Genomic DNA, 57,671 nt, shown 5'->3' on the forward strand with positions numbered 1-57,671 from the left:
TGATATTAGTTTTGATGAGGATGATGTCGGGTTGCAGGATGTCGATGTCATTGGTGTTTTTTTGCGTTCTCGAAGGAAATGGCCAAGAAATTCGAGTTTGTTACTTGTTACTTGTTACTTGTTACTTTGGAATGGAGCGGGCCTCGGATGAGGCTACACGATTTTTTACCAATGACGTGTTGGGACCGCTGAAGTAAAGGGAGCTTTAGAAAAAACGGGGCGGGATACTAATGAAGCAAAAAACGGGCGACCAACAGGGCGCCCGTTTTTCATTACTCAGCGGCCTATGCCTCCTCACGTGACCTCCTTCCATTTCTCTCAAATCTACCGTTCGTCGGCCTCCAGCCCAGAATAGATCCATATATTGACGCCAAAATAGTGGCCATCTAATATCACGCCACTATTGTGCTATCAGTCTCCATTTCGAGGGATCGAACATGTACCCAGCCGCCCTCGCGGCGAGGTTGTGCCTGGCTTTGCTGTGCCTGTCTCCCCTACATCTTGCTCATGCCGCCCCCACCCCAGGGGAAACCGACCTCATCCGTGAACGCCAGGATCGCCTGCTCGAAGAGCAGCGTCGGCGTCTCGAAGAGCTCAAGGAATTACCTGGCAAGGAAGCCAAGCCTTCCGCACCGACGGCGCCCGCTGATACCCGTTGTTTTCCGATCAAAGATATCGAACTCAAAGGCGCCGACAGTCTCTCCGAGAGCGAAAAAAGTCGTCTGCTCAAGCCGTACATCGGTCAGTGCCTGGGCGTCACTCAGCTCAACGAGCTGCTGAAAGTCATCACCGACCACTACATCGAAAAAGGCCTGGTCACCAGCCGTGCCTACTTGCCGCAGCAGGATTTGTCCGGCGGGCATTTGAAGGTGCTGGTGGTCGAGGGCAAGCTCGAAGGGTTGAAGGGCGCGGAGGGCAGCAAGCTGTCGGACCGCGAGTTGGGCATGGCTTTTCCCGGCAAGACCGGTGAGCTGGTCAACTTGCGGGAAATCGAGCAACTGGTCGATCAGCTCAACCGTTTGCCATCGAATCAGGCACAGATGGAATTGGCACCGGGCAAGAACGTCGGCGGCAGCGAAGTGCTGGTCAAGAACACGCCGCAAAAGCCCTGGCGTGCCGGGTTGTCCCGTAGCAATGACGGCCAGCGCAGCACCGGCGAGCAGCAGTGGGGCACCACATTTGATTGGGACAGTCCGTTGGGCCTGGCGGATCAGTTGAATCTACGCGGCGGTCACGATGCGATGACCGATCACCAGCACACCTCCAACAACGCGCTGCTCAATTACAACCTGCCGTGGGGCTGGTGGAACTTCAATTACACCTACAGCCAGAGTGAGTACCGCTCGCAGGCGCAAGCCAACGGCTTCAACTTCAAGCAGACCGGTGACAGCGAAAATCATCAACTGCGTGCCGAGCGGGTGATCCATCGCGACGCCGTGAGCAAGACTTCCCTCAGCACCGGCCTGTCGTACCTGCGCACTAACAACTTCATCGAAGACAGCAAGCTCAAGCTGAGCAGCAACCGCATCAGCGAAGCGCAGTTCGGCCTCAACCACGGTCGGCGCGTCGGCAGTGCTTTCGTCAACCTTGACCTCGGCATGCAGCAAGGGATCGGCGCGTTCGATGCCCAGGGCAACGGTCACCCGGGTCCCGGTGAACCGGATGCGCGCTACCGCAAATACACCGCCACCGCGAGCTATCTGCAACCGTTCAAGGTGTGGGGCGAGTCGTTCAGTTTCAGCAGCCTGATGACCGGCCAGCGCAGTGAAGACGTGCTGTTCAGCCCGCAGCGCACCAGCCTCGGCGGTCAGTCGTCGATTCGTGGTTACAAGGATCAATCCTTGTCCGGTGACAGCGGTGGTTACTGGCGCAACGACCTGCGCTGGAGCCGTCCGGTAACGCTGGAATGGCTACGCCCGGCGTTCGCCGAATACGGCACCAGTCTCGGTTACGACCAGGGCGTGATCCGTGGCGATCGCTACAACGGCGACCAGCACGGCCGTATGTCCAGCAACTCGGTGGAGGTATTTGCCCGCGGTCAGCACCTGGCCGCCAGCGTGACCTTTGCTCACTCCCTCGAACGTCCGGACACCATGACCGAGCGCGAAGCGCCGATTTATTTCCGCATGGATTTCTTCCTCTAATTTCGCCTCATCGAGACCTTCGACATGGACGCCCGTCAATTCGCCTTCCTGAGCCGTCAGCCTTCTTCTGCCGTGAAAACCCGCGAGCACTTCTGGGGCATGCCCAAGCGCGGGTTGGCGTTCCTGTTGGCGAACGTGATGTTCTGGCAACCGATGTGGGCCCAGGCGGAAGGGATCGTCGTGGCCTCGCCGGGCACCAGCCTCGGCCAGGCGGGCAATGGCGTGCCGATCGTCAATATCGCCACGCCCAATGGCACCGGGCTGTCGCATAACCAGTTTCACGATTACAACGTCGGCACCCAAGGCGTCATCCTCAACAACGTCGCCAACCAGACCGGCGCGACGCAATTGGGCGGCATTATTGTCGGCAACCCGAATCTCACCAACCGGGTCGCCGCGCAAACCATTCTCAACGAAGTGATCGGCGGCAGCCCGAGTCAGTTGCGCGGTTACACGGAAGTGGCGGGGCAGTCGGCGCGTGTCATCGTCGCCAACCCTTACGGCATCAGTTGCAACGGTTGCGGTTTCATCAACACTCCGCGTGTGACGTTGACCACCGGCAAGCCGGTGCTCGACAACGGGCGACTGGATCGTTTTCAGGTCGATCAGGGCAGCGTCTCCATCGATGGCGCCGGGCTCAACGCCAACAACGTCGACAGCTTCGAAATCATCACCCGTAGCGCGAAGATCAACGCCGAGATTCAGGCGAAGAACCTGACCATTGTGGCCGGTCGCAACGACGTCAATGCACAGAGCCTCAACGCCACCGCTCGTGCCGATGACGGTAGCGTCAAACCGCAACTGGCCATCGACTCGTCGGCGCTGGGCGGGATGTACGCCGGGGCGATCAAACTGGTCGGTACCGAGGCCGGGGTCGGGGTGAAACTGGCCGGCAATCTGGCGGCCAGCGGCGGGGATATTCAGATCGACGCCAACGGTCATCTGAGCATGGCCCAGACTTCGGCCAGTGGCGCGGTCAGTGCAAAGGCCGCCAGCCTTGATACCGTCGGGCCGGTGTACGCAGGCACTTCGTTTTCGGTGAATACATCAGGGGATATCAACACCCGGCAGAATGTCGCGGCGCGGGACTCCATCAGCCTGAACAGCGGTGGTCAGTTGACCAACACCGGTGTCATCGAAGCCGGCATCAACGCCGATAACAGCCGCAACGCCAATGGCGATGTAACGATCAACGCGCAGAACCTGCGTAACACCGGCAGCATCAACGCGAGTCGTTCATTACAAGCCAGCGTCTCGCAGACTTTGAACAACCAGGGCGGCACCCTCAACAGTCAGACCCTTACTCAGGTGACGGCGGCAACGCTCGATAACCGGTCGGGTCGGGTGTTGAGTCAGGGCAGCCTCGGCGTCACCGCCGATCAGTTGTTGAACGCTCAAAGCGGTCTGGTCTCCAGCACCGGCAATCTTTCGGTCAGCGCCGGGTATCTGGATAACAGCCAGCAGGGCAAGTTCTCCAGCACCGACGCCTTGACGGTTCACACCTCCGGGCAATTGCTCAATCAACTGGGCATTTTTAGCGCCAGTGGCAATCTGTTGCTCAGTGCCGGGAGCCTGGACAACCGCAATGGCGAAGTCTCCAGCCTGAGCGACTTGTCCGCCCGCGGCGGTCAGGCGAACAACAGCGGCAATGGCCGCTTGCTTGCCAATGGCGACGTCACGCTGACCTTCGATGGTTTGAACAATCAGAATAAGGGTGCGATCTCCGGGCAGCGCGACGTGCGACTGAACGTTGGTCAATTGACCAACGACGGTGTAGGCAGCATCTACGCCAAGCGCAATCTCGATATCAACGTCACCAACGCGCTGAACAACCGCCAAGGCGTGCTGCGCAGTGACGGAACTCTGAACCTGCGCGCCGCCAGCCTCGACAACAATGGCGGCAGCGTTACCAGTGCCGGTGCTTCGACACTGGCCACCGTCGGCGCTCTGACCAATCAGGGCGGCGTAGTGCTGTCCGACGCCAGCCTGACCCTGACCAGCGCCAACCTCGACAACAGTCAGAAGGGTCGCATCGCGGGCAAAGGCCTGGTGGTGAAAACCGGCGCTTTCGACAATCGGCAAAGCGGCAGCCTGACCAGTACTGGTGTGCTGCAGCTCACGGCCGGTCAAGTCAACAACAGCGATGCAGGCCGCATCGCCAGTGCCATGGCACTGACGGCCACCGTCACCGGGCTTGATCAGTCCAACGATGGGCACCTTTACGGTGACAGCGATGTAAGCCTCGACCTGAGCAACGGCGTACTCAACAACCAGAGCGGCCTGATCACGGCCCCCGGTCAACTGCTGCTGAAAAACCTCAACATCGTCAACAACCAGAGCGGTGAAGTTTCCAGCGCACACGGGTTCACCCTCGCGGCTAAAACGTTGCAGAACACCGAGGGTTCGGTGATCAGCGACAAAGCGCTCATCGTGCGCATCGACCAGCAGTTGACCAACATCAAGGGGCTTGTTTCCGGCACAGGTGTGGACCTGAGCGCAGCAGAATTGAACAACGACAGTGGCAGTGTCAGCAGCGACGCCGACCTGAGTGTGCGTGCCAGTGGCAAGGTCTCGAACCAGAACGGTGAGTTGTCCGCGGCGGGCAATACGACTCTGACGGCCGCGAGCCTCAACAACGCAAGCGGTCATGTCACGGCCGATCAACGTCTGAACATGACCGTCGACGCTGCCATCGATAACCAGGCCGGCACGCTGGGTGCCGCAAACGGCATCGCTCTCCAGGCCGTCAGTCTGGATAACCGTCAGTCCGGCGTGGTGGTCACCGATGGTGATCTGAGTATCACGCTCACGGGCATCCTGAATAACCAAAGCGGCGGCAGCGTACAAGCCAAAGGTCCGATCGACCTCAAGAGCCTGACGCTGGATAACCGTGGCGGTCGGGTTTCCTCGAAGAATCTGCTGACCCTGCGCAGTGCCACCACCGACAACCGTGGCGGCTTGATCCGCGCCGACCACGATATGCAGCTATTCGTTGAGCACCTCGATAACCGCCAGCAAGGCGTGGTCAGTTCTAAAGCAGGACTGGCCTTGACCGGCCAGCGTCTGGACAACCAGGGCGGTCTTCTCAGAGCTGTGGGCCTGATGCAACTTCAGTTGGGCAGCGTGCTCAACGACGCCGGCCGGATCGCCGGCCAGGGCGATTTGACCGCCAATATCGACAACCTTAGCCAACACGGCGGCGCGTTCGTCGCTAAAGGCAACCTGACACTGACCGGCAGTCAGCTGGTTAACCGGGCGGGCGGTCTGGTGGGCGCGACAAAAGCGCTGAAACTCAACGTCGCCGACATCGATAACCGCGCGGGCGAAATGTCCAGTCAAGTGGATGTCGACGTCACCAGCCAACAACTCAACAACAGCGACAGCGGCAAGGTGTTGGCCGGTACGGCGCTGACGCTGACCGTTGATCGTCTGCTCAACCAGACCAAGGGCCTGTTGTCTGGCGACACGTTGCAACTCAAAGGCGTGAGCCTGGACAACAGTCGCGGCACGCTCTCCAGCCAGAACGGCCTGAACGTGGAGTTGACCGGTGCGCTGGACAACAGCGCAGGTCTGCTCAGCAGCGAAGCGGCGCTGACCGTCAACGCTGATTCCCTCGAAAATGCCTCCGGCCGCCTTTCCAGCGCTGATGCGCTCAACCTCACCACCGCCGGCGCATTGCGTAATCAGGGCGGCTCAATCACCACCGATGCGCAGCTCAATGTCCGTAGCGCCAGCCTCGATAACCGCAACAGCGGCGAGTTGGCCGGCAAGGGCGCCACGCGCGTCGACACTAGCGCCTTCGATAACAGCCAGGGCGGTCGGTTGACCAGCAGCAATACCCTGAATCTGACCGCAGGCCAGGTGACCAACCAGAACGGCGGACGCATTGCCAGCGCCCTGTCCCTGAGCGCCACTGTCACGGGGCTCGATCAGCAGGCGGGCGAGCTGTTCAGCAACACCGCGCTGTCCCTCGACCTCAACCACGGCCAGTTGAATAATCAGGGTGGTTTGATCAACTCCCCTGGCGCCCTGTTGCTGAAAAACCTCAAGGGCGTCGCTAACCAGAATGGCGAAATCTCCAGCGGCCAGGCCTTTACCCTGGTCGCACAAAACCTCGACAACAGTGGCGGCAAACTGCTCAGCAATCAGGGCCTGACGCTGCGCATTGCCCAGGTATTGAACAACCTCAAAGGCGCTGTTTCTGCGGCAGGCCTGGACATCAACAGCGCCAGCCTGGACAACACCGAGGGTTTGCTCAGCAGTCGCGACGGACTCAAGCTGACCGTCGACAGCGCACTGACCAACCACAAAGGCACGCTGATCGCCGACAGTGATTTGCTGCTCACGGCCGCGACGACGGACAACAGCCAGGGACAGATATCCAGCAAGAAAAACCTCACCGCGCAGATCGGCAGCCTGCAACAGCAGGGCGGGCAATTGATCGCTCAAGGCTCCCTGACGCTGACCGGGAACACGCTGGATAACCGTCAGAACGGTCTCGTCGGTGCCACCAGCGCGCTGAACATCAATGTCGATAACGTCGATAACCGGGGCGGTGAGCTGTCCAGTCAGGACGCAATCACGCTGAACGGTCAGCAACTGGACAACAGTGACAAGGGCAAACTCCTGGCGCAGAAAGCCCTGACACTCAACGTCGCGCAAATGACCAACCGCAACAACGGATTGCTGTCGGGCAAGTCCGGGTTGAAAGCGCTGGGCACCTCGTTGAATAACGCTGGCGGCTCAATGGTGGGCCTCAAAGGCATCGACATCAATCTGAGCGGCGCCCTCGATAACAGCCAGGGCTTGATCAGTAGCGAAGACACCTTGGGGTTGCGTGTCGGCAGTCTTGGCAACAACGGCGGCAAGGTTTCCAGTGCCGGCTTGATGACCCTCGACAGTGTCGGAGCCCTCAACAACCAGGGCGGCGAACTGGTGACCGACGGCGCGCTGGATCTACGCAGCGCCAGCCTCGACAACCGCGCGCAAGGCAGCATCAGCAGCAAAGGTGCGCTGTCGATTCGTACGGGCGATTTCGATAACAGCCAGTCGGGCCGCGTCAGCACGGGCGATCGTCTCGACCTGACTGCCGCGCAGCTGACCAACCGTGACGCAGGCAGCATCGGCAGTGGCAAGGCGTTGGTCGCCAGCGTCAGCGGGCTGGACCAGCGCAACGGCAAGCTGTTCAGTAACACGGCGCTGACCCTCGATATGAACAACGGTCAGTTGAACAACCAGGGCGGTTTGATCAACGCCCCCGGTTCGTTGCTGCTGAAAAATCTAAATGGGGTCTTGAATCAGGGCGGGGAAATTTCCAGCGCCCAGGCGTTTACCCTGGCCGCCCAAAGCCTCGACAACAGCGGCGGCAAGTTGCTGAGCAATCAGGATTTGACGGTGCGCGTCGCCCAGGCTCTGAACAACGACAAAGGCATGATCGCCGCTGCGCGAATCGACGCCAGTGCCGACACCCTGGACAACAGCGGCGGTACGTTGACCAGTCGCGGTGATCTGGAACTGACAACCAATGGTCTGCTGACTAACCGGGACGACGGGCTGATCAGTGCGACACAAGCACTCAAGGTGCGTGCGGCCAATCTCGATAACCAGGCAGGGCAACTGCTGGGCAAGAGTGCGCTGACGGTGAACACCGGCGCACTGAACAACACCGCCAACGGGCTGATCAACAGCCAGGGCACCTTAAATCTCACTACCGACAGCCTGGACTCCAGCAACGGCGGCGAAGTCTCTGCGCACGGCGACATGAGCCTGGTGGTGAACGCGCTGACCCAGACCGGCGGGCGTTTGCTCAGTGACGCCGGGTTGACCCTGGATATGAACGGCGCCGACCTGAATAACCGCAATGGCCTGATCATCGCCAAGGGACCGTTGAGCCTCAACCGTTTGAAGGACCTGAACAACCAGGGCGGCGAAATCTCCAGCAGTCAGAGCTTCACCCTGGCCGGCGGCAAGCTCGATAACAGTAGCGGCAAGCTGATCAGCAACAACCTGCTGACCCTCAACGCCAACACGTTGCTCAACCAGAACGGGCTGATGTCCGGCTGGCAAGGTCTGAGCGTCAATGGCGCCACCCTCGACAACCGCAACAACGGCACGCTCTCCAGCCGTAATGGCGATGTCTCGGCAATCCTCAGTGACGCGTTACTCAACGGTAACGGCGGGGCGCTGGTCAGCCAGAAGGCGTTGAGTGTCAGCGCCCTCAGCCTCGATAACCGCGGCGGTATTCTGTCCAGTGGCGCCGGTCAGACACTGACCGTCAGCGGCGTCCTGGACAACAGCCTGAACGGGCTGATCGACAGCGGTGCCGCACTGACCGTCCAGGCCAGTACGCTGAACAACGCAACAGGCAACATCACCGCGCAACAGGATTTCAGCCTGGTGGGCAGCGCGCTGGATAACAGCGGCGGCAATTTGAGCAGCAAGGGCGCAGTGACCCTCGACCTGCTGGGTGCCCTGACCAACACCAACGGCAAACTTGCCAGCGGTGGCGCTTTGTTGCTACGTCGCAGCAGCCAGATCGACAACCAGGGCGGGCAACTGGTCAGCCAGAGCCTGATGACTCTGAACACCGGCAGTCTCGACAACCGCAACCGCGGCACCGTCGCCGCCAGCAATAGCCTGATTCTCACCACCAGCGGGGCGGTCCTCAACAGCGCCGATGGCCTGATCTACAGCCAGAACGCTGATGTCCAACTGCAAGCGGGCAGCCTTTCCAACGCCCGCGGCACGCTGCAAAGCCAAGGTGCATTGAGCGTCAACGTCTCCGGTGACATCGATAACCAGAACGGTCGGATCATCGCCCAGGGCGGTGATCTGGGCATCAACGCGGCCACTCTCGACAGCCGTGGCGGTGTGTTGTCCAGTCAGCAAGGTGCCTTCAGCGCGCACGTGACCGGTGTGCTGAAAAACGGCTACGACCTCAATCGCCAGGGTGGCGTGATCCAGGCACAGCGCCTGAACCTCACGGCGCTCGCCGGCTTCGACAACAACGGTGGTCGCGTCTCGGCACGCACCGGCGATGCGCTGGTCACCACTTCCAACTTCGACAACCGCAACGGCGGCCTCTATGCCAAAAGTCGCGTCAGTGTCACCGCTAACCCTTTCGACAACAGTGGCGGCCAGATTGCGGGCGGGCAGATCGACCTTAACCTCAGCGGCGCACTGAACAACCGTCTGGGCATTATCGAAAGCGACAACGCGCTGAGCGTCACCGCGTCCAGCGTCGACAACCAGACCGGCAAACTGCGCGCTCTGGGTCAGGCGGGTGCTACCCAGTTCAACATTGGTGGCGTCTTTGACAACCGTAACGGCGTCCTCGAAAGCGCCAACAGCGACCTCAATTTCAACGTCGGCAGCTTCCTCAATGCCGGCGGCAGTCTGTTACACGTCGGCGCCGGCAACTTCGGCATCTCCACCGCCAACGTCACCAACGCCGGCGGCAGCATCGTCACCCGTGGTGGCCTGACCCTCAACGCCGACAGCTGGACCAACAGCAGTGTCATCCAGGCCGGGCGCCTGACCGTCAACGTCAACAACTTCAGCCAGACAGCCAACGGTCAACTGTTGGCCTCCAGTGCGTTCGTGGGCACCGGCGGCAACTGGTACAACGATGGGTTGATCGCCAGTGACGGCACGTTGAGCCTGAACATTGGCGGGACGTACTCCGGCAATGGCCGGATGACCAGCCTCGGTAACCTGAACGTCGGTGCTGCGCAACTCAATCTGAGCAACGCCGCCAGCATTGTCGGTGGCGGTAGCACGAGCATCAACGTGGGCGGGCAATTGACCAACTATGGTCGGTTGACGTCGGCAGCCGACCTGGCAGTGAACGCGGGTGGCATCAGCAACTACGGGACGCTGGGTGCTGCGCAGAACCTGACATTGACCACCCCGACACTGCTCAACAGCCAGGGGCTGATTTTCAGCGGCGCCAACATGCAGCTGAATGTGGCGAGTTTCAGTAACCGAAAGGGCGACCTCTACGGCTTGGGTAACGTCACGATCAGTGGCTACGGTTCGGCGCAGGCAGGGCTGGTATCGAACGTCTCGGGCTCGATGGAGAGCGCAGGTCGCTTCGCGATCAACGCGGCGTCCTTTGAAAACCGCACCGAAGGTTCTGATGGTGTGCAGAACTTTGGCGTGGGCCGCACCTTGGTCAAGGGCTCCATTGCCGTGCAGTGCTTCGACTGCAGTGGTGACCGCTATGAAGTCAACTACATCGTCCGGGAAACCTACAACGCCGGGGAGGACAGCGACAACACAGCCTCTGCCCAGTTGATGGCCGGCGGTGATTTTGTCTTCAACGGTGGCAACTTTCTGAACAGCAAAAGCACGATTGCGGCTGTGGGCAACATCTCCATACAAGCCGATAACGTGAAGAACATCGGTGCCGTGAGCGGTGCCGTGGAGCGCACCCGGGTTTATAAACAGGGCGGAGCGGAGCAGGAAGCCTTCGGCGACAATGTCAGACGTTACTTCCTGCCGCTTGTCGACGGGTATAACCAGCACAACAACCCGGACTTCCCGAAGGTTTATTACGTGGACGCAACGGGTGCTCTGGTACTCGGCACTCCTTATTCGGCGACCTTCAGACAAGGCGGCGGCAAAGGTGAGCATGAGGATTTCAAGTACATCGGCATCAAGGATTCAAACGGCGTAGCCGTAGGCAGCTACCGGTATCCGAACACCCTGGTCGGGTATCAATGGGGCACAACCCCCATATCGCTCTACGACCCCGCCAATCTGGTTGCACTGCCGTCTGCAATCGACGGTCTGAAAAAGATCGATGACAAGGAAGTCTCCCTGAACGGCACCGGCAATGCTGGCCGCAGTGCCGTTATCCAGGCGGGTGGTAACGTCTCGATCACGGCCACCACCGACGTCCAGAACAGCGTCATTCGTCACGACTACACCGTCGGTGGCGGGACCAACAAAGTCCATGACACTCGGTCCTCCGCCTCGGGTGGCACGACGGTGGTGAGGATCAACGCTCAGTTGCCTCCCGACCTCGCTCAACAACAAGTCAATCCATTGGGCCTTCCTGGCTTCAGCCTGCCGACCGGCCAAAACGGCTTGTTCCGTTTGAGCGGGCAATCCGGCAGCAATACCCAGGCCACTCAGGCCGGCACCGCACCACAGAACTGGACCATCGCAGGCGCTAGCGTCTCGGTTGCCCAGCGCGATCAAGCTGTCCCGGACGTACAGGCCCGAAACATCCAGATCGGCTCGGTCGGTCAGGTATCGACGGCCACGCGTCAGTTGGCCACTGCCACCCGCCAAGGCCTGGCGGTGAGTGCCAACGCTTCGACATTCGACACCTCCGCGCCCGCCGATTCCGGTAACGGCGATTTACCTGTTCCAGAACATCGGTCGGACAGCACGGGCGTGACGACCGTCGGTAATGTGATAGGCGTACAAACAGGTGTGGCCGTTCAGTCCGGTATTGTCGTGCTTCCCGGCCAAAACGCCGTACAGGCAGTCACCTCGCCAGCGATCACCCAAGTCGCTTCGACCACCGCGCAAACCCTTACCCGAGTCCAAGGCGTCCCGAGCTCAACCGCCCCGCTAAATAGTCACAAATACCTGATCGAAACCAACCCGGTGCTCACCGACCTCAAGCAATTCATGAGTTCGGATTACCTGCTCGCGGGCCTCGGCTACAACCCCGATATCAGTGCCAAGCGCCTGGGTGATGGCCTGTACGAACAACGCCTGATCCAGCAAGCCGTCACCGCGCGCACCGGCCAGGCGTTCATCGATGGACAGACCTCTAACCAGGATCAGTTCAAGTACCTGATGAACAACGCCATCGCCAGCAAGAGCGCGCTCAACCTGGCGGTGGGCGTGACCCTCACGTCGCAGCAAGTCGCGGCGCTGACCCACGACATCGTCTGGCTCGAAGAGCACGAAGTGAACGGCGAAAAAGTCCTGGTGCCAGTGCTGTACCTGGCCCAGGCCGACCACCGTCTCGGACCGAACGGCGCCCTGATTGCCGGTAAAGACGTCAGCCTGATCGCGGGCCAGAACCTCGACAACGTCGGCACCCTGCGCGCCACCAACAACCTGTCGGCGCAGGCTGGCAATGACCTGGTCAACAGCGGCCTGATCGAAGCGGGCAATCGCCTCGACCTGCTGGCCGGCAACGACATCATCAACAAGGCCGGCGGCATCATCAAAGGCCGGGACGTGAGCCTCACTGCAATCAATGGCGACATCGTCAACGAACGCACCATGACCTCCCAGGACAATAACCTCGCAGGCCAGCGCCACAACGACTACGCCGACAACGCGGCCCGCATCGAAGCGGCCAACGACATGAGCGCCTCGGCCGGCCGCGACATCAACAACCTTGGCAGCGTGCTGCAAAGCGGCCGCGACCTGACCCTGAAAGCCGGGCGCGACGTCAATATCGTCCCCACCCAAGTCAGCAACAGCGTGGTCCTGGACAGCAGGCACACCAACAGCGACATCACTCAACTCGGCAGCACCGCCAACGCCGGCCGCGACCTGTCCGTCCAGGCCGGGCGCGACATCAACGTCATCGCCAGCCAGATCGACGCCAAGCGCGACATCACCATGGCCGCCACGGAAAACCTGACCATCGGCTCGGCCGCGGACGAGGAACACTCCCTGTCCAAGAGCAAAAAACTGACGGTGCAGGAAGACCACGTCAGCCAGGTCATGTCGGGCATCACGGCCGGCGGCAGCATCAAACTGGACGCCGGCAAAGACCTCGCCGTGATCTCCAGCCGCATCACCGCCGGCGACGAAGCCTACCTGGCGGCAGGCAACAACCTCGACATCCTCGCGGCGCAAGACAGCGACTACTCGCTGTACGACAAGAAGAAAAAAGGCTCCTTCGGCGCGAAGAAAACCAAGCGTGATGAAGTGACCGATGTGAAAAACATCGGCAGTGAAATTACCGCGGGTGGGGACCTGACGCTGGTTAGCGGCGGGGATCAGCGGTATCAGGTGGCGAAGCTCAGCAGTGAGAAGGACATCACGCTGGAGAGTGGTGGGGCGATTACGTTTGAGGGGGTGAAGGACTATCACGATGAAAGTCACATCAAGAGCGATGGCGATGCGTTCTGGACCTCATCGAAAGGCAAGGGCAACACCGACGAGACCTTGCGCCAGACCCAGATGATCGCCAAAGGCGACATCACGATCAAAGCCGTCGACGGCCTGCACATCGACCTCAAACAGATCAACCAGGACACCGTCAGTCAATCCATTGATGCGATGGTCAAGGCTGATCCGCAACTGGCGTGGTTGAAGCAGGCGGAGGCGCGGGGTGATGTTGATTGGCGATTGGTGAAGGAGATTCATCAGTCGTTCAAGTATGAAAACTCCGGGTTAGGGCCGGCTTCGCAGATCATCATTGCGATTGCATTGGCTGCCGTCATGGGGCCGATGATGGCCGGCATGAACACTATGTTGCAGGCGGTCGCTGTAAGTGCCGCGACAAAGGCCACGGTCAGCACCATCGACAACCGGGGCAACCTGGGGAAGGTCGTCAAAGACGTTACTTCGAAAGACAGTATCAAAGGCTATGTCGTTGCTGCTGCCACGGCGGGTGTCGCTCAGGGGCTCAATTACAGCCCGGGATCGCTTGGGTTTGATGTCAAGAGCTTGAACACCGTGGTTGCCAAAGTGACCGCTGATGCTGTGATCAAGACGGCTGTTTACGGAGGAAGCTTCAAGGACAACCTTGCCAGTTCGGCCGCTGGCACTGCCGCGAGTATTGGAGGTGCGGTTGGGGCTGGGAAAATTGGAAACATGGTCCTGGCGGAGGGTGGAATAGAGAAAATCATCCTGCATGCGGGGCTGGGTGGCTTGTTGGCCGAGGCGATGGGCGGTGATTTCCGTACTGGAGCACTGGCGGGCGGTGCTAACGAATTACTGGTCGGACTGCTTGGTGACAAACTCCTGCCTTCGAATCTTGTTCCGGGTTCAGCGGATTACAACCAGGCCCAGGCCAACATTCTCGCGATTTCGCAATTGGTCGGTGTGCTAGGCGCAGTGGCTTCGGGTGGGGATGTTGGAATCGCCTCCTCCGTCGCGGCCAATGCGACACAAAATAATTACCTCAGTCACGACCAACTGCAAAGGGCCGCCAGAAAACTCAGCACCTGTAAGACAGATGCTGAGTGCACAAATCTTGCTCAAGAATTCAGGGATATCAGCAAAGAGCAGGACATCAATGCCATTAAAAACTGCGTGTTTGCGGTTGAGCTTTGTCGCCCGACATCGCTGGACGTTGCTAATACCATGGCCGACCTCAACAAGGTGAAGGACGCTTTGGGTGATGGCTCTCCAGCCGCTAAAACGACGCTTCAGGCACTGATCAACGAGAACCATGACTTCCAGCAAATATTGGCGATGGCAGCCGGAGGTCATAGCGCTGATGCACTGGCAGGCGCGTTGCAGGCCAAGTGGAATCTTTCTAACGAGCAGACAAATCTCCTGAGGGACAACTTGGGGATGATCGCCGCTGTCGGTGCGGGTGTGGCCGCGGTTAGTGGCAAAGCTGTAGTTGATTCCTTGAGGTCTGGGTCAGGTCCAAAAGGGGCCGTCACTAAAAACCCGAATTCAACCAGTGGTCTGACTGATTCGGAAGCTGGTACGCTGGTTGAACGAAATGTTTTGGAGGCGGGTGTAAAAGGTACGGCTAAGGGGCCTTTGGTTTCTAAAGGCTCGGATGTAACACCTGAAATTATTAAAAAAGCATTGCTGGGAGACAAGACTATTAGTGCACAGGATGCTGTGTCGCTACCCGCAATTCAAAGATATGTTGATAGACTCCTCAAGGGGGACGTAGCTCCGGCAATTAAGATGGACGGTAATGTAATTGTAGACGGTAATCATCGATATATTGCAGCAAAAATACTGGGCCGAGAGCCTGATGTAATACCTGGCATATTGACGTCTTATAAGGCTGAAAAGAAAAAACCGACCGTAAATCTGGAGATTTCTCCATCAGATTGGGGTAATAGATGATCACAATAAGATTTGAAACAGGTGAGTCTTTAGATTTTCCGTTCGATAGTTTTGTTGGTTCGGATTTTAGAGAGGCTAATTTACATCGAGCGATATTTGAAAAAATAGATTCTAGTTGTGCCGATTTTACTGGAGCTAATTTAAGGAGCGCTATTTTTTATTTTGCTATATTGAACGGCGCAAAAATGAAACGTGCGAAATTAATGAACGCTATTTTCACGGGTTCGATAATGCGGGAGGTTGATTTTTCAGAGTCTATACTTGCCTATGCCGATTTCTCAAGAACCGATCTTTCGATGGCAAATTTTAAGAATGCTGATGTTGAGGGGGGCGACTTCCAAGGTGCACAATTGCATGGGGCTAACTTTGAAGTTGTACAGATAGATAAGTGTAATTTATCCGGCGCTTTTTACGATGGAAAAACTATTTGGCCAGAAGGGTTTGATCCTGATTCTCATGGGGCGGTTAAAAATAGCAAATAAGGTATAGGACTACTCATGAGGTATTTTTATTTCTGGCTGCTTCTGAGCCTGACGTTATTTCTGTCGGGCTGTAATACAACCCCCTACGACAAGGCGACGGTTTACTACGATCGAACGCAGTTCCCCGAGCAAATCGTCAGAGACTATCCAATGTTGAAAGATTCTATTCTTCAGCATGGACGTTGCTCGCTGATTATTGCGACTCCCGGCTCCAAAACGGGCACCTACTATTTCTGCACCTATGCGCTGACGACGAATAGACTTTATGTGCAGGGGTGGAACGCCAGGACGTTGAAGTACGAAGAGATCGTCTACGTTGATCTGTCGATGCTCAAAAAGATCTCAATCTATTCATTCTTGCGGATGAATCAGCTGCAGTTGACAGAGGAGCGGCGCCAAATGGCGCTAAGTGCCTCCATTGATGAGGGCGGGTATGTCGATACTGCGGCCACTGAGCGTCTGTTCGAAGCGATCAAAAGCAAGGGGGTGCCTGTGGTCAAAAGCGAAGGAATGATGAGCCCGCCAGCCCCTCCTGCGCCGATGTTCATTCCAATCATTATTTCGAAGTAAGAAAATCAGCTTGAAACGGGCGCCCCATGTGCCGCCCGTTTTCATTTACTCCGCAACCTCGCGCCCGCAACCGTCGACCAATCACCTCTATCAAATCACAGCCATCACGCAACGGAATGACCAGCAGTTTGGAAAACTCCGACAGCACCACCGTGTCGCAACCAATCTCGGCGCTATAGGCAATATTTTCCAACACCTGTGTGACCGCGCGAATGGGGTAATCCGCCATCGTTTGCAGGACGTCGAGTGGGACTTGGGTATCAATGAGCAGGGAAGCCGGATCAGGTCGATTCCGGTAAGGGGCATGTTTCTATCCAAAGCTTAATCCTCGTTTAGCTTGCTGAGACGGCCAACAGATCGTCGCTAAACGAAATAGGTGGCAGCTGTACGCAGGTTGGCGAACCGGAAACGATTAAACCGGCAGATACGAAGGTCTCCCGCGCCGACAACGCCGCCCGCATCGAAGCCGCCAACGACCTATCCGTCCAGGCCGGGCGCGACATCAACGTCATCGCCAGCCAGATCGACGCCAAGCGCGACATCACCATGGCCGCAACGGAAAACCTGACCATCGGCTCGGCCGCGGACGAGGAACACTCCCTGTCCAAGAGCAAAAAACTGACGGTGCAGGAAGACCACGTCAGCCAGGTCATGTCGGGCATCACGGCCGGCGGCAGCGTCAAACTGGACGCCGGCAAAGACCTCGCCGTGATCTCCAGCCGCATCACCGCCGGCGACGAAGCCTACCTGGCGGCAGGCAACAACCTCGACATCCTCGCGGCGCAAGACAGCGACTACTCGCTGTACGACAAGAAGAAAAAAGGCTCCTTCGGCGCGAAGAAAACCAAGCGTGATGAAGTGACCGATGTGAAAAACATCGGCAGTGAAATTACCGCGGGTGGGGACCTGACGCTGGTTAGCGGCGGGGATCAGCGGTATCAGGTGGCGAAGCTCAGCAGCGAGAAGGACATCACGCTGGAGAGTGGTGGGGCGATTACGTTTGAGGGGGTGAAGGACTATCACGATGAAAGTCACACCAAGAGCGATGGCGATGCGTTCTGGACCTCATCGAAAGGCAAGGGCAACACCGACGAGACCTTGCACCAGACCCAGATGATCGCCAAAGGCGACATCACGATCAAAGCCGTCGACGGCCTGCACATCGACCTCAAACAGATCAACCAGGACACCGTCAGCCAATCCATCGATGCGATGGTCAAGGCTGATCCGCAACTGGCGTGGTTGAAGCAGGCCGAGGCGCGGGGTGATGTCGATTGGCGGTTGGTGAAAGAGATTCATCAGTCGTTCAAGTATGAAAACTCCGGGTTGGGGCCGGCGTCGCAGATCATCATTGCGATTGTCATGGCGGCTATTGTCGGCCCTGCTGCACTGACAGCTATGACGGCCAGTATGGGGACCGTCGGTGCTGCCGGTTTGGCGGCAGTGGCTTCGGGTGCTGCGACGAATGCGACGACCAGTTTTATCAACAATGGAGGAAATCTTGGGGCGGTGTTCAAGGATGTGACGTCCTCGGATGCGATAAAGGGTTATGTGATTTCCGGTGTGACGGCGGGTTTAACGGCGGGTGTCTTTGACTCCATTCTGAAAACTTCGACCAATCCGCTTACGGGGAAAGTAACCGTTGACTTGAGCAGCCTGGAAGGGGTCGGCCGGTTTGCTGGAAATCAGGTATTGCAAGGCGGAACCTCTGCTCTGCTGGGTAAGGCACTTGGGCAAGGAGGTAGTGCAAGTGATGTGTTGAAAACCGCATTGTTCAACACATTGGCAGCGGCCAGTTTCAGTGCGGTAGGCGACTACACAAAAGGCGTAATTGACGACGGCTCAATGCAAAAAATCGCGATCCACGCGATGGTGGGTGGGTTGTTGGCCCAAGTGACGGGTGGGGACTTCAAGACTGGCGCCCTAGCGGCGGGTGCGAATGAAGCGCTCGTCGGTGTCCTGGATAATCTGGTCAAAGGGGATGACAACCTCTTGACGATGAGCTCTCAGATCGTAGGGGTGTTGGCCGCTACGGCGCAAAAAGACGTCGATGCGAGTAAGTTGGAGAAGGCTGCATGGGTTGCAAAGAATGCTTCACAATACAACAGACAGTTGCATAGGGAAGATCGCGAACTCGCCGCGCAACTGGCCGCACGCAGCGGTGGAAAGTACACCGTTGAACAAATCGAAGAACAACTGCGGCTATCTGGTGTTAACGGCACCGACATTCAACCAGGCTCCGACATGGTTGCCACCAAGGATGGCATTTACGACCCTTCGGGAAAATGGGTGGACTTGGGCAATGGCCAATACGTCCAGCAGTTAGCAAAACTCGATGTGGATCTTGTTGCCTATATCAAAGCATCGACCACCAACTACACTTGGGCGGCATTCCCCGTTGCGCCTGATTATGACTGGAGCAAAACGCCGAGCGTCAGCGATGAGGCCCGTGATCGTCTCTCGGGTCGGGTACTGGATGCTCAGGGTGGTTTCCGATCACCAGTTCTTGTTGATGGAGAGGCGTTCAATCCGCGCTTCCGGCCTTGTGGTGACGCTTCGTGTGTTGCGAGCGGGGCCGGCATTGACCTGACGGATCCAGAAACCCAGCGCTGGATCAGTGCAGGCAACGCGAAGGCGGCAAAAGACGCTTTGGCCATCGGGTCGCTCGCTCCTTTGCCAATGGCGTGGGTTGGTAAGGTTCTGGGGTCCGTTTTTGGGAAAGGGGTTGCGAGGGAGGCGATTGGTGAGGGTATCGTTGCTAAAACACCTATTTGGGATAATGTCGTATCTAGGGCAGATGGAGATTTTGGCCTCCTGAATCAAACTCCCAAGTACGGAGTGAACCCTAACTACCTTGAGGAGATGACTGCGAATGGGGTGAAATTCAGCCCTGAGAATGTTATCGCAACAACCCGGAGTTCGACCGGCAAAGTTGTGTTTTTGGAAACAGGAAATTCAAAAGCTGGCTTGCAGCACATTATTGGAGAACACGTAAATTATTTTGCAAATATTGGCATTGCGGAGTCTCAAATACCAAAGGTGGTTATGCAGGCAGTAAATGAAGGAAAAATTGTCGGTTATCAAGGTTCAGGAACTGAGCGTCCAGTTTACGAGACGGTTGTGGATGGGCAAACACACAGAATTGCTATTACGGTTTCTAATAATGGCTTCGTAGTCGGAGCGAATCCTGCAGGGCGTATCAAATGAGAGTTATAAAGTTAATGGCTGATTACTATTGTTTTCCGCTTTGGGAAGCTTCACCCGGGGAGGTAGGGAATATATCCCCTGATAGCCTGCCTATCTCAAATAATTTGAAGAAGCGTCTTGCGGATTGGGCCGCAGCATATGATAAAACTCTTGATGAGGAATACCCCCCGAATTCTGGATTTAAAAGTGAAAAAGAAGAGTTAGAATTCAATAAAGAAGCTGTAAGTATTGCTGATGAATTAAGGCGCGAGCTTGGCAGAGTATATAGTGTTATTGTGCATTGTTGATTTCGTGATTTGCGCAGGATAAGCAATAGGAATCGTAAAGGAGTCTGGCTTATTTGTTTTTCCAGAACGCAAAGTGAACGGATATATTTTTTTGGAATTGTTGAAGTGATCAGAAAATAAATCTGTCCTGCTGCTGGTCGTGATACGAAACTAGCAGGCGATAAAGATTTTCCGCGGAGTGAGGGGTGGAGAAAAATGGAAGTAAGTCACCGTCTACCTAGCGGAGAAAATATAACCGTTCACTACCAGTACAACTCCGTTACCGGTAAAGCATATGATATGAAAATCACCACGCCGCAACAGCTGCCGCCTGCGCTGCAGCCCGGAAGAACTATTGAGTGATGTGGATATGATTGTTCGAGAACTTGGGCGAGAAGAGCCTGTGCAGGTTTTTGGGATTTACTGGATAGAGAACGAGCGCTTTTACTGGGTCATTCCTTATGATGGTTACGGTGGCCTGATGGCACTCAGTGATAGAGAGGTCAATGTTGTTGACTCTTCTTTGTCAAGTGATCTCATCCTCTGCAAGGATGGCGATGGGAATGACATGATTCTGCACTGGGCAGCGGAAGATTTGATTGAAAAACTCGTGGAGCGTGATCCACTAGCAATGGTCGAGTTCTTAGGGCACATAAAAAACTGATGGTGCAATAGGGCCGGGGCAGGTTATCCCTGATGCAATCAGCCCGCCCAAGGTCAGCCGGGAGTGTCATAAATTTTGTGTTCGGGCGTAACATGTTGAAGAAGGAGCATGTATGCCGGCCAAGAAAAAACCGGCCCGTGAGGCCACACGAGACCTGCCAGCCATCCAAACAAAAAAGGGGACAGATTTATTTGTTTTATTTGTTTCAAAAAAGGGGACAGATTTATTTGTTTGGTCTGTCCCGTCCTGAATAAGGTTTACACCTGTTTCAGGACTAGACAGCACCCGATGAGCAGACCAGAAAAATCTGTCCCCTTTTTTCCTAGCGGTGAGAGTCCGCTCCTGAGAAGCCTGAGGAAAAGGGGACAGGAGTAAAGAAACGCGATCTGGGACTTTCGATGTGAACTTGAATCGTATCGGAGATTGATATGGCTGATGAAAATAAACCTGATTGGGTGAGTCGAGGGAAAACAATTAGGCAGCTCGTAAAGGAACTGCAGTCTCTCGAAAATCAAGAACAGCAAGTTGAGATATCAACGGATGATGGTGCGACTCAAAAGCCGATTAGTTTGGTTGTGAAATCTGGCAATACTTGTGTTCTGATAAATTGTGAGTAGGAGGTGTGTTGTCGTATTGGTTCAAGGGCTACCGCTAGAGAATTGTCTCGGTAGTATTGGACGCAAAGCGGACGGACCTATTTATTTGGCATTGGTGAAATAACCAGAAAATAAATCTGTCCCCTTTTTTCGACAAAAACCATCGCCAGTGAACTCAGCGGCCAGAGCAAGCAGGACCTGCAACATAGCGACGACACCTTCAAAAACATGTACGAGGATGGGGTGAGTCAGCAGCAGGGCGATATCTACGTTCGCGGTGCTACGACACTGCTCAATATCGCTTTGAGCACTGCAACGAATGTCGCAGGCAAAGCCACAGGCAGGATCATTAGCGTCGTAGGGAACAAAGGCTCTGCGGGTGGCCCGATCACCGACCCGCTGAAGGTAGATCCAAAGCACCCTGACTGGAAAAAAGAGTTTGGCGATGCGCCGGACAAGGGCTGGGTCGATAGAGACCCGAACGGCAAGCCAGCCCCGCCACCTGCATCGAGCGACAGCCCCAAACACACGGTAGGGGGGCATGTCGATATTCCGGTTGTGAAAGTCAATACCGCCAACGCTGTCAAAGGCACCCAAGAGTACGAGTTGCTCAATAACCCGAGTGCCAGGAGCCCGGACACCCGCTATGAACTGGATAATGGCGACAGCTTCAAGACCAACAGCAAGGGCCAGGTCGAAGAGCTGACCTTTACCCCGACCAATACCAAGGTCCCTCGAGACTCGAGACAGACCGCGGCCGGTAAGGAAGGGCGGGAGACAGACGTTGGCGGGCATGCTCAGGCGTGTAGCCAGGGCGGGACCTGTGATGCCTATAATCTGTTCCCGCAGGATCAGAATTTTAATAACTCAGCGTATAAGGTTTTCTACGAACACAAAATCAGGGCGGCTTTGAATGATCCAGCTCAAACGGTGGGGCCGACGACGATAAGGTTTAACCGGAAAGAACCAGGTATGGCGCGGCCAGATACCCTGGAATTGACCTATACAATAAATGGCGAGACAAAAACGTTGTCCTTTAAAAATGAAGCACATGAAGTGCCGGAGATTGTATTGTGATTACTGAAGATCTAGAGTTGGTGAAGAAGATTTTTGCCTTGATAGAATCAGGGATTGTTCACGACTATGACTCTTTCAGCTATGAGGTTGAGGTTGGCGAAGGCTATCTGGAATGGCAGCTAAAAGTTGAGATTAACGGCGTTTCCGTAACAAACGCCGAAACTAACTTCAATGGTGCAATACTGCACTCGCTGGTGGATGAACTGAACGCGAACGCAGTTAAACGTGGTGAAAAATGGGTTTCGTTTGTAATGTCTTACACCCATGGTGGAGAAGTAAAAACCAATTTTAAATATTGAGTTTTCGAACAGAAAATCTGTATACCCCAGGATCGGACATGCTTCCAAAATTAGCGTTGATGTTGCTGGCCCTGTCGCTATCGGCTTGCGGACCTTCCCGTTCAGCGTGGGTCGATAGCACCAACAACCTGGTAGGACAACCAATACCCGACCTCGAAAACACCCCTTGCGATGTTCGCTGTCGACTCATGTTGTGGTCCCCGAACAATCACGAACACCGCTACCAGCGAGTAGTCGAGGGCGACGGCAGTCGCTACTACTTCAACTGGCTGTTCGACTGCAGTTACTCGGTTTACACCACGGCCGATGGCGTTATCCGGTCGTGGCGGTTCGAGACTCTGCGGCCTGAAAGTTGTTATGTGTTCTAGCTCACTATCCCCCATGGCAGCAGCTGGATGACGTCTTGTCGTCGTATTTGTCGTGGTGCTGCACCCATCCCATGATTTCCTCTTCGTTACGGCCCTTGGGCGTCAGGTCGAGGTAGTTGTAGGCGCCGACCAGCAGGTCGAGACCACGGGCATAAGTGGAATAAGTGTGAAAGATGTCGCCGGCTTCATTGCGATAAAACACGCTGAGGCCAGGGAGTTCTTCTTCGGCGCCGTCGGACTTTTCGTAGTTGTACGTGGCTCTACCGGCAGCGACGTCTTCGGCTCGGGCGGTGACGCCAAAGTCGTAGTTGAAATCGCAGCCTTCTGACGACACCCAGTCGAATTTCCAGCCCATGCGCCGTTTGAAGGCCTGGAATTCGGCGAAGGGTGCGTGGGAAACCGCGACCACTGCCACGTCGTGATGGGCCAGATGCTGGTTGGCGCCGTCGATGTGGTCGGACAGGAACGAGCAGCCGGGGCAGCCTTCGTCCCATCCAGCGGCGAACATGAAGTGGTAGATGACCAATTGGCTGCGGCCGCCGAACAGGTCGGCGAGTTTCAGTTCGCCGTTCTGGCCCTGGAAGCGGTAGTCCTTGTCGATTTTCACCCAGGGCAGGGCGCGGCGTTCGGCACTGAGTTTGTCTCGCTCCTTGGTGAAGACTTTTTCGTGGGCCAGGTGTTGTTTGCGGGCGGCGAGCCATTCTTCGCGGGACACGACGGGATGATTCTGAACGTTCATCAGGTTTCTCCTTCGCAATGCTGGGAGGTGTCTTACAGAGCCTAGTCGTTTGACCTGCGTCCAAATCGACATGCCGTCGGTCGTTAGCCGCAAAAAACTCGGCTGAACGGCTGCGTGCGGTGTCGGTCACAACTTAAGAAGGCCCTCTCTCTCACAGGCTTTGGAGGTTGAATCAGGATGACAACTTACAACTGGGATTTGATTGAACGCTTGCTGCACGAAGTGCAGAAAGGTGAAAACAGCTTCACGCCGCGCCCGTATGCCGAGCAGTACGCTGCGGAGAAAGCGTCGGAAGGCGAAGCGACTGAAAACCTCGATCACCTCAAAGCGGTGGCCGGCGAGTACGAAAAGTTACTGCTGCAGCGTGGTTACATCGAGCCTCGGCCAGAAGAGCAGGGCGGCACCGGCTCCAATTACATTTTGACGCCGCGGGGCTCGAGTTTGTTGAGCCTGATCGACAGCAGCATTCCGGGTAATGATCATCCGCGGCAGGTATTGGATGAGCAGGAAGATGCGCTGGATGAGCTGACGTTTGATGAGGTGGCGTCGAAGGCGCAGATTGCCTGAAGACCACCTGAAACCAATGTGGGAGTGAGCCTGCTCGCGATTGCGGAGTGTCAGTCGACATCGTCGTTGTCTGATACTCCGCAATCGCGAGCAGGCTCACTCCCACATTTTGACTTGTGTTGGGGTTAACTTTTTTGCGCGGCTTTCAGGCATTTCAAATCGTTGAAGTCCTTGCGAACCCCTTCAATTTTCTTCAGTAAACGCTGGCGCTGTGCCGGCGTACTTTCAGCCATCAAATCCACAAACAAGCTTCGTGCCTGCGCTTCGGTATTGGCGTAGGCCTGACGGTACGCCGGCGTCCACAAACTCTCTCGATTCACCAGAAGCGTCTCGATGCGCTGTGGGAATTCCGGACTGTGGCGCTGCGCAACGGCCGCACTGAACTGCTTTTGCCAATGGACACGGTTGGTGATCCATTGTGTGTTCTGGTCACCCAAGGCGTTCGACCACGTCACCACCCGTTGTTGCTGGGTCGGACTGAGCTGACCCAGCCAGTCATTCAGGCGCTTTTCCATGCGCTCGCCGCGCTGCTTGATCTGCTGATCGAGAGACGGTTTAACGTAATCCTCCTGGCGTTTGCGCTGATCCTTGGCGAAGGCGTCGTTCATTTCCGCGACTTGCTTGTCATCCAGCCCCTGCAACAGCTCGATGGCCGAGGGTGTGATTTCCCGGGCGGTCTGGGCGATGGCAGCTTTGGCTTCCTGAGTGCGGGTTAGCAGCGCGGCGTCGGTGACTTGATTGGTCTCGACCATGACTTGCAAACGGTCCAGCCAGTCGAGATAGCCCGGCAGTTGCGTGGTGCAGTGCCAGCTCAAGTGTTCCTTAAGGCGCTCGTTGAACCAGCCTTTCTGTTCGCCGTTCATGTCCAGGTAGTCGCTGAGCGTCCACGGAATGATCACGTCGAGGTTGCGGTAGGCCAGGCCCACGCGGCTACACGCGCCAAGGGCGAGGCTGAGGGTGATGATGACGGCGAGATATTTTAACCAGCGCGACATGAGCGAATCCTTGCGAAAGCCTGGCTTCGTGAGGGGGGTTCTTATGTGAACGCAGAATGGGCCCGGCAGTTCAGCCGATCAATAGAAGGCGCGTTCGGCCTTGAGGGTGAACAACCCGTCGCATTGGCTGTTGTGCCCGGAATAGGCAGAGCAGTCGCTGCCGCTGAGGCTTGAGTCGCTGTAGATCAGGTTGAGGTCAACGCCCATGAACGGCCGGGAAAATTGCACCGACCAGTCGGTGAAACTGCCGATGTACCCACCGTCGACGGACGCCGGCGTGTTGAGTTGGTGGGTGGTGTATTTCATGCTGATCCCGATGCCGAACGGCTGATTGCCGCCCAGGTCGGCGAATACGGTGCTGTTCTGTTTGTCCGGGTCGTTGCTGAACGCGGCGCCGAAACGGCTGCCGAGAAAGGTCAGGCCACCGAACAGCTCCTGGCTGTCGAGGGTGTCCACTTTCGGGTAGCTGTAGCGGATCATGCCGACTTCGTAGCCGAGGGTATTGTCGAAAGGCTGTTTAAAGCCCATGTAGGAATCGACTTCAAGTTTGGCCCCCGGGGTTAAACCCATGCTCGGTGCCCATTGCCCCACGTAAAAGCCACTGTCATGGCTCAGGTCCAGGCCACCGTGAAACGAGCCGGTGCTGGAAGGCTTGACCAGCCCCTGGGCCATGCTGCGGCTGGGGGTGGTGCCGAGTTTGAGGTCGAAGTCGCCCAATTCACGCTGGAAGACTTGCGCGTTGGCGACCGAACACGACAGCAGGGTGCCGAGCAATAGATAGGAGGGTTTGAGCATGCGTCACTCCATGACCGCGAGGAGCAGGAACGAAAACCTACTGAAACGCTTGATTTAGACGTGTGCAAGCATACCGGCGAATACTCGGCATTGAAGGCCGTTCGTCGATTTTTGAAATATTGATGTGTTTGGCGGGGTGTTGCGGGGAGGTTCCAGTCCAAGCGCTTCGAAGCTCAAAGCGCTTACGGACCAGGTGACGCGGCGGATCTTTGGGGGATGTGTTACTTCTTGCCCAAAGTGATCTGCTTGGACGGGCCGAACGTCTGGCCGCTCACGCCTTTGGCAATTTGCTGGATCTCGCCACCGGACTTGAGGAACGCAGCAATCTGGTTGTTGATCGATTCGCTGGTTTCAACGGCTGGAGCTGGCTTTGCTTTGCTGTTGGATGCTTTTACACGCATGGCGGCCATTAACCTGTAGAAAATTAACTTGGCCAAGCATCGTACAGGAAATACTTGACAATTGCTTGGCTAATATCCCCCCAAAATACACATCGCAGGGGCGTCATTAATCACAAGCTATTATTCGAAACACGTCCCTAAGCCGCTGTTTTAAATAAGAACGACGGTAGAAAAACACAGGTTTCAGATCCGTTGGCGAGGGTGGCGATCACCCGTTCGGCCTGACGAGCGGCCAAAAGCCCGAGGCAGAACCCAGGAAAATGAAGGCCTGCAGAAGAATTTCTGCTGTCACCGGGCTGGCTACGGGAACGCCGTCCGCAAAATCGGGTAGAATGCCGCCCACGCAATGAGGGTATTGGAAATGGCTTTAGTCGGGCGCTACAACAGTTTGCAAGTGGTTAAACACACTAACTTCGGTTTATATCTTGACGGTGGCGCGGACGGCGAAATCCTCCTGCCTAATCGTTATATTCCCAAAGATATTCCCAGCGAAGATGAAGATTGGCTCAACGTTTTTGTTTATCTGGACAGCGATGACAAACTCATCGCAACTACCGAAAAGCCGAAAGTTCAGGTCGGTGAATTCGCCAGTTTGAAAGTCGTTGAAGTCAACAGCATCGGTGTTTTCCTGGATTGGGGCCTGCCGAAGGACCTGTTGCTGCCGTACTCCGAAGAAAAACGTCAGATGACCGCCGGCGAATATGTCGTGGTGCACGTCTACCTCGACAAGCACACCCGCCGCATCACCGCGACGGCACGCCTGGACCGTTACCTCGACAAGACCCCGGCCAGTTATACCCCAGGCCAGGAAGTTGATTTGCTGGTGGCCGAAGCGACCGACATGGGTTTCAAGGCGATCATCAACAACAAGCACTGGGGCTTGATCCACAAGAACGAAATCTTCAAGTTCATGCGCGCCGGCAAGGAAGAGAAGGGCTTTATCAAAGAAGTCCGTGCCGACGGCAAGATCAGCCTGAGCCTGCAACCGGTAGGCGAAGAAGCCGCCACCAGCCTCAACTCGAAGATCCTCGCCAAGTTGCGTGAAAACAACGGCACCCTGCCGGTCAGCGACAAGAGCGATCCGACAGTGATCACCAGCCTGTTTGGTGTCAGCAAAGGCAATTTCAAGAAGGCCATCGGTACGCTGTACAAGAACGGCCAGATCGTCATTCATGCCGATCGCATTGAACTAAGCTGACCTCGCTCCAGCCCCATGTAGGACGATTACATGGGGTTGGGCTGCTATGAAAAAAACGCTATTTGCTTACGCGGGCACCTTGCTCGCGTTTCTCGTGCTCGACGGCCTCTGGCTCGGCGTGCTGATGGCGCCGACTTATCGGGCGCTGCTCGGTCCGCTGATGCTCGACCAACCGCTGCTGGCCCCGGCAGCGGTGTTCTATCTTCTCTATGTATTCGGTTGTGTGGTGTTCGTGGTGTTGCCGGCAAAGACCTGGCGACGAGCCTCGGCGCTGGGCGCGTTGTTAGGGCTGGTGGCTTACGGCACCTATGACTTGAGCAATTGGGCGACGTTGAACGGATGGTCGGCGCAGTTGGCGTTGATGGACATGGCCTGGGGCACGTTGGCCACCTGCATTGCCTGCACTGTTGGGTATTGGGTTGCGCGAAAGATGCTGTGATCCAGTTGCCTGCGATGACGTTATCGCGGGCAGGGGCTGGCTCCCACGGGTGATTTTTTGTCGTACCTACCAGGGAATTTAAAAGTCCTCCGCGGCGGCATTTTCTGGCCATCTGGTTAATAATCGACAGCATAACTTTTCGCCCCGAAACCGTTTGTTCAACAAGCAGGCCGGGGCTTTGTTTTTACTGTCGAGTCACTGCCATGTTTGTTGTTGTCGAGGTGTTCCGGTGAGCGCCAGCCGGCGTAGCGCCGATGGGTTTGCCCTGCAAGTGATGATCGGGTTGTGCCTGATCTGGGGCGTGCAGCAAGTAATGATCAAATGGGCGGCGCCCGACATCGCGCCGGTCATGCAAGCGGCGGGGCGATCGGGTATTTCCGCGTTGCTTGTAGGATTGTTGATTTGCTGGAAGGGTGGCTGGGACCAGGTCAGCAGCACCTGGCGCGGTGGCTTGCTGGCCGGTGCGTTGTTTGGTCTGGAATTCTTTTTCATTTCCGAAGGTTTGCAACTGACCACGGCGGCGCACATGTCGGTGTTCCTCTACACCGCGCCGATTTTCACCGCATTGGGCGTGCACTGGCTGCTGCCGAGCGAACGTTTGAGACCCGTGCAGTGGCTGGGGATTTTCCTCGCGTTCGTCGGGATCGCCATCGCGTTTGCCGGCGGCGTGTCCTGGGACAACCTCGATCACCGCATGTTGATGGGCGATGCGTTGGGTGTGCTGGCCGGGGCATCCTGGGGCGCGACCACGGTGGTGGTGCGCGCCTCGCGGCTGTCTGAAGCTCCGGTGACGCTGACTCTGTTCTATCAACTGATCGTCGGATTCGTCGGGCTGCTGCTGATCGCGATCCTCAGCGGTCAGGTGACCCACGTCAGCCTGACCACCGTGGCGGTGGCGAGCGTGCTGTTCCAGGGGCTGGTGGTGTCGTTCTTCAGCTACCTGACGTGGTTCTGGCTGTTGCGCCGGTATCTGGCCGCGAACCTGGCGGTGTTTTCGTTCATGACGCCGCTGTTCGGTGTCACGTTCGGCGTGGTGTTGCTGGGTGAAGAACTGAGCGTTAACTTCGTCATCGGTGCCGTGCTGGTATTGTTGGGCATCACGTTTGTCAGCGCTGAGCAGTGGGTGCGCCGTCGTTTGCGCAAAGCCCTTGGGCAGCAGTGACCGGACGCAACAACAACCCACCGGCGACAAGCAGGCCACTGCCGGCGACCACCAGCGCGGGCTGCAATCCACCGCTGAAATGGCTGCTTAGCGCCGCCAGCAACGGTCCGGCGAGCTGACCCACGGCAAAGCAAGCCGTCAGCAACCCGGCGTTGCGTTGGGTGGCGTGGGGCGCCAGTTCCCGGGAGCGTTGCATCACCAATTGCATGCAGGCCAGGAACGGCGTGCCGCAAAGAATGACGCCCAAGGCCAAGCCCGGCCCGCTGCCCAACAGGCAGGCAAAGACGCCGGCGGCTTGCAGCCACAACGTCACCATCAGCCAGTGGCGAGTGCCATTCGGGGTTTGTCGACGCAGACTGACCAGCACCACTCCGATGGCCGACGCCAGGCCGAAGCACGGCCAGAACAGGTCGGCCTGCCATTGACCATGGAATTGGGCGCTGGCCATTTGCGAAAGGAACGTGGCGGGGATGATGTAGCCCAAACCGTACAGCCCGTAGATCACACCTAGACGGCCAATGCCTCGCTGACTCGAAGTGCCTGAGCTCGGTGCGGCAACCACAGCGGCGGTCGATTGCGGCAGAAAAGGCAGAATCCCCAGCAGCATCGCCAGGGCGACACCGGCGTACACCAGCCACAAAGTTGCAGACGTCTGCCCCAGCAGGTGCGAGCCCAAGGCCAACATCCCTGTGAGAAAAATCCCCAAACCCGGTCCGGCGAATACCTGGGCGCCCAGTCGTGGGCGACCGGCTGCCGCGGCCAGTGGCTGGCTCAACGACGTGATCATCACCAATACCCAGGCGCTGGCCACGCCGGTACCGAATCGCAGCACCAGATGCGACCAGAAGCCGTTGGCCCAGAACGACGCCAATGTCAGCAGTACACACAGCCACAGACCACCGAGCAGTCGCCGACGGACCTGTTCGGGACGGCGAGAGAACATGGCGTCCACGGCGCCGACGAAGTAACCGAGGTAGTTGGCGGCCGCAATCAGACCGGCGGCGGTCAGGTCGATCTGACCTTCACTGAGCAAGTGCGGCATTTGCGGCGTGAGGGCGAAACGCCCGATGCCCATGGCCATCATCAGGGCAATAAAACTGGCGAGTAAGCGAATCAGTGGTGACATGGTCTGGATTCCGGCAAAGGCTCAATGACCGTCAGGCTAGGACTGATTGACTTTCTTTAAAAATGAATAATAGTGAGTAACTTGTTCTGATTTGGAGAAGATCGTGGAGTTCAGTCAGTTACGAATCTTCCAGGCCGTAGCGCAGGAGGGGTCGATCACCCGTGCTGCCGAACGGTTGCACCGGGTGCCGTCGAACCTGTCGACGCGGCTCAAGCAACTTGAAGAGCAGCTCGGTGTAGAGCTTTTCGTCCGCGAGCGTCAGCGTTTGCAACTGTCACCTGCGGGAAAAGTCCTGTTGGACTACACCGCCAAGCTGTTCAACTTGCGCGATGAAGCCCAGGCGGCGGTGCAGGGCGGGCAACCGGCCGGGGACTTCGTGTTGGGCACCATGTACAGCACGGCGGCGATTCATCTGCCGGGGTTGTTGGCGCGGTATCACCGCACGTACCCGGCGGTGAACCTGCAAGTGCAGTCCGGGCCCAGCGGTGAATTGCTTGAGGGTTTGCTCACCGGTCGTCTCGATGCGGCCTTGGTGGATGGCCCGCTGGAGCTGGCCGGTCTGGACGGCGTGCCGTTATGCGACGAGCGGCTGGTACTGATCAGCGAGGCCGATCACCCGCCGGTGCGCAGTGCGCTGGATGTGGAAGGGCGCTCGGTATTTACCTTTCGTCAGGGCTGTTCCTATCGGATGCGTCTTGAAGCCTGGTTCGCCCATGACCACGCGGCCATGGGGCGGGCGATGGAGATCGAGTCCTACCCAGGCATGCTGGCGTGTGTGATTGCTGGCTCGGGCGTGGCGCTGATGTCGGAGTCGATGCTGGCCAGCCTGCCGGGTCGCGAAAGCGTGGCGGTGCACCCGTTGGCGGAGCCGTTTGCCCACGCGACGACCTGGTTGATGTGGCGCAAAGGCATGGTCGGGGCCAACCTGAACGCGTGGATTGAGCAGCAACAGGCGGTCTATCCATCGGAGCCAGTGCAGGCTTCGGCGATTGCTTGAACTATCGGTCAGGTATTCTGATCAATTCAGTAACAGATCATTGCGGATTTGGCCGAGCATTGCGTAGGACTTCGGACTATTATCAGTGCGAAGGGGCTACAGAATTTCAGCCGCTCGGCACTACCCTGAAGGGGGCACCATGAAAGAGAAAATCCAAAACTGGCTGCACGATCTGGGTGTTGCACTCGGTTTGATCGAACCGCCTCTGCAACCTGTGCCAATTCGCACTGACGACGAACAGCGTCGACGCCAGCAGCGCCGCCGGTAAGTCTGGCCCGCACTGGCTAAAACCTGGCAAATCCTCTGTGGCGAGGGAGCTTGCTCCCGCTGGGGCGCGCAGCGCCCCTTGGTAGCCTCAGAATTGTCAGGGAATAATCGGAACAGGATTGGCGACTGCTGCGCAGCCGAACGGGAGCAAGCTCCCTCGCCACAGTTCACCACGAGCGCGCGCTTGGCATTCGTACTCAATGCCGACCAATCTCCACCAAAAACCGACTCAAATCATTCGCCGTCCTGGCGTCCTTGAGCATACGGTCTTCTTCTGCTGTAAACGCCGTCAACCCCAGCTCATCCTCCAGATGGAAGATCAGCTCTTCGATATCCTGTTTATCCAATCCCAACTGCGCCAGGCTGGCGTTGTCGTCGAAGTCATCCTGACCCTCCAGCAGGCGGCTGATGAAGCGATGCACGGCGGCACGAACGGCAGCTCTTTTCATGGGGGTTCTTCGAGGGCGTTATTGTTGTTGTCCTTGGGCTTGAGTACAGCAGGCTTCAGGCGTGTGAGCGCTGCCACTCGTCAATCATCGTGCGCAAATGCTCCCCGGAAAAACTGCCGAAATGCCCGCCGTGCACCGTTCGGATCGGCAACGCGTGCAAGCGTTGCAGGCTGCGAGCGTAGTCGTCGAGATTGGAATGGTAGGCGTCTTCGATCAGCGGGCCGTCGTAGATGATGTCGCCGCTGAACAGGGTCTCGGTCGCGGCTTCGTACAGGCTGATGCCGCCCGGTGAATGCCCCGGCGTGTGCAGCACCTGCAGCACGCGATTGCCCAGATCCAGCACATCGCCTTCTTCAATCATCCCCGTGGCCGGTGCGGCTTTGACTCGATATTCGGCGTAGCACAACGGGCAGTCCGGGTGAGCCTCGAACATCTCGTCACCGACAAACGCCCGGCTCAAATCGTTTTCGCCGTCGGGTGCCGCCAGGATGTCGGCCTCGGCCGGATGCACCAGCCGTTCCGGAAATTCGTGATGCCCGGCAATGTGGTCGAAATGGCAATGACTGGCGACCGCCACCAACGGCCGTTCGGTGATCCACGGCAACTGTTCACGCAGGCTCACCAGCCCGGAACCGCTGTCCAGCAGCAAGTCCTTGTCGCGGCCCTGAATGTGCCAGAGGTTGCAGCGATAGAAAGGCCGGATGTAAGGCTCGTGAATCAGCCGAATGCCGTCACTGAGCTGTTTGACCTCGAACCACTGATCGCGAGAAACAATCTTCATCAAAGGTTTTCTCCAGACGAAAAAAAACGGGTGTGGCAACCGACGCCACACCCGTCGAAGAAAGCATCAAGTCGTTATGTTCAGCTTAGGCGGCGCTGGCCACCGTTGCTGGACGAGGGGACAGCAAGCTGACCAGCACGAAGCTCACCAGACCCACGCCGAGGCTGTAGTAGATCGGAGTGTTGACGTCCATACCGTCCTTGATCATGAACAGCAGCGCGGTGGCAAAGCCCATGCCCATGCTGGCGATAGCGCCGGCGGTGGTTGCGCGTTTCCAGAAGATTGCACCGATCAGCGGGATCAGCATGCCGCCCACCAATAGGTTGTAGGCCAGGGTCAAGGCACTGATCACATCGTTTACTACCAGCGCGATACCCAGCACGACGATGCCGGTCAGCAGGGTGAACAGGCGGTTGATCCCCAGGCTCGACTGTTTACCGCCGCGCAGTTTCGGCAGCAGGTCTTCGGTCAGGGTGGTGGCGGCGGCGAGCAGGCCGGCGCTGGCGGTGGACATCATGGCCGCCAGGGCAGCCGCAATTACCAGGCCACGGATACCGTCCGGCAGGGACAGTTTGACGATGGCGGCGAAGGCGTTGTTGACGTTGTCCAGGTCCGGGATCAGCACATGAGCGGCCATGCCGATCAGGGCGCAGGCCAGTCCGTAAAGGATGCAGTAGAAACCTGCGAATGTACCGGCGACCTGAGCCACTTTGGCGCTCTTGACGGTGAACACACGCTGCCAGATGTCCTGGCCGATCAGGATCCCGAAGAAGTAGATCATGAAGTAGGTGATGATCGTGTCCCAACCGATGGTGGTGAAGCTGAAGGCGGTTGCCGGCAGTTTCAACACCAACTCATCCCAACCACCGACGCGGTACAGGCAGATTGGCAACAGGATGAACATCAGGCCCACGGTCTTGATGACGAACTGGACGATATCGGTCAGGGTCAGGGACCACATGCCGCCGATCGCCGAATAAATTACCACCACGCCACCGCCGACCAATATCGAGAGCCAGAACGGCAGGTCGAACAGCACTTGCAGCACGGTGCCAATGGCCAGGATCGAGACCACGCCGATCATCAGCGCATACGCCAGCATGATCACCGCGCTCGCAGTGCGGGCCATTGGGTTGTAGCGTTTTTCCAGCACCTGGGTAACGGTGTAGATCTTCAGTTTCAGCAGCGGTTTGGCGAGGAACAGGTTCAGCGCGACGATCCCGCAACCCAGTGCGGCGCAAAGCCAGAAACCGGAGATGCCATGAACATAACCCAGACGCACGGTGCCCACGGTGGACGCGCCGCCCAGAACGGTAGCGGCCATGGTGCCCATGTACAGGCTCGGGCCGAGGTTACGACCGGCGACCAAAAAGTCTTCGTTGGTCTTGGCCTTGCGCATGCCGTAGTAGCCGAGTATCAGCATCGCGGCGGCGTAGATGAGTACGACGAATAAATCCAAAGCCATGATGGCGTGTCTCCGATTGTCTTTTTTATGGTGAGGCTGAAAAGCAATGTGGCAATCAGTCCGCTTTTTGTGGCGAGGGAGCTTGCTGTGGCGAGGGGGCTTGCCCCCGTTGGGTCGCGAAGCGGCCCCAAAACCTGCAACCGCAGTTCTTTGATCAGAACTCGTTACTGCATTGCGACTGCTGCGCAGTCGAACGGGGGCAAGCCCCCTCGCCACAAAGCTCCCTCGCCACAGAGGTTCCGTTGACCACCGTTTGTGTCAAATCAGGCGGCTTGTCGAATCGCCGGTTTACTGAGCGAATCCGTGCCCTTGCTGCGTGCATCATTTGGCCCGAACACCGCGGCCGGTTCCGGGAACAGGCTCAGCAGCGTCAGGTACACCAGCGAGGCAAGGCCGAGTGTGACCGGCAGGCTGATGTCGATGCCGCCGGCCAGATCGCCCAGCACACCCACAAACTGCCCCGGCAGGTTCACAAAGCACAAGCCCACCAGTGCACTCGGGATCCAGGCACCCAGGCCACGCCAGTTCCAGCCGTGGGTGAACCAGTAGCGGCCACCTTTCTCGCCGCGGGTGAACACTTGCAGGTCATCCGGGCAATAGAAGCCGCGACGCACCAGTAGGCCGATGATCATGATCACCATCCACGGCGTGGTGCAGGTGATGATCAGCACGGCGAAGGTCGACACGCTCTGCACAAGGTTCGCGGCGAAGCGCCCGATGAAGATGAAGGCAATCGACATCACGCCGATCAGCAACGTCGCCTTGACCCGCGACAGCACCCGAGGGAACACGCTGGACATGTCCAGCCCGGTGCCATACAGCGAGGTGGTGCCGGTGGACATGCCGCCGATCACCGCGATCAGGCACACCGGCAGGAAGAACCAGCTTGGCGAAACCGCGAGCAGACCGCCGACGTAGTTGTTGGCCGCGATGTAGTCCGGTGCCTTGATCGCAACGATAGTGGCGGTGGCCAGTCCGAACAGGAACGGGATGAATGTCGCGATCTGCGAGATCACCACGGCGGCCATGATCCGGCGCTTGGAGGTGTCACGCGGGATGTAGCGCGACCAGTCGCCGAGGAATGCACCGAAGGAAATCGGGTTGCTCATCGCCACCAGTGCAGCACCGATGAAGGCGGCCCAGAAACCTGGTTGCCCCATGTTGACGGTGCCGGCGTAGTTCACATCGAAAGGCCCGGCGAAGGCGAAGATGCCCAGCAGGAACAACAGGCTGGCGCTCCATACCGCGATCTTGTTCACCCACAACAGGAAGCGGAAGCCATAGATGCAGACTGTCAGCACCAGGATCGCGAACAGACCGTAGGCCAGGCCCAGGGTCAGGTCGGTTTCCGGCAGACCGATCAGGCGTTTCGCACCGCCGATCAGCGCATCACCCGAACTCCACACCGAGAGCGAGAAGAACGCGATGGCGGTCAACAGCGACAGGAACGAACCGACGATCCGCCCGTGCACGCCGAAGTGCGCACCGGAAGACACGGCGTTGTTGGTGCCATTGATAGGGCCGAACAGGCCCATTGGCGCGAGGATCAGCGAGCCCAGCAGCACGCCCAGCACAATCGCCCAGACGCCGGCCTGAAAAGACAGGCCGAACAGCACCGGGAAACTGCCGAGCACGGCGGTGGCAAAAGTGTTGGAACCGCCGAAGATCATCCGGAATAAGTCCGTCGGGCCTGCGGTGCGTTCGTTGTCCGGGATCTGTTCGACCCCGTAGGTTTCAATGTGCGTAAGGCTTTGGTCTTTGTTGTTGTTATTCATGATCAGCTCCGATCATAAAGGCGCGCTCATCGTGTGTGAGCGTCACCTGTTTGGCTAAGGGGGTGGCAGCCCTTCCGGCATTGCGGACAAATGTTCGTGGCAGGCCAGCCATAGGCCTTGTTGTTGTCGGCGAAACACAATCGTCTCGCGCTCCTGGCTGAAGTGTTGCTCCCCTTGCATGCGCAGCTCGGTGGCCACGTCATGGATGAAAATCGCCACGTCACCCTGCAGGCTGACGAAAGCGTTGCTCGAGGTGCACGCAAGCACCTCGAAGCCATCCTCGGCGCGCCAGCTGTCCCACAACGCCTGATAGGCATCGCGCGACAGCAGGGGCTGTTCGAGGGTGTAGAACACGAAGCTGGCATCGGCGCTGAACGCGCCGAAGTAGGCTTCGCGATCGTTACGGGCGAAGGCTGACACCAGATCGGCGGCGGCTTTCAAAACCTGATCACGTTCGTTCATGACCGATCCTCAGCGGTGGGCCACGCCAGGCAGTACGCAGAGCATTTCGTACAGCAGGTTGGCGGCCAGCAGCGAGGTGTTGCCGGTGGTGTCGTAGGCGGGCGAGACTTCTACCAGATCGCAGCCGATCAGGTCGAGGCCTTGGCAGCCGCGAATGATCTCAATCGCCTGAATGGTCGTCAGACCACCGATTTCCGGGGTGCCGGTGCCTGGCGCCCAAGCCGGGTCAATGCCGTCGATGTCGAAAGTCAGGTACACCGGACCGCCGCCGACTTTCTCGCGGACTTCAGCCATCAGCGGGGCCAGGGATTTGTGCCAGCACTCTTCAGCCTGAACCACACGGAAGCCTTGTTTACGGCTCCAGTTGAAGTCTTCGGAGGTGTAACCCTGAGCGCGCAAGCCGATTTGCACCACGCGATCGCAGTCGATCAGGCCTTCTTCGGCCGCGCGACGGAAGGTGGTGCCGTGGGCGACTTTCTCGCCAAACATGTGATCGTTCACATCGGCGTGAGCGTCGATGTGCACCAGGCCGACCTTGCCGTGCTTCTTGTGAATGGCACGCAGGATCGGCAGGGTGATGGTGTGGTCGCCGCCCAGGGTCAGCGGGATCACGTTGTGTTCGAGGATGGCGTCGTAGGATTCTTCGATGATCCGTACAGCGTCCAGCAGGTTGAACGTGTTAATCGCCACGTCACCGATGTCGGCCACCGACAGCGAGTCAAACGGCGCAGCGCCGGTGGCCATGTTGTACGGGCGGATCATCACCGATTCAGCGCGGATTTCGCGAGGTCCGAAGCGGGTGCCGGGGCGCAGCGAGGTGCCGATGTCCAGCGGCACGCCAACGAAGGCAGCATCCAGACCGGCAGCGGTAGGCAAATGGGGGAGTCGCATCATGGTGGCGATGCCGCCGAAGCGCGGCATTTCATTGCCGCCCAGTGGTTGGTGAAGAATCTTGTCCACGGGTAAGGCCTCATCGTCGTTGTTTTATTTATGTCGGTTGCGCCGCTCCGGGGAGGTTCGGGCACCGTTGGGGGCCGATTCTGCGAAATGTAGTGGCCGGGAAGAATCGCTACGGGCAAATACTTAGTTCAGATTTTTCTAAACTAATGGCAGTGGCGGCGATAGACTCGCAATGCTTATGTAGCAGCTGCCGAGCCTGCGAGGCTGCGTTCGGCTGCGCAGCAGTCGTAAAACCTGAGCGCGAGGTTATCCTGAAACTCCGCGTCGCCTGATTTCACGACTGCTGCGCAGCCGAACGCAGCCTCGCAGGCTCGGCAGCTGCTACAAGACCTCATCGTCTACATGTGCTTTTGCTGGAGCCCCCCATGGCCAACGCTTTACCCGACCTGAAACTGTTACGCATCTTCGTCAGCGTGGTCCGTCATCAGGGGTTCGCCAATGCCCAGCAAGAGCTCAACCTCTCGACCTCGGCCATCAGCACTTACATGAGCCAGCTCGAAGCCGCCCTCGGCCTGGTGCTCTGCCATCGCGGTCGCGGTGGTTTCAGCCTGACCAGCAAGGGCGAGCTGTTCCATCAGGAGACCCTGCGTCTGTTGGGCGAGCTTGAAGGCTTCGAACAATACGCGGCGGCGTTGAAGGGTGAACTGCGCGGCACTCTCAACCTCGGCGTGATCGACTCCACCGTCAGCGACAAGGCCTTGCCGTTCGCCGAAGCCATCGGCGCCTACAGCCAGGAACACCCGGCCGTGCATTTGCACTTGTCAGTCATGAGTCCCTACGAATTGCAGCTCGGTGTGCAGGACAACCGTCTCGACCTGGCCATCGGTGCGTTTTCCACGCGCATGAGCGGCCTGGTCTACATGCCGCTCTATCGCGAACAACACTGGCTGTATTGCAGCAGTCGTCATCCGCTGTTCACTGAGCGGCGCATCCCCGAGCAAGTCATCACCCAGCAGCGAATGGTCGGTCGTGGTTACTGGAGCCAGGCCGAACTGGCGCGCCATGGTTTCAAACACAGTGCCGCCACCGTGGAAAGTATGGAGGCGCAGCTGATTCTGGTGCTCTCGGGCGCCTACATCGGCTACCTGCCTGAGCACTACGCCCAGGCCTGGGCGGACAAGGGCGATTTGCGCGTCCTGCTGCCCGCCACCTTCGGTTATCAGGCACCGTTTTCGATGATCGTGCGCCGTGGCCGCAGCCGTGAGCCGCTGATCCAGACCTTCCGCGATCTGCTCAAAGCACAACTGAACCAGGCCTGAGAACATGTCCAGAATCCAGTGTCCACGCTGCCTGCGCCCACAAACCCATTGCCTGTGCCCATTGATCCCGAGCCTCGACAGCCGCACCCGGGTGTTGCTGTTGCAGCATCCGAGCGAAGTGAACCATGCGCTGAACACGGCGCGACTAGCGGCGTTGGGCTTGAAGAATGCGCAGTTGATTGTCGGTGAGGTGTTCGAGGATTTGGCGGTGCTGCTGAATCCGCCGGGGTATCAGGCGCGGTTGTTGTTTCCGGCCGACGATGCGCAGCCGTTGCAGGCGTACACCTCGAATGACGAGCCTCTGTTGCTGGTCGTCCCGGACGGCACCTGGCGCAAGGCGCGTAAGATGTTGCACCTCAATCCATTGCTGGCGGCGTTGCCGAGGGTGACGTTGGTGGATGGCGGCGTGTCTCGATATCGACTGCGCAAAGCCCCGGGGCCGGGGGCGTTGTCGACGGTGGAAGCGATTGTCCAGGCGTTGCAGGTGCTGGAAGCGCCGTGCACGTTTGAGCCGTTGTTGAAACCGTTCGAAGCGTTGATCGAGGGGCAGATTGCGGCGATGGGGGAAGAGGTTTTTCAGCGCAATCATGGCGACAGATAAGTATTGTCTATACCGGCCCCATCGCTAGCAGGCTAGCTCCCACATTTGATCAGTTGTGAATACAGAGATGTGTTCACTCCAAGTTCCCTGTGGGAGCTAGCCTGCTAGCGATTGCCATTGCACAGACAATGAAGATTCCGGCCGAATCTACCGTTCCCGCATCGCCTCGGTCCGCGCTTTCAACACCGGTTTGAGCAAGTAATCCAGCACACTTTTCTCCCCGGTAATGATGTCCACCGTTGCCACCATCCCCGGAATAATCAGCAACGGCTTCACATCCCCGCCCAAGTGATTCTTGTCGGTCCTCACCTGAATCAGATAAAAGCTGTTGCCCTTGTCATCGGTAATGGTGTCCGCACCAATCAGTTCCAGCTTGGCAGTCAGTCCGCCATAAATCGTGTAGTCGTAAGCACTGAACTTGACCATCGCTTTCTGCCCCGGATGTAGAAACGCCACGTCCTGCGGCCGCACCTTGGCTTCGATCAGCAAGTTGTCTTCAATGGGGACGATCTCCACCATGTCGCTGCCGGGCTGGACCACGCCGCCGATGGTATTGACCTTCAGCACCTTGATGATCCCGTGCACCGGCGACACCACCGTGGTGCGGGTCACGCGGTCATCGATGGCGATGCTCGACGCTGTGATTTTCGACAGGTCGGTGCGTTTTTCATTCAGCTCTTTCGCCGCGTCCGAGCGGAAGGATTGTTCCGATTCATCAATCTTGCTTTTGATCTCATTGATCGCCGATTCCGCCCGGGGAATCGCCAGCGTCGTGGCGTTCAACGAGCCGCGGATCTCCACGGCGCTGCGTTTGAGCCGCAGGATTTCCACCGGTGAAACCGCCCCGGTTCCCACCAGCGGCGCGGACATGTTCATCTCTTGTTGCAGCAAGGCCAGGCTCGAACTGAACTGCCCCTGCTTGGAGCGGAATTCCGCCAGTTCCTGGGTTTTCTGCCGCAGTTGTTCACTCAGCGTCCGTTGCTCACTGGCCAGTCGACGTTGGCGTTGTTCATACAGCGAGCGCTCATCCTCAGCCACTTGCGGCGCCTTGGCGATGACCTCCGGCGACAGCTTGAACGGCCGGCCTTCCGCTTCAGCCGACAGACGTTCGACCTGCGCGGTCAACGCGTAACGATCGGCTTCGCTCTCGCCCTTGTTCGACAGAAAGCGCGTGTCATCCAGGCGCAGCAAGGTGTCGCCCTTGTTCACCATTTGCCCTTCGCGCACGAAGATCTCGGTAACGATGCCGCCCTCAAGGTTCTGGATCACCTGGACTTTGCTCGACGGGATCGCCTTGCCTTCGCCCATGGTCACTTCTTGCAGCACCGCAAACTTTGCCCAGACCAGTGCCGTAATCAGCAAGGCTGCGGCCAGCCACACGGTGATTCGCGACCAGCGTGGAGAGTCCTGCAACGAGGCGCCGGCGGTTTCCGGCATGAATTCGCTCTCGGCGGTTTTGCCGAAGCTGCCGAAGTAGCCGCGGTCTTGTGGCGTGTCGGATGATGAACGGGCCATGGGTAGCTCCTAGACAGCCGCAGAGCCGACACGGCCCTTGCGCAGTGCATCGATGACCGCATCTTTCGGACCGTCGGCAACGACCCGCCCGTTATCCAGCACCAACAGCCGATCCACCAGGCTGAGCATCGAGGTGCGGTGAGTCACCAGCAGCAAGGTCTTGCCCTGCACCCAGCCGTGGAGTTTCTGCCGCAAGACATCTTCACTGCTGTTGTCCATGGCGCTGGTGGGTTCGTCGAGCAGCATGATCGGCGGGTCGAGCAACAAGGCTCGGGCCAGCAGCACTGCCTGGCGTTGACCGCCGGACAGCAACTGCCCGCGTTCGCCCACGGGCCGGTCAAAACCTTGCGGATGCTGGCGCGCCAGCTCGGTGACACCGGTCAGTTCGGCGACTTCGAGCATCCGTGAATCGCTGATGTACCGCGCGCCGAGGGTCAGGTTGTCGCGCAGGCTGCCGGCCAGCAATGGCAGGTCATGGGCGACGTAACCGATTTGCTGGCGCAGGTCGGCGACATCAAGTTGCCGCAGGTCCAGCCCATCGATCAGCAACTGGCCTTCTTCCGGTGCATAAAACCCCATCACCAAGCGCGCCAGGGTGCTTTTGCCCGAGCCGCTGCGGCCAATGATGCCGATCCGTTCGCCGGGTTTGACGCTGAAACTGACGTTGGACAGGGCCGGGGCATTCTGGCCGTTGTAGTGGAAGGTCACACCGCTGACATCCATCGCGCCTTGCAGCTGCGTGCGCTCCAGCGGCCGCTGGTTGGCATCGCGCTCTTGCGGCAAGGACATCAGCGCATCGGTGCTTTTCATGGTCAGTTGCGCTTGCTGGTAGCGCGTGATCAAACCGGCGATCTGCCCCAAGGGTGCAAGCACGCGGCTGCCGAGCATGTAGGTCGCCACCAGCGCACCGACGCTGAGGTTGCCGGCGATGATGCTGTAGACCCCGGCGACGATGGTCGCCATGCCGGAGAATTGCTGGATGAACAGTGTGCCGTTGGTGGCCAGCGCCGAGAGGTTGCGCGCATGGCTGTCGAGGCGGGTGAGGGCGCCGTGGGTGCTTTCCCATTTGTGCTGGCGTTCGCTTTCGGCGCTGCACGCTTTCAGGGTTTCCAGGCCGCCGAGGGTTTCGATCAGCAAGGCCTGGCGTTCGGCGCCGAGGCTCAGGCTTTTCTGCACGGTATCGCGCAGGCGGACCTGAATCACCATCGCGAAAATGATCGTAATCGGAAAGGCGAGCAGTGGAATCACCACCAGCCAGCCGCCGAGCAGGCCGATCACCACCAGCATCAGCACGGCAAAGGGCAGGTCGATCAGGCTGGTCAGCGTGACGGCGGTGAGGAATTCGCGCAGGCCCTGGAAGTCATGGATGCTCTGGGCGAAACCGCCGATGGTCGCCGGCCGCGCTTTCATCGCCATGCCGGTGATGCGTTCGAACAACGTCGCGGAAAGAATCACGTCGGTTTTCTTCCCGGCGGTGTCCAGCAAGTGCGCACGCACCACCCGCAGCACCAGTTCGAAACCGGTGCCGATCAGCAAGCCGATCGACAACACCCACAAGGTCGACGTGGCCTGGTTCGGCACCACGCGGTCGTAGGTTTGCATCACGAACAGCGGCACCATCAACCCCAAAAGGTTGATCAGGAAACTCGCCAGAATCGCATCGCTGTACAGCCATTTCGACAGCTTCAAAGTGTCGCGAAACCACGCCTCCACACGCGGCACCAGCGGCGAGCGCAGGTCTTCGAGTTCGTGGCGTGGCCGGGCGAACAAGGCCTGGCCACTGTAATTTTCGGCCAGTTCTTCACGGCTGACCCATTGTTCGCCGCCGTCCGCTTCGCTGGGCAGGATCAGCAACCGGCCGTCATCGCCAAAGCGTCGCAGGATGGCGGTGCGGCCGTTCTTGAGGATCAACATCACAGGCAGGTTGAGCGCGGAAATGTCCGCCAGTTCGCGGCGCAGCACCCGCGCCTGCAAGCTGGCCCGAGCTGCTGCACGGGGCAGCAGGTCCAGGCTCAGACGTTGTTTGTTGAGCGGCAGCCCGGCGCTCAGGCTGGCGCGACTGACTGTCGCGCCGTGGAGTTTGCAGAGGATCAACAGACCGTCCAGAAGCGGGTCATCGAAGCTCAGGCGCGGATCGACACCGGTGTTGCCGGGTTCCATGCTGGTCAAATTGATCTCTCCACAGGCCTACTTCAGTTCAGGCAAACGGGCTTCGTTTTTCACTTCGGTGGAGGCGATCGCATCGGCGGGCAATACCACCCGTTGCTTGCTCAGCAACTCGCCCATATTCGCCAGCACGCGGTACATCGAGTATTCCTCGGTGTAGCGCACTTCGGTGTAGCGGCGATTGGCGTTGTAGAGCTCGTTTTCACTGTCGAGCAAGTCGAGCAGGGTGCGTTGGCCGAGGCCGAACTGATCCTGATACGCCACGCGCACACGTCGGCTGGTATCCGCGTATTCGCGGGCAGTCGGGGTCTGCTTCTTGGCATTGACCATGGCGTTCCAGGCCAGGTGGATGTTCTCGTTGAGTTGGCGCAGGGCGTTGTTGCGGATGTCCATCGCCTGGTTGATCTGATGCGCATCGGAAGCAAGGCGAGCCTTGTCGCTGCCGCCGCGGAACAGGTTGTAGTTCATCACCACGCCCACGCGCCATTCGTTGTCGTGACCCTCATCGCCCTGCACGTTGTTGTTCGCGCCCACTGCGGCTTCGGCATCAAAACGTGGGTAGAACGGCGACTTGGCGACTTCGTACTGGCTCTCGGCCGATTGCACGTCAGCCTGGGCGGATTTCAGGTACGGGTTGTTTTCCACCATGCTCTGCTGGGCTTCCGGCAGGGTGGCGGGCAGTTCGCCGCGGATCGACGGCGGGGCTTCGAGCTCATCCGGCAGACGTCCCACAACGGCGGCGAAATTCGACTCGGCATCGGCCAGATCGACTTCGGCGGTGTCGAGGTTGTTTTGCGCCAGCGCCCGGCGCGCGCCGGATTGGTCGGAGTCGGCGTTGCTGCCGACGCCACGCTGGGTGCGCAGGCCGATCTGGTCGTTGACCCGCAAGTGAGCCTGCAGGTTGTTCGTGGCCAGGGTCACCAGTTCGCGGCGCTTGAGCACTTCGAGGTAGACCTCGATGGTGCGCAATGCCAGATCCTGGGCGGTGCCTTGAGCGTAATAGGCCCGGGAGTTGACGACCCCTTTGGTGCGTTCGACTTCGTTCGCGGTGTTGAATCCGTCGAACAGCATCTGCCGCAGGCGCAGCTCCGATTGGGTATAGGTGAGGATTCTGGTGTCGTGATTGCCGAACGCCCGGGTGTTGGTGTTATCGCTGTACCCGCGCCCGTAGGCGGCGTTCAGATCAACTGATGGATAAAAGCCCCCCTTGGCGACTTTGACTTGCTCATCCGCGGACAGGCGCGAGTCTACGCGCGAGGCCAGTTCCGGGTGGGTTGCAATGGTGCTCTGGATCGCCTCGGTCAACGATATGGCTTGGGCCTGGGATGTGCAGGCCATGGCCAGCAGAATTGCGCTGCAAAGGGGGGTTAAAACGCGCATGGGTACATCTCCCTGATTCCTGATGGTTCTTTATCAGTCGCCAAATATTTGACGACATTTATAGGCAAAACCGTTTCATGCTTGTAACAACGTAGCTAAGAACATTCTAGAGCGTAGCTAAGAAATTTTTTTCATAGGGGTTATTCCAAAAAAAACTTATGCGCTCTGCAAAATCCAGCACATTGTTCAGTCTGAAAGCCCTTGATTCAAGAGCTCTAGGGAGCATTCGAGGGTTCAAGGAAAGTTCCATCCACTTATCGACATAGGGCGGAGAAGTGCTGGAGGGGAGGGAAGCGAAACGGTTTTGATGCGACAGTTTTTTGTCACTCAACAGGTTCAGAATCGTTACGCATCGCGCAAAAGGCAATATGGCTGCGATTGGGATCCCAAGGTTGTTGATTACATTGGGGTTTTGCCAAGAACGGACACATTGCCCACGAGCGACACGCTTGGCGAGATTTCGCCGGGGCAGCGGCTTACTCGGGTAAACGCGCCACCGCAGGCGATCCGCCAGGCAACCTGCTTTAACCATGAGCACGTTCTTCGCACAAACAGGGTGCCGACAGCGGTTGGCAGCGGAGGAAATGCACATGGCAACGCTCATCGGTATCGTCAGTAAAGTCATCGGTCAGGTGTTCGCGGAAACGAGCGGCGGCACACGGCGTGCGCTGGTCGAGGGCGATCGATTGTTCGCCGGCGACCAATTGATCACCGGGGCCGAAGGCGCGGTGGCCGTGCATCTGCAAAATGGCCAGGAACTGACCCTCGGGCGTGGCAGCAGCCTGCAGATGACCTCCCAGCTACTGGCGCATCGGGCGCCCCATGTGGATACCGCTGAAGCGGTGACGCCGACTCAGGCGCAACTGACCGACGTCGAGCAACTGCAAAAAGCCATCGCGGCCGGCGATGACCCGACTCAAACCGCTGAAGCCACGGCGGCCGGACCTGCTTCGCCCGGCGCACCCGGCGGCGCGGCGGGCGGCGGTCATAGTTTCGTCATGCTCGAAGAAGTGGGCGGGCGTGTCGATCCCATCATTGGCTTTCCTACCGTGGGCTTCAACGGCATTCCCGAATTTCCACTGGAACGTCTGGCCGGTGACCCGGACAACGGCGACAACGGCGACAACGGTGCCGGTTCAGGGGGCACGGGAGTCCTTCCCGTTCCTGACGTGCCGAACAACCCGGTCACCCTCGCGGGCCTGTCGGTGGCGGGCGGCGAACTGACCCTCAACGAAGCCAACCTCGCCGACGGTTCTGCCAGCAATCCGGGTGCGCTGATCCAGAACGGCACCTTCACCGTGTCTGCGCCCGACGGGCTGACCAGCCTGAGCATCGGCGGGATCAATGTGATCACGGGCGGGGTGGCTGTCGGCTTCCCGCAGTCGATCACCACACAACTGGGCAACACCCTGACGATCACCGGTTACAACCCGGCCACAGGCGTGGTCAGTTACAGCTACACCCTGGTCGGCAACGACACCCATTCTGCCGGCGAGGGGGCCAACAACCTCAGCGAACAGTTCACCGTCGTCGCTAATGATTCCAACGGCGATACCGCCACCGGCACGCTGGACGTCAACATCACCGACGACGTGCCCAAAGCGGTCGATGACACCAACGCCAATACCGCTTCGGAAACCCTGCTGACCCTGACCGGCAGCGTGCTGCCCAACGACTCGCAGGGCGCTGACCGCATTCCCACCGGCCCCAACAGCGGGCCGATCATCGGTGGCACCTTCACCGGGACTTACGGCACGTTGGTGCTGAACGCCAACGGCACGTACACCTACACCCTCAACACCAGCGATGCGGATTTCAAAGCCCTGCACGGCGGTGGCGATGGCACCGAGAATTTCACCTACACCCTGACCGATGCCGACGGCGATACCAGCACCGCCAACCTGGTGCTGCAAATCCACAATAACGATGATCCAGTGACCATCGATGGCCTCAACGTCAACGGGGGCGAACTCACCGTCTACGAGAAAAACCTCAGCGACGGTAGCAGCCCTGATACTCCGGCGCTGACCCAAAGCGGCACCTTCACCATCACCGCTCTCGACGGCGTGCAAACCCTCAGCGTCGGTGGCATCAACGTGGTGGTCGGCGGCGTCTCCGCAGGCTTCCCGCAATCCATTGTCACGCCATTGGGCAGCACGCTGACCATCACCGGGTTCGACAGCGCCACCGGCGTGGTCAGTTACAGCTACACCCTGGCCGATAACGAAGCGCATCCGACCGCCAACGGTGCCAACGGGATCTCCGAGCAGTTTGCCGTCACCGTGGTCGATGACAACGGCACCACCGCCAACGGCAATCTCGACGTCAACATCGTCGACGATCTGCCTCAGGCCGTGAATGACAGCAACGCCGGCACCGCTTCGGAAACCTTGCTGACCCTCAACGGCAACGTGCTGACCAACGACGTGCAAGGCGCTGACCGCGTGACCGTCGGTGAGAGCGCCGGCCCGATCACCCCGGGCACCTTCGTCGGGACTTACGGCACGTTGGTGCTGAACGCCAACGGCACGTACACCTACACCCTCAACACCAGCGATGCGGATTTCAAAGCCCTGCACGGCGGTGGCGATGGCACCGAGAATTTCACCTACACCCTGACGGATGCCGACGGCGATACCAGCACCGCCAACCTGGTGCTGCAAATCCACAATAACGATGATCCAGTGACCATCGATGGCCTCAACGTCAACGGGGGCGAACTCACCGTCTACGAGAAAAACCTCAGCGACGGCAGCAGCCCTGATACTCCGGCGCTGACCCAAAGCGGCACCTTCACCATCACCGCTCTCGACGGCGTGCAAACCCTCAGCGTCGGTGGCATCAACGTGGTGGTCGGCGGCGTCTCCGCAGGCTTCCCGCAATCCATTGTCACGCCATTGGGCAGCACGCTGACCATCACCGGGTTCGACAGCGCCACCGGCGTGGTCAGTTACAGCTACACCCTGGCCGATAACGAAGCGCATCCGACCGCCAACGGTGCCAACGGGATCTCCGAGCAGTTCGCCGTCACCGTGGTCGATGACAACGGCACCACCGCCAACGGCAATCTCGACGTCAACATCGTCGACGATCTGCCTCAGGCCGTGAATGACAGCAACGCCGGCACCGCTTCGGAAACCTTGCTGACCCTCAACGGCAACGTGCTGACCAACGACGTGCAAGGCGCCGACCGCGTGCCGACTGGCCCAAGTGCCGGGCCGATCACCCCCGGCACCTTCACCGGGACTTACGGCACCCTCGTCCTGAACGCCAACGGCACGTACACCTACACCCTGAACACCAGCGACGCCGACTTCAAAGCGTTGCACGGCAATGGCAACGGCACGGAAACCTTCACCTACACCCTGACCGATGCCGACGGCGATACCAGCACCGCCAACTTGGTGCTGAACATCCACAACAACGACGACCCGGTGACCCTCAACGGCCTCGACGTTTACGGCGGCGAACTCACCGTCTACGAGAAAAACCTCAGCGACGGCACCAGCCCGAACACGCCCGCCCTGACCCAGAGCGGCACCTTCACCGTGACCGCCCTCGATGGCCTGCAAACCCTGACCGTCGGCGGCATCTCCGTGGTCAGCGGGGGCGTGGCCGCAGGCTTCCCGCAATCGATCGTCACCCCATTGGGCAGCACGCTGACCATCACCGGCTACAACCCGGCCACCGGCGTGATTAGCTACAGCTACACCCTGGTGGACAACGAAACCCACCCGAACGCCAATGGCACCAACAGCATCACCGAGAATTTCAACGTGGTGGCGACGGACACCGACGGTAGCAACGCGTCGGGCCAGATCAACGTCAACATCGTCGATGACCTGCCCACCGCCAACCCTGATCATGCCTCGGTGGGCGAGGGCGCGACCGTCTCGGGCAACGTGCTGGATAACGACATCGGCGGTGCCGACGGCCCGGCGCTCAGCGGCGCGGTGATTGGCGTGCGCGCAGGTTCGGACACCTCGACCTCGGCCATCGGTGGCCTGGGCACGAACATCAACGGCACCTACGGTTACCTGACGCTGGATGCCAACGGCAACGCGACCTACCACAGCAATCCCAACGCGGTGAACGGCCCGGGCGCGACTGACGTGTTCACTTACTCCGTCCGTGATGCCGATGGTGACGAAAGCACCACCACCATCACCATCGACGTGTCCAACAGCTGCATCGTCGCGTCCCGCGATACCGACGTGACGGTCTACGAAAAAGCCCTCGACCTGACCAAGGACGGGCAAGACCTGGCGGCCGGCACGGTCATCGGCAGCGATCCGAGCAGCACTGGCGAAACCGCCAAGGGCACGCTGGTCGGCTCGGTCACCGGTGCGACCGGCGCGATCACTTACACGCTGGTGGGCAGCGCCACGGGCAACTATGGCCAGTTGCAGCTCAACCCCAACGGCACGTACACCTACACCCTGACGTCGCCTGCGACCACCACGCCGCATGCCAACGACGGCGCGAATTCGCTGACCGAAAGTTTCACCTACCAGGCCACCGACTCGCTGGGTAACAGCACCACCAGCACCATCGTGGTGAAGATCGTCGATGACGTGCCAAAAGCCTTCAACGACAGCAACACCGGCACAGCGTCGGAGGCCGCGCTGACGCTCAATGGCAATGTCCTGACCAACGACGTCCAGGGCGCGGACCGCGTCGCCACCGGGCCGAACGCCGGACCTGTCACCCCCGGCACTTTCACCGGGACTTACGGCACCCTGGTGCTCAACGCCAACGGCACGTACACCTACACGCTGAACACCAACGATGCCGATTTCAAAAACCTGCACGGCGGCGGCACGGGCACCGAAACCTTTTCCTACACCCTCACCGATGCCGACGGCGATACCAGCACCGCCAACCTGGTGCTGAACATCCAGAACAACAATGACCCGGTCACGCTCAACGGCCTCGATGTGTACGGCGGAGAACTGACCGTCTACGAGAAAAACCTCAGCGACGGCACCAACCCCAATACCCCGGCCCTGACCCAGAACGGCACCTTCACCGTGACCGCGCTGGACGGTCTGCAAACCCTCACCGTGGGCGGCATTGCGCTGGTCACCGGTGGCGTGGCGGCAGGCTTCCCGCAATCGGTGGTCACACCGCTCGGCAGCACGCTGACCATCACCGGTTACAACCCGGCGACCGGCGTGGTCAGTTACAGCTACACCCTGGCGGACAACGAAACCCATCCAACCGCCAACGGCGCCAACAGCCTCACAGAGAACTTCAACGTGGTGGCGACGGACACCGACGGCAGCACCGCGACGGGTCAGATCAACGTCAACATCGTCGATGATTTGCCCACCGCTGCGCCGAACACCGCCAGTGCGATCGAAGGTGCAACGGTCAATATCAGCGTGCTCGGCAACGATGTGCTCGGGGCCGACGGAGCGGCGGCCGGTGGGGCCGTGATTGGCGTGCGGGCCGGCAGCAACACCGCCACCTCGGCGGTCGGTGGCCTGGGCACCAACATCAACGGCACCTACGGTTACCTGACCCTGGATGCGGCGGGCAACGCCGTGTACCACAGCAACCCGAACTCGGTTGGCGTCGCGGGCGCCACCGATACGTTCACCTACACCATCCGCGATTCCGATGGCGATGAAAGCACCACTACCATCACCATCAACGTCACCGACAGCGGCCTCAAAGCGGTGGTCGACCAAGACGTCACGGTCTACGAAAAAGCCCTCGACCTGAATCAGGATGGTCAGGACCTGGCCGCCGGCACCGTCACCGGCAGCGACCCGGGCAACACCGGGGAAACGTCCACCGGGACGCTGGTCGGTTCCGTGACCGGCGGCAGTGGCGCCATCACCTACACCCTGGTCGGCAGTGCCACCGGGACCTATGGGCAAATGCTGCTCAACCCCAACGGCACCTACACCTACACCCTGACCTCGGCGCCGAAAACTTCGCCGAACGCCAACGACGGCCCGAACACCCTGAGCGAAAGCTTCACCTACAAAGCCACGGATGCCTCGGGTAACAGCACCACCAGCACCATCGTGGTGAACATCGTCGATGACGTACCCAAGGCGGTCGCCGCCGATCGTTCGGTCGCCGCGGTCGAGATCGATTCCAACCTGCTGTTGGTGATCGACGTCTCCGGCAGTATGGCCGATGCGTCCGGCGTACCCGGGCTGTCGCGGTTGGCGCTGGCCAAGCAGGCGATCAGTGCCTTGCTCGACAAATACGACGACCTGGGCGATGTGAAAGTGCAGATCGTCACCTTCAGCAGCAACGCCACTGACAAGACATCGATCTGGGTGGATGTCGCGACCGCCAAGTCGATCATCTCCGGCCTGACTGCCGGCGGTGGCACCAACTACGACGCGGCTGTCGCGACGATGCAAACCGCGTTCAACACCTCGGGCAAACTGACCGGGGCGCAGAACATCGGTTACTTCTTCTCCGACGGCAAACCCAACGAAGGCGACATCGGCACCGCAGACGAAACCGCGCTCAAAGCCTTCCTCGACGCCAACAGCATCAAGAATTACGCGATCGGCCTGGGCAGCGGCGTGAGCAACGCCAACCTCGATCCGCTGGCCTATGACGGCAGCACGCACACCAACACCAACGCGGTGGTGGTGACCGATCTCAACCAACTCAACTCAGTGCTTTCGGGCACGGTGGTCGGTGCGCCAGTCACCGGCACATTGATCGAGGGCGGCACGTTCGGCGCCGATGGCGGCTTCATCAAAACCCTCGTGGTCGACGGCACGACGTACACCTACGACCCTAAAGGCAACAGCAATCAGGGTTCGTTGAACTTCAGTGGCGGTGCCAACCACGGCACCTTCAACACGGTGAACAACAGCATCAGCATCGCCACCAACAATGGCGGCACGTTGGTAGTCAACCTCGACACCGGCGAGTACACCTACACCTCGCAAAAAACCACGGCAGTGGTGATCACCGAAAACATCGGCTTCACCGCCAGCGACAACGACGGCGACCTGGCCAGCTCCACGCTGACGGTCAAAGTCATTCCGAACGCGGCGCCGGTGGCGGTCGATGACCACATCATCACCAATGTGCTCTCGGGCAACATCGTGGTGCCGGGTGAATTGCTGCTGGCCAACGACACCGATGCTGATGGCGATCCGCTGACGGCTTCACCCACCAACTTCAACACCGGCTGGATTTCAAAAGGCGCCGACTTCACCGGCACTGGCGCGATCAGCTTCGCCTCGACCGGCAACAACACCGCCAACCAGGTCCTGGCGAATGTGCGCAACGCCTTTTCGGCGAACGCGGCCACCATGACGGCCGTGCTGGTGATCAGTGGTTATCTGGGCGGGGTAACCACCGGCAACGCCAACGATGAGGACCGGATTACCGTCAACCTCAAACAGGGTGAAACCCTCAACCTGGACCACAACCTGGCGGGCGGTCACATCGCCATGGAGTACTCGCTCAACGGCGGCGCGTGGATCGCCCTCGCGGACGGGCAAACCCTCACCGCGGCGGCGGACGGGACCTACCAGATCCACGTCACCAACATCACCAACACCAGCGGCAGCGGCGTGAACAACGCGGAAAACTACCAGCTGACCATGACCCTCAACTACGCCGGGGGCCACGACACCGCCTCGGATGCCCACGGCACTTACACCGCCAATGACAACCATGGCGGCAGCGACAGCGCGGGCGTGACCATCAGCTATCAGGACGGCCACACCCTCACCGGCACCGCAGGCGACGATGTATTGGTGGCCGGCACCAGCAACAACGTGCTCAATGCCGGCGACGGCAACGACGTGCTCACCGCCGGATCCGGCAACAACGAGCTGCATGGCGGCGCCGGCAATGACTTGCTGTTCAGCGGCACCGGCAATGACCTGCTCGACGGCGGCACCGGCACTGACACCGTGAGTTACGCCCACGCCACCGCCGGGGTCACGGTCGACCTGAGCCTGGCCACCGCGCAAAACACCGGCGGCGCCGGCACCGACACCCTGACCGCCATCGAAAACCTCACCGGCTCCAACTTCAACGACTCGCTCACGGGCGATAACTTCAGCAACGTTATCAACGGTGGCTTGGGCGACGACATCCTCAAGGGTGGCGGCGGTGACGACTTCCTGATCGGCGGTCTGGGCAACAACACCCTCACCGGCGGGGCAGGGGCTGACACCTTCCAATGGCTCAAAGGCAACAGCGGCCATGACGTGGTCACTGACTTCACACCAGGCACCGACAAACTCGATTTGTCGCAACTGCTGCAAGGCGAAAACAGCACCGCGGCATCGCTGGATGACTACCTGCACTTCAAAGTCATCGGCAGCGGCGCCTCGGTCCTGACCAGCATCGACGTCAGCGCCATGGCCGGCGCGGCACCGAACCAGACCATCGACCTGGCGGGTGTCAACCTGGCGAGCCACTACGGCGTCACGCCGGGAGCGGGCGGGGTGGTGGCGGGTGGGCATGACACAGCGACGATCATCAATGGCATGTTGAATGACCATTCGTTGAAGGTGGATACCGTGTGATCTGAAGGCTGACATCTGGAACGACAAAACCCGACATTCCTGTGTAAGGAATGGCGGGTTTTTGTTGCCTGTGAGATCGCTTTCGCAAGCAAGCCCGCTCCGACACTTTGATCTTCAGTGAACACAAAACAGGCGAACAACCCAGATCAACTGTGGGAGCGAGCCTGCTCGCGAAGAGGCCCGATAGACCACCGAAAACTCTGCAGTGAGCCATGCAAATGTGGCGAGGGGATTTATCCCCGTTGGGCTGCGAAGCAGCCCCAAAACCATTCACCGCCGTTTTTCAGGTAGACCGCCTATACCGGAAGAGCGGCCGCTTCGCAGCCGAACGGGGATAAATCCCCCCGCCACAGTCAAGCGTTTGCCCCAGGATTTTTGCTAGCCCTGCGGCACGAAATTATCCAGCATCCGGTTCACCGCCAGTTCCCCCAGCATCACCACCTGCTGAATCCCCAACACCGTGTTGCGATGCGAACCTTCCATCAACCCCGCGAAATTACTCAGCATCACACTCGCCGACGCCAGGGTTTCGCAGGCGTTGACCAGCAAGGTCTCTTCGTTGGTATCGGGGTCGATGGAGTAAATCGTGCTCGGTTTACGCGGGGTGTCTTTGGGAACGACCGGTTTGAGGTAGTAATCGAGGGCGCGGTCGGCGGCTTCGTTGAGTTTTTTGGAATCGGGGGTTTCGTAGGGGGAAACGTCGTCGGTTTCGGGTGGGTTGGGTGTGATCTTGAACATGGTGAAACTCCTACAAGAAATGGAGCCACCAGACCTGTCGCTAAACAAGTAAAGGTGGCGGCTGCACGCAGGTTAGCGAACCGGGTGTAGGCGCCCGGCAGACCCGAAAGTCTCCCGCGCACAGCCGCCATGACATCAACCGCAGACATGAACAGTCCGCAAGAGAGTTTGGAGCGCTGTTGCGCCTACATAGGTTCGGGTCGCTAAACCCGATCGCTGATTTGTCAGCGACCGGGAAACGATAGAGCCCCGACCCAAGGCGCACAAGCCGGCGGATTCTGGCGCAGTCGTAGGCAGCGGCGCAAGGATGTGTAGCCTGAGTGAGTGTTTGGAGGTGTCTTTTAAACATCGCTGTTTATTTCTCACTCAGGTATCGGAGTAGAGACAAGGACAGATAAATAAATGCGTCCCCTTTGTCCATGCGCTGTTCCGACAATAGTGGATGCCTATCTTTCGTCAACGAATACAAATGGTCGGACGTTGTCCATTCGCAGCAAATGACTGGTAAATCCATCTCTCAGGGATAGAGGAACTTGGGATGATTGCAATGTGGTAGACATTGACGCCGTTCGGCTCCCCTGTGTGCAAGAAAAGATTAGGCGTCCCGGCCACCGGCGAGTACTTAACGAGTACCGCAGCATGGAACGCTTGCCATCCGGGCCCTGAAAGTATCGGTGTTCCACCGACGCTGGTTATCCAGTCCACCCCTTGCTGGTGATAGAGGTTCTGGTGGTTGACCAGGATGGTTTTCACATTAGTAACGTTTACGTCAAAGGTTTTTGAAGTTCCTATATGGTCGGTGACGGTAATCGTTGCCGTTCCATTGCCCTCACTTCTCACCCAACCCATTTGGTCGACCGAAGCGATAGATGTTGATGACGACAGATATTGGTAAGGGGGAACGCCACCTGAAACGTTTTTACGTCCAGCGGTGCGGTCGGGGTCATTTCCTGTCTTGATCCAGTTCAACCCCGAACCTGCGATCGAATAGTTGAGACCATCAAGAACAAGTGGCGATGGATCTACTATGAGCCCGGCCTCAATGGTCAAGGTGCGTACATTCGAATAGACATTGCCGCTGTGATAAAGCGATTTGGCGTACAAACGGCGTGCCCCCGCCGCTACGGTGATGGGTAGCTCCCAAACGCCAGTGATTGCGTCGGCAGTCGCTGTCCCCTTGGGCACCGCGCTTGCACCGCTGCCGTCATATATTTCGACTTGCAGCCCTTTACTCGCAGCGCCCACCAGTTTCAGGGTGGTGCTAGTTGAGCTTCCAGCCTCTGGAACTTCATTGCCGGTGACGTCCAGCACGTTGGTGAGCGTCGGTACGATCACCGCAACGGCGAGGTGAATATCCAGGCGCTTGGTCGGCGACTGAGCGGAGTTACCCAGTTGATCAAATACGACAAAGTCGGCCGCTGTGTTGGGATTGTCGCCCACCCTCTGAAAGGTGTCGGTGAACAGTTTTTGGATAACCGGCACCGGTGCATCGGGCACGTCCCATGAAATCGACTCATCGCCCAGCTGAAAACGGATACGGTCGTAAGCGCGCCGGTTGGACCAGGTGAACCCGAACTCCACGCCTAGGACCGCCCGTTCGGCACTGACGCCGTCTGCGATCACGTCGGGCGGGATCACCAGATCCAGGTTCTCTGGGGTTCGCAGGTGATACAGCACAAACAGATCCCGGGAAGGTTCGACGTTTCCACTGGGGCGCGTGACCTTGTAATGCAGGCGATTGACCCCCTGAATTAGCCGCCCGTGCGGCACATATAGGCGCAGGCGCAGTGTTTCTTCTCCCGGCGCAACAGTCTTGCCGGTCACGGGGGTGGGGTCGTCGTTGACATACACATCCACCCGATCATCCACCGCCATGGTCCAGGACCGCATCTGCAGTTCGGTCCACGGATCACACAGGCATTCAAGGCCTTGCGGTTGGCTATCGTAAAGAGATTTAGGAATACCGCCGTGCGCAATTCCGGCAGGTTTTACCGGGGTTATCCAACCTTGGATGATCAGGGGATAGTGCACGAATAAAGCGTTCCACGCAGATGACTGGATGTCCATCATTCACTCCTGGGTGAATTAAGCCTCAAGTCCTCTCGGGGCACAGGACCATCACACACGGGAATGGAAGGACTAGCTACTGTCAGAAATAACAGGTTGAAGCGGTTTTCAGACAAATGGTCTCGCCCTCACATTCGTCCGTCATTGAACAAAAAATGCATGAACTACACAGATCAACTGCGAGAGCGGGCTTGCCCGCAATGAGGCCCGAAAGACCACCGCAAAACTCGCAGCCTGACACGCTGTTGTGGCGAGGGAGCTTGCTCCCGTTGGGTTGCGAAGCAGCCCCAAAACCATTCACCGCGATTGTGTCTGATAAACAGCGTTTCGCTGGTTTTACGACTGCTGCGCAGCCGAGCGGGAGCAAGCTCCCTCGCCACAGGAAAGTGTTCGCCCCAGGATTTTCGCTAACCCTGCGGAACGAAATTATCCAGCATCCGGTTCACCGCCAACTCCCCCAGCATCACCACCTGCTGAATCCCCAACACCGTGTTGCGATGTGAACCCTCCATCAACCCCGCGAAATTACTCAGCATCACACTCGCCGACGCCAGGGTTTCGCAGGCGTTGACCAGTAGGGTCTCGTCGTTGGTGTCGGGGTCGATGGAGTAAATCGTGCTCGGTTTACGCGGGGTGTCTTTGGGAACGACCGGTTTGAGGTAGTCATCGAGGGCGCGGTCGGCGGCTTCGTTGAGTTTTTTGGAGTCGGGGGTTTCGTAGGGGGAAACGTCGTCGGTCTCGGGTGGGTTGGGTGTGATCTTGCCCGACAGGAAGTCGCGCAGGCGCCACCCTACGGATAAATATTGAGTACCCGTTCTCCTCGATACATCGGCTCCGGCGGCCCGATCAACCGCCCCATGACCCCAAACAACCCCAACTCCCGAATCACCTCCAATTCCCCTCTGGTCTCGACCATCTCCGCGATCAACGGCAAATCAATGCTGTTGGTCGCCCGGTAAATCGCATCAATAAACAGCCGCTTGTCACTCTGCTCATCAATGTGCCGGATGTACGCTCCATCGATTTTCAAGTACGCCAAGCCCAGCTGCGTCAGGTTGCCGATCTGGCTGAAGCTGCCGCCGAAATGCTGCAAGCCGATGCGGTAACCGGTGTCGAGCAGGCTGTGGCTCAGGCGTTGCAGTTCATCGGGGGGCGGTAGTTGGCGTTCGTCGATTTCCAGTGTCAGCAGAGGGGCCAGATCAGGCAGCGATTCGAGCATGTCGATGATTTGTCGCAGTTGTGCCGGGTCGCGCAGGGTGCTGCCGGACAGGCTTAACGCCAGGGGCCAGCGGTTGACGATGAGGTAATCGAGGGTGGCTTCGAGCATCGCCAGGTCGAGCCGTGCCGACCAGCCGAGACGCTCGATCCACGGCAGGAAATGCCCGGCGGCGATGGCCTCGCCTTGCGGGTCGAGCAAGCGCGCGAGGACTTTGTGGTGCAGCACCTGGCTGGTGTCGGCGCATTGCACCACGGGTTGGAAATACAGCTGTATTTTGCCGTGGGTCAGCGCGTCGTCGATCCAGGTGCGCCAGTCGTGTTGCGAGTGGTTCGTCGCGGTATCGGAATGGGCCAGATGCACCCACGGCCGCTCAGGATGTTGCTGAGCCTGGGCCAGCGCTTGGTCGAGGCGCAGCAGGACGTCGCCGGCCGCTTGGCCGGGCTGATAGGCGACCACGCCCAAGTGCGCTACGGGCATGCAATCACTGGCGCCGGTCAGGCGCAGGTTTTCCAGGGTGGCGCTGATTTCCGAGGCGAGGCGGGCGGCTTCGGTGCTGTCCAGGCCCGGTGTCAGCAGGCTGAATTCACCGCCACGATTACGCGCCGCCAGCCAGGTGCGCCGTTCCGGCAGTTGTGTGAGGCGCTTGAGCAATTCGCCGACGGCGCTGATCAGCCCATCGGTGCGCTGGCCGCCCAGGCGTTGGTTGAGGCCGATCAGGTCGTTGATTCGCAGCATCAGTAAATGGCCGTCGCTGCTTTGCTCGCAGACCAATAAATGGTCGGCCAGTTGTTCGTCCAGCAAGCGTCGATTGGCCAGGCCCGTGAGGCTGTCCTGATAGGATTCGGCCCGCAGTTTTTCGCTGCGCGTGGCCTCTTCGGAGAACAGCGCCTTGAGCTTTTCGACCATCTGATTCATGGCCAGCACCACGCGCCT

Annotated in this window: 38 protein-coding genes and 2 pseudogenes (1 of these 40 running past the window's edge); 21 read left to right on the plus strand and 19 right to left on the minus strand. The window is 58.8% G+C overall.

The window, feature by feature from the left end:
- Positions 1-437: 437 nt before the first annotated feature.
- Genes ACA075_RS07445 through ACA075_RS07460 form a run of 4 tightly spaced genes read left to right on the plus strand, consistent with a single transcriptional unit; the run spans position 438 to position 16,213 of the window.
- Complete coding sequence (locus tag ACA075_RS07445; RefSeq protein ID WP_497297939.1) at positions 438-2,144, plus strand: ShlB/FhaC/HecB family hemolysin secretion/activation protein; 1,707 nt, start codon at positions 438-440, stop codon at positions 2,142-2,144.
- Between the two features lie 24 nt (positions 2,145-2,168).
- Positions 2,169-15,161: a two-partner secretion domain-containing protein gene (locus ACA075_RS07450; RefSeq protein ID WP_497297940.1), complete on the plus strand. Its 12,993-nt coding sequence runs from the start codon at positions 2,169-2,171 to the stop codon at positions 15,159-15,161.
- Positions 15,158-15,643, plus strand: coding sequence for a pentapeptide repeat-containing protein (locus ACA075_RS07455; RefSeq protein ID WP_497297941.1), 486 nt, complete (start codon positions 15,158-15,160; stop codon positions 15,641-15,643). The genes ACA075_RS07450 and ACA075_RS07455 overlap by 4 nt, the downstream gene beginning before the upstream one ends.
- A 15-nt stretch (positions 15,644-15,658) precedes the next feature.
- Positions 15,659-16,213: a hypothetical protein gene (locus ACA075_RS07460; protein ID WP_497297943.1), complete on the plus strand. Its 555-nt coding sequence runs from the start codon at positions 15,659-15,661 to the stop codon at positions 16,211-16,213.
- 58 nt (positions 16,214-16,271) lie between these two features.
- Here ACA075_RS07460 and ACA075_RS07465 read toward each other — a convergent pair.
- A pseudogene (locus ACA075_RS07465) lies at positions 16,272-16,531 on the minus strand (hypothetical protein); the annotation flags it as partial.
- A 147-nt stretch (positions 16,532-16,678) separates the two neighbouring features.
- Here ACA075_RS07465 and ACA075_RS07470 point away from each other — a divergent pair.
- The 8 genes and pseudogenes from ACA075_RS07470 to ACA075_RS07505 form a co-directional block, all read left to right on the plus strand.
- Positions 16,679-19,420: pseudogene (locus ACA075_RS07470) on the plus strand (DUF637 domain-containing protein); the annotation flags it as partial.
- Between the two features lie 14 nt (positions 19,421-19,434).
- Entirely contained in the window at positions 19,435-19,707 is a 273-nt protein-coding gene (locus tag ACA075_RS07475; RefSeq protein ID WP_497297944.1) for an immunity protein CdiI family protein, read from the plus strand.
- A gap of 343 nt (positions 19,708-20,050) precedes the next feature.
- Entirely contained in the window at positions 20,051-20,350 is a 300-nt protein-coding gene (locus ACA075_RS07480) for a hypothetical protein (RefSeq protein ID WP_497299209.1), read from the plus strand.
- Positions 20,351-20,462: 112 nt separating this feature from the next.
- On the plus strand, positions 20,463-20,600 hold the full coding sequence (locus tag ACA075_RS07485) for a hypothetical protein (protein WP_497297945.1): 138 nt from the start codon (positions 20,463-20,465) through the stop codon (positions 20,598-20,600).
- 178 nt (positions 20,601-20,778) lie between these two features.
- Positions 20,779-20,967 (plus strand): hypothetical protein, encoded by a 189-nt coding sequence (locus tag ACA075_RS07490; protein WP_497297946.1) that lies wholly within the window; start codon positions 20,779-20,781, stop codon positions 20,965-20,967.
- A 222-nt stretch (positions 20,968-21,189) separates the two neighbouring features.
- Positions 21,190-22,023, plus strand: a complete 834-nt coding sequence (locus ACA075_RS07495) for a DNA/RNA non-specific endonuclease (protein WP_497297947.1) — start codon at positions 21,190-21,192, stop codon at positions 22,021-22,023.
- The gene (locus ACA075_RS07500; RefSeq protein WP_219095148.1) at positions 22,020-22,322 is read left to right on the plus strand and encodes a hypothetical protein; all 303 of its coding nucleotides are present in this window, start codon (positions 22,020-22,022) and stop codon (positions 22,320-22,322) included. Before ACA075_RS07495 ends, ACA075_RS07500 begins: the two co-directional genes overlap by 4 nt.
- A gap of 38 nt (positions 22,323-22,360) precedes the next feature.
- Positions 22,361-22,690 (plus strand): hypothetical protein, encoded by a 330-nt coding sequence (locus ACA075_RS07505; protein WP_497297948.1) that lies wholly within the window; start codon positions 22,361-22,363, stop codon positions 22,688-22,690.
- A gap of 4 nt (positions 22,691-22,694) precedes the next feature.
- On the opposite strand, the gene ACA075_RS07510 is transcribed toward ACA075_RS07505, so the two are convergent.
- On the minus strand, positions 22,695-23,429 hold the full coding sequence (locus tag ACA075_RS07510) for a DUF899 domain-containing protein (RefSeq protein WP_497297949.1): 735 nt from the start codon (positions 23,427-23,429) through the stop codon (positions 22,695-22,697).
- 177 nt (positions 23,430-23,606) lie between these two features.
- On the opposite strand from ACA075_RS07510, the gene ACA075_RS07515 reads away from it, so the two are divergent.
- Positions 23,607-23,996: a transcriptional regulator gene (locus ACA075_RS07515; RefSeq protein WP_094468582.1), complete on the plus strand. Its 390-nt coding sequence runs from the start codon at positions 23,607-23,609 to the stop codon at positions 23,994-23,996.
- Between the two features lie 125 nt (positions 23,997-24,121).
- Here the strand turns inward: ACA075_RS07515 and ACA075_RS07520 are convergent, their stop codons facing one another.
- From ACA075_RS07520 to ACA075_RS07530, 3 genes are all read right to left on the minus strand, one after another.
- The gene (locus ACA075_RS07520) at positions 24,122-24,991 is read right to left on the minus strand and encodes a DUF6279 family lipoprotein (protein WP_497297950.1); all 870 of its coding nucleotides are present in this window, start codon (positions 24,989-24,991) and stop codon (positions 24,122-24,124) included.
- A gap of 78 nt (positions 24,992-25,069) precedes the next feature.
- Positions 25,070-25,786: a TorF family putative porin gene (locus tag ACA075_RS07525; RefSeq protein ID WP_497297951.1), complete on the minus strand. Its 717-nt coding sequence runs from the start codon at positions 25,784-25,786 to the stop codon at positions 25,070-25,072.
- A 221-nt stretch (positions 25,787-26,007) separates the two neighbouring features.
- Complete coding sequence (locus tag ACA075_RS07530; RefSeq protein ID WP_017337097.1) at positions 26,008-26,196, minus strand: PFL_1563 family small protein; 189 nt, start codon at positions 26,194-26,196, stop codon at positions 26,008-26,010.
- Between the two features lie 352 nt (positions 26,197-26,548).
- Between ACA075_RS07530 and ACA075_RS07535 the strand changes: the two genes are divergently transcribed.
- The 3 genes from ACA075_RS07535 (at position 26,549) to ACA075_RS07545 (ending at position 28,986) form a co-directional block, all read left to right on the plus strand.
- Positions 26,549-27,385, plus strand: a complete 837-nt coding sequence (locus ACA075_RS07535; RefSeq protein WP_497297952.1) for a CvfB family protein — start codon at positions 26,549-26,551, stop codon at positions 27,383-27,385.
- 46 nt (positions 27,386-27,431) lie between these two features.
- On the plus strand, positions 27,432-27,824 hold the full coding sequence (locus ACA075_RS07540; RefSeq protein WP_497297953.1) for a DUF2177 family protein: 393 nt from the start codon (positions 27,432-27,434) through the stop codon (positions 27,822-27,824).
- A gap of 229 nt (positions 27,825-28,053) precedes the next feature.
- On the plus strand, positions 28,054-28,986 hold the full coding sequence (locus tag ACA075_RS07545) for a DMT family transporter (RefSeq protein WP_497297954.1): 933 nt from the start codon (positions 28,054-28,056) through the stop codon (positions 28,984-28,986).
- Here the strand turns inward: ACA075_RS07545 and ACA075_RS07550 are convergent.
- Positions 28,931-30,112 (minus strand): MFS transporter, encoded by a 1,182-nt coding sequence (locus ACA075_RS07550; RefSeq protein ID WP_497297956.1) that lies wholly within the window; start codon positions 30,110-30,112, stop codon positions 28,931-28,933. The genes ACA075_RS07545 and ACA075_RS07550 overlap by 56 nt on opposite strands.
- A 103-nt stretch (positions 30,113-30,215) precedes the next feature.
- Here ACA075_RS07550 and ptrR point away from each other — a divergent pair, with 103 nt between their 5' ends.
- Entirely contained in the window at positions 30,216-31,109 is an 894-nt protein-coding gene (gene ptrR / locus ACA075_RS07555; RefSeq protein WP_497297957.1) for a putrescine utilization regulator PtrR, read from the plus strand.
- A gap of 139 nt (positions 31,110-31,248) precedes the next feature.
- Positions 31,249-31,377, plus strand: coding sequence for a PA1414 family protein (locus ACA075_RS07560; RefSeq protein ID WP_007914492.1), 129 nt, complete (start codon positions 31,249-31,251; stop codon positions 31,375-31,377).
- Between the two features lie 196 nt (positions 31,378-31,573).
- On the opposite strand, the gene ACA075_RS07565 is transcribed toward ACA075_RS07560, so the two are convergent.
- The 6 genes from ACA075_RS07565 to speB all read right to left on the minus strand — a co-directional run bounded on the left by ACA075_RS07565 (position 31,574) and on the right by speB (position 37,268).
- Positions 31,574-31,825 carry an HAD family hydrolase gene (locus tag ACA075_RS07565; protein ID WP_010462011.1) on the minus strand — a complete coding sequence of 84 codons (252 nt, stop codon included), beginning with the start codon at positions 31,823-31,825 and terminating at the stop codon, positions 31,574-31,576.
- Positions 31,826-31,880: 55 nt separating this feature from the next.
- Positions 31,881-32,606 (minus strand): MBL fold metallo-hydrolase, encoded by a 726-nt coding sequence (locus tag ACA075_RS07570; protein WP_497297958.1) that lies wholly within the window; start codon positions 32,604-32,606, stop codon positions 31,881-31,883.
- 85 nt (positions 32,607-32,691) lie between these two features.
- On the minus strand, positions 32,692-34,071 hold the full coding sequence (locus tag ACA075_RS07575; protein ID WP_497297959.1) for a sodium:solute symporter family protein: 1,380 nt from the start codon (positions 34,069-34,071) through the stop codon (positions 32,692-32,694).
- A 263-nt stretch (positions 34,072-34,334) separates the two neighbouring features.
- Complete coding sequence (locus ACA075_RS07580) at positions 34,335-35,846, minus strand: purine-cytosine permease family protein (protein WP_497297960.1); 1,512 nt, start codon at positions 35,844-35,846, stop codon at positions 34,335-34,337.
- A gap of 54 nt (positions 35,847-35,900) precedes the next feature.
- Positions 35,901-36,308 (minus strand): YybH family protein, encoded by a 408-nt coding sequence (locus ACA075_RS07585; RefSeq protein ID WP_497297961.1) that lies wholly within the window; start codon positions 36,306-36,308, stop codon positions 35,901-35,903.
- 9 nt (positions 36,309-36,317) lie between these two features.
- Positions 36,318-37,268 carry an agmatinase gene (gene speB / locus ACA075_RS07590; RefSeq protein WP_010462004.1) on the minus strand — a complete coding sequence of 317 codons (951 nt, stop codon included), beginning with the start codon at positions 37,266-37,268 and terminating at the stop codon, positions 36,318-36,320.
- Positions 37,269-37,633: 365 nt separating this feature from the next.
- Between speB and ACA075_RS07595 the strand changes: the two genes are divergently transcribed.
- Together ACA075_RS07595 and ACA075_RS07600 are read left to right on the plus strand one after the other, a co-directional pair.
- On the plus strand, positions 37,634-38,527 hold the full coding sequence (locus ACA075_RS07595; RefSeq protein ID WP_007945995.1) for a LysR family transcriptional regulator: 894 nt from the start codon (positions 37,634-37,636) through the stop codon (positions 38,525-38,527).
- 4 nt (positions 38,528-38,531) lie between these two features.
- Positions 38,532-39,128, plus strand: a complete 597-nt coding sequence (locus ACA075_RS07600) for a tRNA-uridine aminocarboxypropyltransferase (protein WP_497297962.1) — start codon at positions 38,532-38,534, stop codon at positions 39,126-39,128.
- Positions 39,129-39,275: 147 nt separating this feature from the next.
- On the opposite strand, the gene ACA075_RS07605 is transcribed toward ACA075_RS07600, so the two are convergent.
- The 3 genes from ACA075_RS07605 to ACA075_RS07615 are packed head-to-tail and all read right to left on the minus strand — an operon-like array spanning position 39,276 to position 44,189.
- Complete coding sequence (locus ACA075_RS07605) at positions 39,276-40,643, minus strand: HlyD family type I secretion periplasmic adaptor subunit (protein ID WP_094468566.1); 1,368 nt, start codon at positions 40,641-40,643, stop codon at positions 39,276-39,278.
- 9 nt (positions 40,644-40,652) lie between these two features.
- Complete coding sequence (locus ACA075_RS07610) at positions 40,653-42,812, minus strand: type I secretion system permease/ATPase (RefSeq protein ID WP_497297963.1); 2,160 nt, start codon at positions 42,810-42,812, stop codon at positions 40,653-40,655.
- 18 nt (positions 42,813-42,830) lie between these two features.
- Entirely contained in the window at positions 42,831-44,189 is a 1,359-nt protein-coding gene (locus tag ACA075_RS07615; protein ID WP_497297964.1) for a TolC family outer membrane protein, read from the minus strand.
- Positions 44,190-44,779: 590 nt separating this feature from the next.
- Here ACA075_RS07615 and ACA075_RS07620 point away from each other — a divergent pair.
- Complete coding sequence (locus tag ACA075_RS07620; protein WP_497297965.1) at positions 44,780-52,714, plus strand: retention module-containing protein; 7,935 nt, start codon at positions 44,780-44,782, stop codon at positions 52,712-52,714.
- Positions 52,715-53,092: 378 nt separating this feature from the next.
- Here ACA075_RS07620 and ACA075_RS07625 read toward each other — a convergent pair whose 3' ends face one another.
- From ACA075_RS07625 to lapD, 4 genes are all read right to left on the minus strand, one after another.
- Complete coding sequence (locus ACA075_RS07625) at positions 53,093-53,452, minus strand: DUF6124 family protein (RefSeq protein ID WP_497297966.1); 360 nt, start codon at positions 53,450-53,452, stop codon at positions 53,093-53,095.
- Between the two features lie 456 nt (positions 53,453-53,908).
- Positions 53,909-55,522 (minus strand): immunoglobulin-like domain-containing protein, encoded by a 1,614-nt coding sequence (locus ACA075_RS07630; RefSeq protein WP_497297967.1) that lies wholly within the window; start codon positions 55,520-55,522, stop codon positions 53,909-53,911.
- 404 nt (positions 55,523-55,926) lie between these two features.
- Positions 55,927-56,289: a DUF6124 family protein gene (locus ACA075_RS07635; protein WP_497299210.1), complete on the minus strand. Its 363-nt coding sequence runs from the start codon at positions 56,287-56,289 to the stop codon at positions 55,927-55,929.
- A 20-nt stretch (positions 56,290-56,309) separates the two neighbouring features.
- Positions 56,310-57,671, minus strand: the 3' portion of a protein-coding gene (lapD, locus tag ACA075_RS07640) for a cyclic di-GMP receptor LapD (protein WP_497297968.1). It continues 612 nt past the right edge of the window; 1,362 of the gene's 1,974 nt are visible here — the last part of the coding sequence; its start codon lies off the right edge, out of view; the stop codon is at positions 56,310-56,312.

The organism is Pseudomonas sp. LBUM1663 (genome assembly GCF_059695905.1).

Bases quoted from the DNA above. Each gene is read 5' to 3' on its own strand.
- ACA075_RS07445 (WP_497297939.1), top strand. From the start codon at position 438: ATGTACCCAGCCGCCCTCGCGGCGAGGTTGTGCCTGGCTTTGCTGTGC.
- ACA075_RS07450 (WP_497297940.1), top strand. From the start codon at position 2,169: ATGGACGCCCGTCAATTCGCCTTCCTGAGCCGTCAGCCTTCTTCTGCC.
- ACA075_RS07455 (WP_497297941.1), top strand. From the start codon at position 15,158: ATGATCACAATAAGATTTGAAACAGGTGAGTCTTTAGATTTTCCGTTC.
- ACA075_RS07460 (WP_497297943.1), top strand. From the start codon at position 15,659: ATGAGGTATTTTTATTTCTGGCTGCTTCTGAGCCTGACGTTATTTCTG.
- ACA075_RS07475 (WP_497297944.1), top strand. From the start codon at position 19,435: ATGGCTGATTACTATTGTTTTCCGCTTTGGGAAGCTTCACCCGGGGAG.
- ACA075_RS07485 (WP_497297945.1), top strand. From the start codon at position 20,463: ATGCCGGCCAAGAAAAAACCGGCCCGTGAGGCCACACGAGACCTGCCA.
- ACA075_RS07490 (WP_497297946.1), top strand. From the start codon at position 20,779: ATGGCTGATGAAAATAAACCTGATTGGGTGAGTCGAGGGAAAACAATT.
- ACA075_RS07505 (WP_497297948.1), top strand. From the start codon at position 22,361: ATGCTTCCAAAATTAGCGTTGATGTTGCTGGCCCTGTCGCTATCGGCT.
- ACA075_RS07510 (WP_497297949.1), bottom strand. From the start codon at position 23,429: ATGAACGTTCAGAATCATCCCGTCGTGTCCCGCGAAGAATGGCTCGCC.
- ACA075_RS07515 (WP_094468582.1), top strand. From the start codon at position 23,607: ATGACAACTTACAACTGGGATTTGATTGAACGCTTGCTGCACGAAGTG.
- ACA075_RS07520 (WP_497297950.1), bottom strand. From the start codon at position 24,991: ATGTCGCGCTGGTTAAAATATCTCGCCGTCATCATCACCCTCAGCCTC.
- ACA075_RS07525 (WP_497297951.1), bottom strand. From the start codon at position 25,786: ATGCTCAAACCCTCCTATCTATTGCTCGGCACCCTGCTGTCGTGTTCG.
- ACA075_RS07530 (WP_017337097.1), bottom strand. From the start codon at position 26,196: ATGGCCGCCATGCGTGTAAAAGCATCCAACAGCAAAGCAAAGCCAGCT.
- ACA075_RS07535 (WP_497297952.1), top strand. From the start codon at position 26,549: ATGGCTTTAGTCGGGCGCTACAACAGTTTGCAAGTGGTTAAACACACT.
- ACA075_RS07540 (WP_497297953.1), top strand. From the start codon at position 27,432: ATGAAAAAAACGCTATTTGCTTACGCGGGCACCTTGCTCGCGTTTCTC.
- ACA075_RS07550 (WP_497297956.1), bottom strand. From the start codon at position 30,112: ATGTCACCACTGATTCGCTTACTCGCCAGTTTTATTGCCCTGATGATG.
- ACA075_RS07560 (WP_007914492.1), top strand. From the start codon at position 31,249: ATGAAAGAGAAAATCCAAAACTGGCTGCACGATCTGGGTGTTGCACTC.
- ACA075_RS07565 (WP_010462011.1), bottom strand. From the start codon at position 31,825: ATGAAAAGAGCTGCCGTTCGTGCCGCCGTGCATCGCTTCATCAGCCGC.
- ACA075_RS07570 (WP_497297958.1), bottom strand. From the start codon at position 32,606: ATGAAGATTGTTTCTCGCGATCAGTGGTTCGAGGTCAAACAGCTCAGT.
- ACA075_RS07575 (WP_497297959.1), bottom strand. From the start codon at position 34,071: ATGGCTTTGGATTTATTCGTCGTACTCATCTACGCCGCCGCGATGCTG.
- ACA075_RS07580 (WP_497297960.1), bottom strand. From the start codon at position 35,846: ATGAATAACAACAACAAAGACCAAAGCCTTACGCACATTGAAACCTAC.
- ACA075_RS07585 (WP_497297961.1), bottom strand. From the start codon at position 36,308: ATGAACGAACGTGATCAGGTTTTGAAAGCCGCCGCCGATCTGGTGTCA.
- ACA075_RS07595 (WP_007945995.1), top strand. From the start codon at position 37,634: ATGGCCAACGCTTTACCCGACCTGAAACTGTTACGCATCTTCGTCAGC.
- ACA075_RS07600 (WP_497297962.1), top strand. From the start codon at position 38,532: ATGTCCAGAATCCAGTGTCCACGCTGCCTGCGCCCACAAACCCATTGC.
- ACA075_RS07605 (WP_094468566.1), bottom strand. From the start codon at position 40,643: ATGGCCCGTTCATCATCCGACACGCCACAAGACCGCGGCTACTTCGGC.
- ACA075_RS07615 (WP_497297964.1), bottom strand. From the start codon at position 44,189: ATGCGCGTTTTAACCCCCCTTTGCAGCGCAATTCTGCTGGCCATGGCC.
- ACA075_RS07620 (WP_497297965.1), top strand. From the start codon at position 44,780: ATGGCAACGCTCATCGGTATCGTCAGTAAAGTCATCGGTCAGGTGTTC.
- ACA075_RS07625 (WP_497297966.1), bottom strand. From the start codon at position 53,452: ATGTTCAAGATCACACCCAACCCACCCGAAACCGACGACGTTTCCCCC.
- ACA075_RS07630 (WP_497297967.1), bottom strand. From the start codon at position 55,522: ATGATGGACATCCAGTCATCTGCGTGGAACGCTTTATTCGTGCACTAT.